Genomic DNA, 57,671 nt, shown 5'->3' with positions numbered 1-57,671 from the left:
TGGAATCTCAATTTCAGAAAGTAAAGCGTCGTTGTACATGAATGGAGAATTGGCTGGCGAATCTACCTTTACTGGGATGAATTGGGAAGGTGTAGGAAATTTGGCAATCATGTCAGGCGAACCTAACTTTAGCGGATGGAATCATAAAACGGAGAAAGGGCTAATGGATGAGTTGAGATTATTCAATGTCGCCTTAACAAAGCAGGACATAGTAAAACAGATAGCTTTAAGCAGTCAAAAATTTTACATGCCATTTGAAGGATCATTTACCGATAAAGTTTCAAAAGAGGATGCAACAGAAGTTGGATCACCAGGGTTTAGTACTAGTGCTAAAGTTGGAAATGGTGCCTATAAAGGTGCAGCGGACTCCTATTTAACCTTCCCTTCTACAGATTTGGCAAAAGGAAATGAATTTAGCACCACATTCTGGTTAAAAATCGATGGGTCGGATACTAGAGCTAGTATAATTAATATGGCCCCAGCGTTACCCGCAGGTCCTTCAGACAAGCCTAGTGGGTTTGGATTGATTCGTGAAGGGAGTGCCACTGCTCAGAAATTTATACTACTTGTGGGTAATGGAACCAACGCTACATGGGTTAACCCAGGTGCACCTGCCACAATTGATCCAACCTTAAATGAGTGGGTACATTTCGGAATCTCGATTTCAGAAAGTAAAGCTACTCTGTACATGAATGGTGCATTGGTTGGCGAATCTGTCTTTACAGGGTTGAATTGGACAGGTGTAGGAGATTTGGCAATTATGTCAGGCGACCCTAACTTTAACGGATGGAATCATAAAACAGAGAAAGGGCTCATGGATGAGCTAAGAATATTTAATAAGGCATTGTCTCTAGAAGAGGTGCAAGCTATTTATAATTAAGAAATAGTATTCTTAAATTATAAATTTCTAAACAAGCTTTTATTAAAATATTGAATTAATCTTTTCAATAACTCCAGCTGTATAAAACTACAGCTGGAGTTTATAAAATTTTTCTAATGGTATTTTCAACAAACAAAATATTTTGGGTTTTGTCAGCTATTGTTTTGCTCTTTTTGAATTGTAAAAAATTTGAGAAACAAACGAAAGTAAATATTGGATCAGTTTCTGTTATAGATATTAATAACAACTCGTTATTAGATACTGTTCAAAAACAAACCTTTAATTATTTTTGGGAAGGAGCCGAACCAAATTCAGGAATGGCGCGCGAAAGGATACATATGGACGATATTTATCCAACTTCGCCAAAAAACACAGTAACCATTGGAGGCAGCGGTTTTGGTGTTATGGCCATTTTGGTAGGCATCGAAAGAGGTTTTATAACTAGAGAACAGGCTGTTGAGCGTTATTATAAAATCGTTGATTTTCTTGAAACTTCTGATAAATATCATGGCGTTTGGCCACATTGGTTAAATGGTGAAACAGGAAAAGTAGTGCCTTTTAGCAAAAAAGATAATGGTGGCGATTTAGTTGAAACCGCATTTTTAGTTCAAGGTCTTTTAACAGTTTCAGAATATTATAAAAATGGTAATACCCAAGAAAAAGATCTTGTAGCTAAAATAGATAAATTATGGAAAGAAGTTGAGTGGGATTGGTACACTAAAAATGGTGAAGATGTGCTTTATTGGCATTGGTCTCCAGAATTTGGATGGGATATGAATTTTCCCGTAGGTGGTTATAACGAATGCTTAATTATGTATGTGCTTGCTGCTTCATCACCAACACATCCTATAAAACCATCAGTGTATCATAAAGGTTGGGCTAAGGATGGAAAAATAGTGTCTTCTAAAAAATTATATGATGAAGATTTAGTATTAAATTATTATGAACATGATGAATCGCCTATTGGCCCTCTATTCTGGGCACATTATTCTTATCTAGGTTTAAATCCTCACGGACTTTCAGATACTTATGCCGATTATTGGAAACTTGTTCAAAATCAAGCTAAAATCCATTATAAATATGCGGTTGATAATCCTAAAAATTATAAAGGTTATGGTGATAGTTTATGGGGCTTAACCTCAAGTTATTCTGTAAAAGGATACAAAGGGCACAGACCTGGTAATGATTTGGGCGTCATTGCACCTACAGCAGCTTTATCGTCTTTTCCTTATACGCCAAAAGAAAGTATGCAGATGCTTAAAAAAATGTATAAAGACCATGACTCTTTAATAGGAAAATATGGTCCTTATGATGCTTTTAGTTTGCAAGATAATTGGTTTTTACCAAGATATTTAGCTATAGATCAAGGTCCTATACCAGTTATGATAGAAAACTACAGAACCGGTTTGTTATGGAAATTATTTATGAATAACCAGGATGTGAAAATCGGGTTGGGCCGATTAGGTTTTAAGGTTAAAACTGATAATGAATGAAGAAACTCATGATTAAATTAATATACACCATTTTTACCATATTACTTATCTCGTCATGTGGGTCTGATGATGGACCAGGGTACCAAGAACCCTATGTTCCCACACCAACCGAACCAACAGTTGATCCTTTAACGGATGATGAAATGATGAATTTAACCCAAAAGGAAACCTTTAAATATTTTTGGGATTTTGCCAATACAAATTCGGGTGCAGCAAAGGAACGCTACCATCCAACAAATCCAACATTAAATCAAAATGTAGTCACTACAGGGGGTACTGGTTTTGGACTTATGGCTATTTTAGTTGGTATAGAAAGAGGTTATGTATCTAAAGATTTGGGTGTTGCAAGATTAAATAAAATTTTAACCTTTTTAGAAAATGCCAATCGCTTTCATGGGGCATGGCCACATTGGTTAGATGGTGGAACGGGTGATGTGTTGCCTTTTAGTACTAAAGATAATGGCGGTGACTTAGTGGAAACGGCTTTTTTGGTACAAGGGTTAATTTGTGTAAAAGAATATTTAAAAAACGGAACTGATACTGAAAAAGAAACAGCACAAAAAGCGGATGATTTATGGAAAGGTGTCGAGTGGAATTGGTATACTCAAAATCAAAACGCCTTATATTGGCATTGGAGTCCTAATTACGGTTTTGACATTAATTTAAAGCTTACGGGTTATAATGAAACTTTAATTACCTATGTTTTAGCGGCAGCATCTCCAAATTATACCATTTCAAAAGCAGTGTATGAAAATGGGTGGGCTTCTAATGGATCAATTGTGTCTTCAGCTTCTCAATATGGGTTTCCATTAGTGTTAAAACATGCTGGAGGTTCTAATTTTGGAGGCCCTTTGTTTTTCAGTCATTATTCCTTTTTAGGTTTAAATCCTAAAAATTTAACCGATCAATATGGTAATTATTGGAATTTAGTGGTAAATCACACGAAAATAAACCGTCAATATTGTATTTCAAATCCCAAAGGGTATACAGATTATGGTGCAAACTGTTGGGGATTAACAGCTAGTTATTCCAGAAATGCAGATGGCTCTATAGGTTACTCAGCGCATAGTCCTTCAAACGATTTGGGCGTTATTTCACCAACAGCAGCTATCAGTTCCATACCTTATACACCTTCAGAATCTTTAAGTGTGATGCATTTTCTTTATCAGAAAAAAGATAAATTATTAGGACCTGCTGGTTTTTATGATGCTTTCAGTCCTCAAAACAATTATTGGGTTGCCGATGCGTATTTGGCAATAGACCAAGGGCCACAAATTATTATGATTGAAAATCACCGAACAGGTTTGCTCTGGGACTTATTTATGCAAAATACCGATGTGAAAAACGGCTTAAATAAACTTGGGTTTAACTATTAAAAAATAGTGATATGAAGTATAAAATACAGATAAATTGTTGTTTAATTATTATTTTAATGTTGTTTTCTGAATTTACAAGTGCTCAACAAAATAATCTATATAAAGAAGCTTTTTTTATTAAAAATCAAGATACATTAAAGTATCGAATCATGTATCCTGATAATTTTTCAGAAACAAGACAATATCCTGTTGTATTGTTTCTTCATGGTGCTGGTGAAAGGGGCAATGATAATACGAAACAGTTAACACATGGTGGTAAATTATTTTCAGATGAAACAAATAGAGGTGCATTTCCTGCCATCGTTATTTTTCCCCAATGTCCTCAAAATGACTATTGGGCCAATGCAGATGTAGATAGAAGCACAAAACCTATCACATTAACATTTCCTTTAAATAATCCACCAACAAAGGCCTTAAATTTAACCATGCTTTTAATGGAAGATATGTTAAGCAAACCTTACGCCAATAAGCAAAAAGTATATATAGGCGGACTTTCCATGGGTGGTATGGGTACTTTTGAAATGCTTTACAGAAAACCAGATATGTTTGCGGCAGCCTTTGCTATTTGCGGTGGTGGTAATCCGGATGGTGCAAAAGCCTATGCCAAAAACACAGAACTTTGGGTGTTTCATGGAGCTAACGATGATGTGGTAGATCCGCAATTATCAATCAACATGGTTTCGGCTTATTTAAAGGCTGGAGGAAAACCTAATGTAACCATATACGCTAACGACAATCATAATAGTTGGGATTCTGCTTTTGCAGAACCAAAACTATTAACATGGCTATTTTCAAAATCAAAAAACGAATATAAATGAAGCATCTAAATTACATCAAATACGCTCTTTTAGGAGTTGCCACCATTTTTATTATGGCATGTAAATCGAACATTCCTATTAAAACGCTAAATCAAGGTCCTTTTGAAGCGAAAGTAGATTCTATTATAAGTTTAATGACTATTGAAGAAAAAATAGGACAATTAAATTTACCAACCTCGGGCGATATTACTACGGGGCAAGCACAAAGTTCTAACGTTGCCAAAAAAATTGAAGAAGGTAAAGTTGGCGGCTTGTTCAATGTGAAGTCTGTTGAAAAAATAAGAGAAATTCAAAAAATTGCTGTTGAAAAAAGCCGATTAAAAATCCCTTTACTTTTTGGGATGGATGTAATTCATGGTTACGAAACCACATTCCCAATTCCGTTAGGCTTATCCTGTTCTTGGGATATGGAAATGATTAAAAAAACGGCTCAAATGGCAGCAAAAGAAGCCACTGCCGATGGTATTAACTGGACATTTTCTCCTATGGTCGATATTTCCAGAGATCCACGATGGGGACGTGTTTCAGAAGGTTCTGGCGAAGATCCTTACTTAGGCAGCGAAATAGCGAAAGCCATGGTACACGGTTACCAAGGAGACGATTTAACCAATAATAACACCATGTTAGCTTGTGTTAAACATTTTGCGCTTTATGGTGCTCCAGAAGCAGGAAGAGATTACAATACGGTGGATATGAGTAAAATACGCATGTATAACGAATATTTACCGCCATATAAAGCAGCAATTGATGCTGGCGTGGGTTCGGTAATGGCGTCATTTAACGAAATTGATGGTGTTCCTGCGACAGGAAACAAGTGGTTGCTTACCGATTTATTGAGAACCAATTGGGGCTTTAATGGTTTTGTAGTAACCGATTATACAGGAATTTATGAAATGATAGAACATGGTGTTGGCGATAAATACGATGTAGCGGCATTGGCGTTAAACGCAGGAGTAGATATGGATATGGCTGGCGATTCGCCAACAATTCCAGCAGCTTTTGTTAAAACATTGAAACAATCTGTTGACAACGGAAAAGTGAAAATGGCAGATATTGATGCAGCCGTAAAACGTATTCTAACAGCAAAATATGAATTGGGTTTATTCGAAAATCCTTATAAATATTGCGATACTAGCAGACCAACAAAAGAAATTTTCACCAAAGAAAACAAGCTTTTTGCACGTAAAGTAGCATCAGAATCTATGGTGCTTTTAAAAAATGATAACCAATTACTGCCATTAAAAAAAACGGGAACTATTGCATTAATTGGCCCCTTGGCAAATACGGCTGTTAATATGGCAGGTACTTGGAGTGTGGCTACAAAACAGCATTTATCTAACCCGTTATTGGAGGGATTAAAAACGGTTGTGGGAGATAAAGCCAAAATTGAATACGCAAAAGGAAGTAATATAGATTACGATTTAGATTTAGAAAAGCGGGCTACCATGTTTGGTAAAGAGATTCCTCGAGATGGTAGAACCGATAAAGAATTAATGGATGAAGCCTTAGCCATAGCATCAAAATCAGATGTTATTATTGCTGCTTTAGGTGAATCGGCTGAATTTAGTGGTGAAAGTAGTAGCAGAACAAATTTACAAATTCCACAAGTTCAAAAAGATTTGTTGAACGCCTTATTAAAAACAGGAAAACCAGTGGTTTTGGTTTTGTTTACTGGTAGACCATTGGCGATTGTTGACGAAAATAAAAACGTTCCAGCCATTCTAAATGTATGGTTTCCGGGGAGTGAAGCTGGTTTAGCAATTTCAGATGTGTTGTTTGGTGATGTAAATCCGTCAGGAAAATTAACAGCAACTTTTCCTATGAATGTGGGGCAAGTGCCTCTTTTTTACAATCATAAAAATACAGGACGTCCATTAGGTAATAATGAAGGTAAGTTTGAAAAATTCAAAAGTAATTATTTAGATGTTCGTAACGAACCTCTATATCCTTTTGGCTATGGGTTAAGCTACACCACATTTAATTATGATAATTTACAATTGAATTCAACAAAAATGGATACTAGCGGCAGTGTAACTATTTCAGTCGATGTCACAAATTCAGGAAATTTTGATGGAAAGGAAGTGGTTCAATTATATGTGAGAGACGTTGTAGGTTCAGTTACAAGACCCGTAAAAGAACTTAAAGGTTTTCAAAAAATTGAACTTAAAAAAGGGGAAACTAAAACGGTAACTTTCAAATTGACTGTTGAAGATTTAAAATTCTATAATTCAAATTTAGATTTTATAGCAGAACCTGGCATGTTTCAAATATTTGTAGGAACCGATTCCAATGCTAGTTTATCATCCCAATTTGAATTAACTAAATAATCCTTGTCAATTGAAAAAAATAGTTGTCATATTAATTTTATGTTCATTTCAAATGGTTATTGCTCAGCAAAAAACCTATTGCAATCCCATTAATGTCGATTATGGATATACACCCTTTGAACGTTTTTCAACTCAAGGAAAGCATCGTGCTACGGCAGATCCTGTTATTGTAAATTTTAGAAATAAATACTTTCTTTTTTCAACAAACCAAGAAGGGTATTGGTGGAGTGATAATATGCTAAATTGGAATTTCGTTTACAGAAAATTTCTTCGTGATGATACTTATACGCACGATTTGAATGCTCCTGCTGCGTTTGTTATGAAAGATGCTCTATACGTATATGGTTCTACATGGAAATCAGATTTTCCTATTTACAAAAGCACAAATCCTACGGTTAATGATTGGGAAATAGCCGTAGATACACTTAAAGTTGGGGCTTGGGATCCTGCATTTCATTATGATGACGATAAAGACAAGCTATATCTCTATTGGGGATCCAGTAATGTGTGGCCGCTTTTAGGTACCGAAATTAATACCAAAACCATGCAGTCGGAAGGTTATACTGTGCCTATTGTTAGATTATTTCCCGAAGATCACGGGTGGGAGCGTTTTGGTGAATATAATGATAATGTATTTTTACAACCCTTTATAGAAGGCGCGTGGATGACCAAACACAACAATAAATATTACATGCAATACGGCGCGCCAGCAACAGAGTTTAGTGGTTATGCCGATGGTGTTTACGTAAGCAAAGACCCTTTACATGGGTTTGAATACCAACAGCATAATCCGTTTTCATATAAACCGGGTGGTTTTGCTCGCGGTGCTGGTCATGGGGCAACATTTCAAGATAATTTCGAAAACTACTGGCATGTATCAACGATTTTTATTTCTACAAAAAATAATTTTGAACGACGCTTAGGTATTTGGCCAGCAGGTTTTGATGCCGATGATGTTATGTATTGCAATACAGCCTATGGCGATTATCCAACGCTGCTACCAGAATTTGCAAAAGAAAAAGATTTTTCTAAAGGTTTGTTTACAGGTTGGATGCTTTTAAATTATCAAAAACCAGTTCAAGTTTCTTCAACCTTAGGCGGTTATCATCCTAATTTTGTGGTAGATGAAGATATAAAAACGTACTGGAGTGCAAAAACAGGGACTAAAGGGGAATGGTTTCAAACCGATTTAGGTCAAGTTTCTACTATTAACGCCATTCAAATTAATTATGCCGATCAAGATGTTGAGTTTTTAGGAAAAACGTTGGGCAAATTTCATCAGTACAAAATATATGGTTCCAATGATGGGAAGAAATGGCAAGTGGTTATTGATAAAAGCAAAAACCAAACCGATGTTCCTCACGATTATATAGAATTGGAAACACCTGTCGAATTCCGATTTTTAAAAATGGAAAATCTACACATGCCCACAGGTAAATTTGCATTAAGTGGTTTTCGCGTTTTTGGAAAAGGACACAGTGAGAAACCCGAAAAGGTCGAAAATTTTATTGTATTACGGTCCAGTCCAAAAAAATATGGTGAACGCAGAAGCATCTGGTTTAAATGGCAACAAAATCCCTTAGCAGATGGCTATGTAATTTACTGGGGAAAATCGCCTGATAAACTTTACGGAAGCATCATGGTTTATGGGAAAAATGAATACTTTTTTACTGGAGCAGATAGAGCTGATGCCTATTATTTTCAAATAGAAGCATTTAATGCTAATGGAATGAGTGAACGTTCTGAAATTAAAAAATCTGAATAAATCAAATTTGAAATAGTAATACATCAATTTCAAATTAAAAACTTTTTATTGAAGTGACTAATAGCGACTAACCTGCAAGGTTTATTCAAATCTTGTGGGTTTTTTAAGAAAATCTAGATGAGATGAAATATATTGTAGTAATTATTTTTTTAAGCTTTGCATCGCCATTCCTGGCTCAAACTAAAACAACTTATACCTATAACATAAAAGAAAAAGACACCTTAAAATTGGATGTGTATAGACCCGAAAACATTGAGGTTAATACTAAATTGCCAACATTGCTTTGGATGCATGGTGGTGGGTTTTCAATAGGTTCAAGAGATTATGTAGACGATGCACAACTTTGTGGAGCGGTTACAAAATTTGGTTATATAGGTATTTCTGTTTCTTATAGATTGTTGCGAACAGGTAGCGAGACCCAATTTAGTTGCTTATGTCCAAAAGTAGATAAAATTGAGACTTTCAAACAAGCCACTATCGATTATTTGGATGCCGCTGCTTTTGTTGTTGAAAATGCTGAAATGTTAAACGTTGATACTACAAAAATTATTGCTGGTGGCAGTAGTGCAGGTGCTGAAGGAATTTTAAATTCAGTTTATATGAAACCTTATTTTGTTGATAATCTTAATAAGTATGAAGACGTGAAATTTGCCGGCGTATTGTCATTTGCTGGGGCGGTGGTTAATGCCAGTTATATAACAAAAGCTAATGCTTTACCTAGTGTTCTGTTTCATGGCACTGCAGATCAATTGGTCCCTTTTGCTAGTGCGCCACATCATTTATGCGACCCTGAAAAACCTGGATATCTCATGCTGGATGGATCTAAAATTATAGCAGAAAAACTTGATGCATTTGAAACTTCATATTATTTCAAGATTGTAAAAGGAGGTATGCATGAGGTTGCAAAAATTCCAATGGATGAACTTGATGAAATTTTTGAATTCTTTGAGAAAACTGTTTTAAATAGCGAGGTTGTACAAACTAAAATTATAAAAACTAAAACATTATGAGGACATCAATTTATGTAGTTTGTATGGCGCTTATACTGCAATCTTGTGGACAAAAACCAGTACAAAAAGCTGAAATTCCACAGTTAAAACAACCCAATATCATATACATCATGGCAGATGATCATGCAACTCAAGCCATTAGTGCCTATGAACACCCAATTAGTAAATTAGCTCCAACCCCCAATATTGATAGAATAGCTAAAGAAGGTGCTTTGTTTAAAAATAATTTTTGCACCAATTCTATTTGCGGCCCTAGTAGAGCTGTGGTTTTAACGGGTAAGTTCAGCCATATTAACGGATTTAGAATGAATGGTGATACCTTTGATGGGAATCAACAAACATTTCCAAAATTACTCCAAAAAGCAGGTTATAACACAGGAATGATTGGTAAATGGCATTTGGACGGACTTCCGCAAGGGTTCAATTACTGGCATATTTTAACCGATCAAGGCAATTATTATAATCCAGATTTTATTGCCATAAATGAAAAAACCCAGAAAATTGATACCACAAGAATAGAAGGGTATGCCACCGATATTATTACAGATGATGCCATAAAATATCTAGACAACGTAAAAAACAGTAAGCAACCTTTTATGCTTATGCTACATCATAAAGCGCCGCACAGAAATTGGATGCCAGCATTGAGACATTTAAATAAGTATGATGCTGTTAAATTTCCGCTTCCTGATACTTATTTCACTTCTCATGAAGGTTCAACGGCCTCTAAAGAGCAACTACAAACAATTTATCAAGACATGTATGAAGGTCATGACCTTAAAATGACCAAGGAAAAAGGTAGTAATGAATTGGCGCACAACCCATGGACTACAGATTTTGACAGAATGACCGCAGAACAACGTGCCATTTGGGATAAAGCATATCAACCAAAAAATGATGCATTTCATGATGCAAATCTTTCAGGGAAAGCATTGGCAGAGTGGAAAGGGCAACGTTATCTGCAAGATTATTTGGCAACAATAGCTTCGGTTGATGAGGGTGTTGGCAAAATTCTTGATTATTTGGAAGCCAATGGTTTATCTGAAAATACCATTGTGATATATACCACCGATCAAGGTTTTTATTTAGGTGAGAAAGGTTGGTTTGATAAGCGCTTTATGTATGAAGAATCTTTAAGCATGCCTCTTGTAATGAAATATCCCAACGGCATAAAAAAAGGTACTGTTATTAATGCATTAACCCAAAATATCGATTTTGCCGAAACATTTTTAGATTACGCACATGTTCAAATCCCTGAAGATATGCAAGGTAAATCGTTAAGACCCTTACTGGAACAAAAACAAAATTCAGACGATTTTAGAGATGCTATTTATTATCATTATTATGATTATCCAGCATTTCATATGGTAAAAAAAATGTATGGCGTTAGAACAAAACGTTATAAACTCATTCATGTGTATGATGATATTGATGAATGGGAACTTTATGACTTAGAAAAAGATCCACAAGAGCTTAAAAATGTTATTGATAATTCAGAATATACCGAAGTTAAAACAATGCTTCACAAAAAATTACTGGCTTTACAAACCCAGTACCAAGTTACCAGCAAGGAATTTGAGGAAACACTATCAAAAAAAGTTGAAAACTCATATATACAATTTGAAAAATTACGTGGGCACACAGGTACTTCTTACAACCCTATAACAGATAAAGACACAAAATTATAATCATGGAGCGATTAATGAAAACGTTACATATTTCAAAAGTACATAGGTCGAATTCTATAAAATATTGCCAAATTATTAAAAATCAATGTGTTTTATGTCATTTATAAGAAATTGAGCAAAATATTGGTGGATTTGAGTAAGCGTTTTCAATGATTTTTTCGAAATTTTGTAGAAAATCATGAAAAATGAAATACGCCATTAAAATAATATGTGTAGTTTGCATTATACTAATAGTACTTTCCTGTAAGCAAAATTTATCGATAAAAGAATCCTCTTTTAGTAAATCGCTTGTAGCTGGTAAATACATTTTGCCTGCAGAAGATGGTTGGTGGAACTGGTGTATGGCACCCATGTATGATGAAAATGGAAAATTACACATATTTATGTCTACCATACCTAATAATGGTAGTTGGATAAAAAATAGCAAAATAGTGCATTTTACAGCCGATAAACCAGAAGGTCCCTATACTTTTGTAGATACTACGTTTGCTAGTAAAACCGCAACATACCATAACCCACAAATATCGAAGGTTAAAGATACTTATGTTCTTGTTTATTTGCTCAAGAATGCATCAACGCCAAGAGTCAATCAAGAAATAGGGATAGCTACTTCAAAATCACTATATGGTCCTTGGACGGAAAGCCCCTTTAATCCTATTCTTAAAGCTTCTGGAAAACAGTCCGATGGCTCCAATATTATCCACGCTTCCAATCCTACTTTTGTAGTAGATACTGATGGTAGGTTTAGAATCTATTATAAGTCAATTTCCGATAAATATGCGCCCAAACAATACAGAGAAATTTCTATGGCAACAAGTGATAAGCTAGAAGGTCCTTATGTAAATTATCCTAACAATCCCTTAATTAGTTATGCGAATGAAAAATTGGATATTGAAGACCCTTATGCGTTTTACTATAAAGGCATGTATTACATGATTGTTGAGGATCGTATGGATGTAAAAAGCGCTTTGGAAGGCAACCCAACACCTCAAGATAAAATAAAACCTGGTGGAAATCGTCCAGGATTAATCTATAAATCTAAAGATGGTATAGATTGGGGAAGACCAGAAATTGGGTATAATACAAATACTCATTATTTTAATAAGGAGTTGGCAAGAACTGAAAGACCCAATATTTTATGGAAAAACGGAGAACCGGAATGTCTTTTTTTGGCATGTCATGATGATGATCCAACTGCTGGTTTTTTCTTAAAAATTGAAGGCTGGAAATAATATAGAATATAAATAATTAGGCTGATTCAGTCAAACATAAAAAATGAAAAAATATATCATGAAATTTAACAATAAAATAAGCCTAAGACTCCTTGTGCTTTTGGTAATGGTACAGGTGAGTTTTGCCCAATCGAAAGGAAAAACTTTAGAAAATAGTCGCCCTAATATCATTTTCGTTATGACGGACGACCAAGGTATGGGTGATTTGTCCTGTATGGGGAACCAAGTTGTAAAAACACCAAATATTGATGAGTTCTACAAGAAATCTACACGTTTTACCGAATATCATGTAAGCCCTACATGCGCCCCAACACGTGCCGCTTTAATGAGTGGACGCCACGAATTTAGGACGGGTGTTACCCATACCATTTTAGAAAGAGAACGAATGGCATTGGATATTTATACCTTGCCACAAGCTTTGCAAGCGGGAGGATACGAAACTGGTATTTTTGGAAAATGGCATTTAGGTGATGCCGATGCGTATCTACCTCAAAACCGAGGATTTGATGAAGTACTAATACATGGCGCTGGTGGCATTGGTCAAGTGAATTTTGGAGATTTTCCTCCCAATAGTGAAAATTTATATTTTGATAATGTGTTATTGCACAACGAAACGATTGTAAAAACAAAAGGTTTTTGTACCGATGTGTTTTTCGATGCGGCATTGGCGTGGACTAAAAAGAAAATAGATTCCAAACAACCGTATTTTACATATATTTCATTAAATGCACCACATGCGCCACTTATAGCTCCTGAAAAATATAAAAAACGATTTTTAGATTTAGGTTATGATGAAGGAACAGCTGGACGGTACGGTATGATTGAAAATATAGATGATAATTTTGGCCGACTAATGAAAAAATTAGAGGAGTGGAAAGCACTTGAAAACACATTGGTAATTTTCACCACCGATAATGGGGCGACACATTTGTCTGGAACCTTGAATGGAGAAAAAATAAAACACTTCAATGCCAATTTAAAAGGTGGGAAAAATTCACCTTATGAAGGCGGAAACCATGTGCCTTTCTTTTGGTATTGGAAAGGTGTACTTTCCGAAGGGAAAGATATCGATCAACTGGCTGCGCACATTGATATTTATCAAACTTTTGTTGAATTAGCTGGGGTAAAACTACCAGAAAAGATGCAACCATTGGAAGGACGATCTTTAGTTCCTTTATTGGAAAATTCGAATATTAAATGGGAAGACCGTTTGATGTTTACTCATTGCGGACGTTGGGCTACAGGTGAAATCGATGAAGCTCAATATAAATCATTTGCAGTAAGAAATCAAAAATGGCGTTTTGTTAACAACAATCAATTGTATGATATAGCTTCAGACCCAGGGGAAACAACAAACGTTTTTGATGCGCATCCAGAGGTTATTTCTACTTTCAAAATTCCTTATGATAATTGGTGGAATGAATCCATTCCTTTAATGGTAAATGAAAACCGTCCGAAAGTGGATGAGCAACCTTTGCATGTTCGATATAGTAAACAATTAAAAGAAAAAGGTATTCCAGATTGGAGTCCTGAATTTAATTAATTTAGAAGGGTCTGTGGGAATTATTCCGTTAAGGTTAGTTGCCATTTACCAATAAACAACGTGAGTTTATATAATGAAAACACTAAAATATATAACAGTTTTAATCTTCATTTTCGCTATTTTTTCTTGTAAAAATACTCCAAAGAATGAAGCAGTAAATGAAAAACCGTTTGATCAAACCACCAATTGGATAGTTTTAGAAAAATCAAACACAACTCAAGAAGCCGATAAATTCACTTGGAAATTTGATGTAAAACATCCTGCCGATTATGTTGTTCAAATGGTGTTCGATAAGTTGCCAACCGATACCGTTTCTGTTGAAGTTGCAGGACAAAAGTTTAAAGAAGTATTACATGCCGATTATAAAATCAATTCCAATAAAATAGTTTCAGAGTTTCAAAAAACAGTTAAATTCTCTAATACAGGAAATCAGATTATTTCAATAGAGACAAAATCAGATTTTAATAAAATAAGAATCATTCCCCATTATAAAAACCCCATGGGCTCCGGAAAGTATGATGAAGAATGGTTGGCAATGCATCAATCACCCGAAAAAAAAGCGGCTTTAAATTGGTTCAAAGAAGCCAAGTTTGGGATGTTCATCCATTGGGGACTGTATTCCCAAGCGGGTGGAATTTGGAATGGTGTGAAAATTAATGATGTGTCTCAGCCAGGGCCAAAAGTAGCTGAATGGTTAATGCACGCATTTCAAATTTCTCGTAACGAGTATAAAGAATTGGCAAAAACCTTTAATCCTGATAAATCTTTCGCGCAAAACATTGCAAAACTAGCTAAAGATGCCGGTATGAAATATGTAGTTATTACCTCAAAACACCACGACGGTTTTGCCTTATTCGATTCAAAATATTCTGAATACGACATGGCAGATGCTACTCCATATAAAGGAGATTTAGTTAAAGAACTGTACGACGCTTGTTTAGCGGAAGAATTGGATTTTGGGGTATATTATTCGCATGGAAACGATTGGATGGATGGTACAGACGGAAACTACGCAAACATTAAAAAAGTAAACGATTCTTTGGGCATTTACACACATCCGTCGGGTAAAAATTTATGGGATCCTAGTCCGAATACACATGCTGAATATTTAGAAAGTAAAGCCTATCCTCAAATAAAGGAATTGATTAGTATGTTACCAGAACTGAAGCTGATTTGGTTTGATGGTGAAGGGTTTATAACCGAAGATCAATCTTTTAAATTCTATAAAATGGTGTATGATTTGAACCCGCATATTTTAGTAAACCGAAGAATAGGTTGGGGGTTTGGTGATTATGAAGATGCGGGCGACAATAAAATTCCATCAGCCAATGAAGTTGTAAACAAATATTGGGAAACCTGTGGTACTACCAATAATTCATGGGGATTCAAATCTTACGACCACGATTGGAAAAGCACCAAGGAAACCCTGTATTATATTGTTGATATTGCTTCAAAAGGTGGGAATTATTTGTTGAATATTGGACCAGACGGAAAGGGTGATGTACCTGTAGAAAGTAAAAATATCTTAAGGGAAGTTGGAACGTGGATGCACACCAATGGCGAAGCTATTTATGGAACAAAAAGATGGAGCATAAGTAGTAGCGAAGGGCAAGAAGAAACTTTGTTGGACGGAACAACCCATAGGGAAGGAAAAGGATTTAAAAAAACATTTACTTCCAATGATTTTTGGTTCACAACTAAAGAAAATAACGTGTATGCTATTTCACTTGTTAAACCTTTGGGGGAAATTACAATTAAGTCTTTCAAAAAAGATATTGGTAAAATTACAGGTGTTAAAATTCTTGGAAATGATAATGAAGTGGAATGGAATCAAAACGAAACCGGACTTAAAGTTAACCTAAAAGGAATAGAAAGTAACGAAAATGGATTTGTTGTTAAAATTGTAATGGCATTGAAGTAATTAATGTGTAAGTTTGAGTTCAAATTAAATTATTTAAAAAGGTTCTTTAACTTTTAAAAAAGTTATTAAAGTAACGCAATAGTGGTAGAATTTTTTGTCTTTTAATTGAATAAAATATTAGTTTTTAATGCAGTATAAAACATGAAAGTAAGGATAATTTATCTGTTAACATTTTTGTACATAAGCTTTAATTATGCGCAAACAAAAAATGTTAGGCTAAGTAATCAACGAATAGAGTCCTTTAAGAGTGAACAAGGGTTTTATCAAAATACCATACATGCAATTACTTCAGATTCAAAAGGTTATTTGTGGATTGGCACCCCAAATGGTTTGGTTAGGTATGATGGATATTCATTTGATTATTATTACCAAAATTATGATGAACCGGAATCTTTAATTAATAACTATGTGTCAAATCTTTTTACCGATTCTAAAGGTCGGTTATGGATTGGAACAAGAGAAGGCTTATGTTTGTATTTAACAGATAAAGAGCAGTTTATACCTATAAAAAAATCTACTAAAAAAGGCCTTTTTATAATAGAAGATTCTAAAAACCGGGTTTGGGTAGCTGGAGATAGTAAAATAGAGGTATATGACTCAGGTAATAATGACTTAGAAAAAGTAGATAAAATTGCTGAAATCAATTTAGAAAAAGAATTGGGAAGAAATGCTATTACAGATTTAGTATTTCACTCAAATAAAGGATTGTTGGTTGCCACCAATAGTAAAGTTTATAAATTAGATTTTAATGAAAACGAAAATTATACTTTCGGAATTTTAGAGCTTCAATTAGACTCGAATATTGTTAACATAAAAAAAATACTTGAGGTTGATAACACATTATGGATTGGAACAAATTCAGGGCTTTATCAAACGTTTCAAGAAAACAGTCGTTTAATTACCATAGGGTCGTATTTTACTTCGGATCAAGAGGATTTTGAGACTTCATATAATATTTTATCATTATATCTGGATAAGGAGAAAAAATTATGGATTGGAACCAGAAAAAATGGTACTTTATATTATGATGTCAGCAAATCGGAATTCATAGCCTTTAAGTTCGATTCCAAATATAACAATGGATTAACGAGTAACCGAGTAAATTGTTTTTTTGAAGATGCTTTTGGTGTTTTATGGATTGGAACAGCCCAAGGAGGGTTGAATAAATTTGATAAAAACCAAAAACCTTTTCAAAATTATTATCATAATCCTTATGATGACGAATCGCTCTCTAGTAATTTAATTACAGATATAACAGAAGCTTCCGACGGGAAAATTTGGATTTCCTTTTTCGAGAGTACCATTTGCAGAACTGAGGAAAAACTAAATATCCAAACAGGAAATCAGATTCATTTTGAGCGGTTCAAAAATCAGTTGAGTAAGTTAAAGAACCAATGGGTCTTACGTATTTATCAAGACCATAAAGGATATTGGTGGATTAGCACCAACGAAGGACTATATGTGTATGATGAAAAAAATGATAACCTAAAAAGTCTACAAATTAAGGTTGAAGGAAAGCTAGTAAATCCCATTTTTTACCGGTTAATTGATCAAATCCAATCCAATCAAATTATAATAGGAGGCTCTCAAGTATTTATATTAAATAATCCTTGGGAAAATATTTTAAGAAACACACCTTTAGAAGCCGAAAAACCATTGTTTGCCATAGGCAACGATAACCAAATTAATGATTATTTAAAAGACGATTTTGGAAATTATTGGTTTATAACCGTTAATGGTGTTTTCAGGGTCGTAAATAAAAACGGTTCTTGGTTAGTAAAAAACCACATAACGTCAACATCATCTAAATTAAAAATTGGCAACAACCGTATTATGTCTATACACAAAAGTGCAAATAAAGATATATGGCTGGGAACATTTGGAGGAGGTTTAACAAGAATTCAATTAAATTTTTCGGGAGAACCTAAAAAAATTAAGAATTACCATAGAAAAGAAGGTCTTCGTGATGAAGCTATATACGGTATATTAGAAGATGATAAAGGGCATCTATGGTTAAGCACCGATATGGGAATTGGCTACTTTGATCCTTTAAAAGAAACATTCGATTTTTATGATGTAAACAACGGTATTTTAAGTAATAATTTTAGGCAATCGGCTTATTTAAAAACAAAAAAAGGGACGATGTTAATGGGAGGTGTTGGCGGTTTAACTATTTTCAACCCAAATCAAATCCATAAAAACGAGATCACCCCAAAAATATTAATCTCTCGATTAAAAATAAACAACCAACCCATTGTAGTTGGAAAAAAAGTTAATAATAAAGTGGTACTAGAACGCTCAATTTCAGATACTAAAACATTAGTTCTTGGGCATAATAGTAGAAATATATCATTGGATATTATTGTACAGCACAGTGCAACTCCAAACAAAAATAAATTAGCTTATAAGTTAGAAGGTGTCAATAAAGATTGGATTGAAGTTGATGCAGGAAAAACAACTGCAACTTACACCAATTTAAGCCCAGGTACCTACAATTTTATATATAAAGGCGCTAACGGCGATGGGGTTTGGACCACAAACATAGAAAATTTCACTATAAAAGTTTTAGCACCATGGTATTTAAGATGGTGGAGTATATCCCTATGGGTGTTTTTGGTAATACTTATTACATATGGGGTTTTTGAGTATTTAGTTAAATTAGAGAAGTTAAACCAAAAACTTAAATTCGAACAATTGGATAAAGAACGGGTTCAGGACATGAATCAAGCCAAATTAAGATTTTTTACCAACATATCCCACGATTTTAAAACACCACTTTCTTTAATTATTGGTCCTCTAGAAAAAATAGCAGAACAAAATATAGATTTAGGAAATCAAAAATACTTTTCTATAATCAAAAATAATATTTCAAGGCTTCAACGTCTTATCGATCAACTTATTTCATATAGAAAAGCCGAAACTGGTCATCTTGAATTAAATTATTCAAAAATTACTTTAGGAAATTTTATTTATCCCTTAATAGAGGCTTTCGAAGAATATTCCGAAAAAACACTCCTAAATTTTTATTATAAAGTTGATGAACCAAACAAGCTTATTTCTTTAGATATTGATAAAACAGAGCGTATAATTTTAAATTTATTTTCTAACGCAGTTAAATATTCCGATTTAAATAGAGAAGTAAGTATTGAAGCAGGCTTTGTATCTGAAAATGACGCCGAATCTCTTTTTATTCAAGTAACAAACACGAGCGAGGGTATTCCTTCAGATAAAATTGATAGAATATTCGATCGTTTTTATAGAGGCGTAGATGATAAAAATGACTGGAGTGGGACAGGCATTGGTTTAGCACTTTGTAAATCGTTGATAGAATTAATGGAAGGCACCATTAAAGTTACAAGTGAAACTAATGAGAAAACAGTTTTTAAAATCACGTTGCCCATTGTAGATAAAGGAGTTTATCTTGAAGATGGGGAGTTGGGTACATATCAAAAATTAGTAACAGATTGGTTGCCTATTGAATTGGAAAGTGTTCAAGTTCAAGCCGTAGACGCATTGCGCCCAACCATATTGGTAATTGATGATGAAAAGGATGTACGCTCTTTTCTGTACGAATCTTTTAAAAATAATTACAATGTTTTGCTTGCTGCAGATGGTGAAGAAGGATTGAGAATATTAAATGAAACCCCGTTACAATTAGTAATTAGTGATGTTATGATGCCAAAATTGAACGGCTATCAGGTTTGTGAAAGAATTAAATCTAGTGCCGAATTTTGTCACATCCCTGTCATACTATTAACGGCTATTGGTGATAATATTAAGGAAATTCAGGGCTTAGAGCTAGGTGCCGATGATTATATCGTGAAGCCGTTTTCAATAAAGTATTTAGAAGTTAGGGTAAAAACACTTATTGAAAACAAACAGCGCATCTTTGAGTATTTCTCCAGAAACAGCTTCTTGCCTAAAGATTCTTTAATAGCATCTGATAAGGACAAGGAATTTTTAGAAAAAATTAATACTTCTATAGATAAAAACATGGCGAATTCTGCTTTTGGTGTTGAAGAGTTGGCTACCGATATTGGTATGAGTACCTCCAACTTTTTCAGGAAACTTAAAGAACTAACCGGTCAAGCCCCTAGCGTTTACCTTAGAAACTTTCGCTTGCAAAAAGCAGCTGAATTATTAAATGCCAATAAAAATTTATCTGCCGCCGATGTTATGTTCGAAATTGGCATAGAGTCAAAGTCCTATTATTCTTCATCATTTAAAAAAATTCACGGATTATCTCCTTCAGAGTTTGTGAAAAAGCATGATTAATTTGAGTTTTATTTTTTATTAAATGGTTTAAATACAGGTGTTTGTTTAGTTTTTTTAGGCTTACTCAAATCATGCAAGCAAAAAGCATGATTTGAGTAAGCCTTTTTTCAAATGTTTGTGCAAATTTGTAGAAACCAAACTAAACTGAAGTCATTAAATTAAGCTTCATCAGTCTAATTTTATTAAATATTATAAGGTTCTTTTTCAATTTTCAAGTTTTTACAATAATTAAAAGTGAATTGTAATGATCTTAAATTGTTTTTTGAATTTAAATGTGCTGCATACCAATTTCAGTACTCAAAAGAATACCTATTTTAATAGTGGGCTTGACTTGAAAATTTTAATACTTCTTCACTAAGGGTGGTTTTAGGTCATCAGTTATTTTAAATAATTTTTCGTTAAGCTTTTTATATGCATAAAAAAGAAAATTTAATATTAGGGATGCTAATAGCAATGCTCTTTTCTTTCCAGCTTTTTTCACAAGAAAAAAAGGAAAAAAGTGAAAGTCAAGGTATGGATGAGATGTGGGGAGAAGCTTCTGTTTCTGATGCCAAAATTAGAGAAGGTAGAGGAAGATTTTTTGATGAGAGCAATTTTGGGATGTTCATCCATTGGGGCCTGTATTCTGAATTGGCTGGAAAATGGGAAGGCAAAACCTATTATGGTATTGGTGAATGGCTCATGAACCCACGAGTAGCCAACATCCCCCCTAAAGAATATATGGAAGTTGCTAAAGACTTCAATCCAACAAAATTTGATGCCAAAGCCATTGCGAAATTAGCAAAAGATGCTGGTATGAAATACATTATCATTACGAGTAAGCATCATGAGGGTTTTGCTATGTTTGATTCTAAAGTTAGCGAATTTGATATTGTTGATGCCTCTCCTTTTGGGCGCGATCCTATGAAAGAATTATCAGCTGCCTGCCACGAGTTAGGATTGGGTTTTGGATTTTATTATTCACATTATCAAGATTGGACGACGCCAGGTGGTGCTGGTGGCCCAGAAAAAAACGCTAATGGTAACGAAGCAGCATTTAAAGATTATTTCTATAACAAATGTAAACCACAGGTAAAGGAAATTTGTTCCAATTATGGCGACATCGATTTTGTATGGTTTGATACGCCGGGAGGTATGCCAAAGGAATATGTAGTTGAATTGGCAGATATGGTTAGAGAATTACAACCTAATACCATGCTTTGTAGTCGAGTTGGTTACGGTTTGGGCGATTACGTAAGCCATGGCGATATGGAGGTGCCACCTGTTAATTTAGACATTTTATGGGAAAGTTGCGATACCAATAACGATTCATGGTCTTATGCTTGGTACGATAACAATTTTAAAAGTCCCAAAGAAATTTTACACAGATTGATTTCTACGGTAGGTAGAGGCGGTACTTATTTATTTAATATTGGACCTAAAGGTGATGGCAGTGTGCCAGAAATAGGCGTGCAGTTTTTAGAAAAAGCAGGTCAATGGATTCAAAAATATCCACAGGTTGTTTATGGAGCGGGAAGTTCTCCTTGGGGGCATGCGTTGCCATGGGGAGATGTTACTACCCAAGGCAATTCTTTATTCCTTTCTGTGTTCGATTGGCCACAAGACGGTAAATTGTATCTACCAGGATTAGAAACTGATATTCTTTCAGCAAATATTGTAGGTGACTCAAATAATTTAAAATTCACAAAGAAAAACAATTGGACCATTTTTGAAGTCCCTTATAAAAAGCCAGATTCGCCTGTTTCTGTCATAGAAGTTAAACTGAAAAATAAAGCTCAGGTTCAACAATCCCATGGGGTTTATCCAAATATTTCAACGTCAATATTAACAGATTTTGCGAAGGTTTCCAATGCCAATAAAGAATCGATAAGATGGATGGAGAAGTTTGGTGAATGGAAAAGAACGATGCAAATAGATAAATGGGAAGAAAACGGAAAAGCTGAATGGGAAGTAAATGTGTTGGAACCAGGTTACTACTATTTAGAATTAAACTATAAAGGTGAAGACCGTTTGGTTTGGAAAACAACAACAGATGAAGGTATAATGGTTCAAAACCAACAAGCAGCTACCGAAAAATACCAGCCCTATCCTATGGGAATTATTGAATTTAAAACCGCAGGAAAACATACAGTAACGGTTTCTTTAGTAGAAGGAAATCCTGAAACGTCTAGTTTAAAAGCAATTATAATGAAACCTATAAATTAAATATAAAATGATAAAAATTTTAGTGAATAATAATATGAATTTTTTAAAAGAAATGAGTAACCTACTCAAGTAAGCTCTCAGAAAAAAACATGATTCTAAAACCACGAAATAGAAATTGCAACAACTAAACCTAATACTAACATTTAAACTAAATTAATTATGAAACAAATTTTAACTGCTTTTATTTTTATGATATCAGTAGCCGTCTTTTCTCAAAACAAGACAATTACAGGTAAAATAACAGATGGCACCGGCCAACCACTCGCTGGTGCAAACATAATTGAAAAGGGGACCTCTAATGGAGCACTGTCTGATTTTGATGGTAATTTTTCCATTAAGGTTGCTGGTCAAAATTCTATTTTAGTAGTTTCTTATATTGGTTTTGTGAACCAACAAATACCTGTTCAAGGTAAAAACACGATAAATATTATTTTGAAAGAAGACCTTGCAGCATTAGACGAGGTCGTAGTAATTGGTTATGGAACCGTGAAGAAAAAAGATTTAGTAGGTTCTGTTTCTGTCGTAGATACTAAAGAAGCTTTTTTGACACCAGTATCTAACCCACAGAATGCGCTTCAAGGTAGAGCATCGGGCGTTCAAGTAACCTCATCTAATGGGTCACCAGGCAGTGCTCCGGAAATTATAATACGTGGTGGTAATTCTATAACAGGGGGAAATGACCCTTTGTATGTAATCGATGGGTTTGTAGGAGCTGATAATATCGCTTCATTAAACCCTAATGATATTGAGTCTATGCAAGTATTAAAAGATGCATCTTCAACAGCCATATATGGTGCTAGGGGAACAAATGGTGTCATCATTATTACAACAAAAAAAGGTAAAATAGGTAAGCCAGTTGTAAACTTTAGAGCCTCTTCTGGTATTCAAACGTTGCCAAAGGAAATTGATGTGCAATCCACTCGTGAACTGGCTACATGGTTTAATAACATTGCTCCAGACCAAACTAATTTACCATTTGATCTAAATGATCTTCCAGCAACTGACACCAATTGGCAAAAGGAGTTGATAAGGGAAGCTGTTTTATCTGATTATCAATTGTCTGTTAGCGGGGGTACTGAAGCAGTAAAATATTATGTATCTGGAGGTGTTCTCACACAAGATGGTATTGTAAAAGGCTCTGGTTTTGATAGGTATAGCTTGCGTTCCAATATTGATTTTAAGTTGTCAAAGACTTTTAAAGCAGGATTAAATTTATCCCTTTCAAGAACGGATAAAGATAATAATGTGGTAAGTTTCACACAGTTGTTAAGAGAAGATCCATCAAAACCTGTTTATGATGATGAGGGAAATTATTGGATTGGTACGAATCCTATTTTAGGAAGCAAAACGGGTCACTTGTTAGCTGATGCTTTATTAGACGATGATACGACTACTTTGGATAAGATTTTTATAAACACTTATATTCAGGGAGATTTCTTTGATAATAAATTAACATGGAAATCTACTTTTGGAGGAGACTTTGTGTATAACAAACGTCACCGCTTTACGCCTTCAACCAATCCTAGTTATATAATGGATGGTAATAAATTGGCTAGAGCAATAATTAATAGATCCAACAATCAAGAATTTTTGAATGAAAACACCCTTAACTATACGGAAACTTTTGGCGACCATTCATTAAATATTTTAGCTGGTGCTTCGTTCCAGACTCAGAATAGCGAAAGTGTTCAGATAACAGCGGCCGATATACCAAGTGATGGTGTAAATGTATATGCCGTTCAATTGGCACCTGCAGAAAGCGTGGGAATAACTTCTGATTATAGTGAAATTCATCAACTTGGTGTTTTTGGTAGAGTTAATTACATATATAAAGATAGATATATTTTCAATGCATCGCTGAGAAGAGATGGTAAGTCAAGCCTAGGAATCAATGAAAAGTACGCAAACTTCCCATCAGCATCAATTGGATGGAAAGTAAAAGAAGAGTCTTTTCTTAAAGATGTAGATGCTATTAATGACCTTAAATTGAGAGTTAATTATGGTAGAACTGGAAATTCAGGTGTGGCTGCATTTAACACAATTGCTAACTATAATATCGATAACAATACAATTATTGTAAATGGAGTCGTGGTTCCAGGCGTAACCCAAGGTGAGATTGCAAAGCCAAATCTTGGATGGGAAATTACCGATCAATATGATGCTGGTCTTGAATTTTCTCTATTTAATAGAAGACTTTCTGCCGAGGTTGATGTTTACTATAAAGAAACGACAGATTTATTGTTAGCTGAAAATACAGTTGATTTTACAGGTGTTACAACGCTATTAACAAATATTGGAGCGGTTAAGAACAGAGGTGTTGATGTAACCTTAAATGGAAAAATAGTTAAAACAGATAATTTTAAATGGGATGTTTCCTTGAGCGTCTCTACTTTTAAAAATGAAGTTTTAGATTTAGGACAGAGTACATTTCTTTCAACTAATAATCTAGGTGCTCCTGCTACGGATGAAGCTAGTAGATTAATGGTAGGCCAGCCTGTTGGTATATTCTGGGGTGCTAAATATTTAGGATTTGACCCTACTACTGGCGATGCCATTTTTGAAGACATAAGTGGTCCTGATGGCGTGCCAGATGGCATATATAGCGAAGAATACGATGATCAAATTATTGGAAATGCCAACCCCGACTTCTTCGGAGGACTACAAACCAATTTTACGTATAAAAATTTCGATTTATCGGCATTCTTTGCATTTAGTGTAGGTAACGAAAACTACAGTGAGGAATTTTTTCGTGTAAATGAAATTAGTGCAAATAGTTTTGCTTCAATCCGTAATAATATGTGGTCTGTAAATAATACCGAAAATGCAAAATACCCTGCTTTTAATAGTGATAATTATGATCTTTCTAGTAGTTTATATGTGCAAGATGCCAGTTATTTACGATTAAGCACCTTACAATTAGGGTATAATTTACCAAAGGATTTAATTAGTGGATTTGATAAACTTAGAGTTTATTTTACGGGTACAAACCTTTTCTTAGTTAAATCTAAAGATTATGTAGGTTTTGATCCAGATGTAAGCACAGGTGTGGCTAACAAACTTCAACGAGGTTTTGATGGTATAGCTTATCCACAAAACAGATCGCTTCTTATTGGAATTGATGTTAGTTTCTAATTTAAATATTAACTATTAAAACTTTAAAAAATGAAAAATAAATATATAACCAAAGTTTTGATGATTGCCATAATTGGTTTAACCATCAGTTGTAATAATTTTTTAGATGAAGATGCAAAAGGTTTATTAACCCCTGAAACATTCTTCAAAAATGAAGCTGAGGCCACTTTAGCCTTAAACAAGTTAAATGAGGAAGTAGGAAATGCAAATTTTCTTTTTTTCTTAGGAACCGATGTGGGTGTTTCAGGTAGAGTAAGCTTAGCTGCTGCACATAAGTTTGGTGCTTACGATTTTGATGTGAGTGATAATCGACTTAAATGGGATACTCAATATAGCACTATTAAAGATGCTAATTTAGTCTTGGCAAGTATAGAGAAATCCTCTTTATCAGATGAGGTAAAAGGAATGGTAACTGCGCAGGCACTTTTCTTTAGAGCATTTCAATATATAAACCTTGCAACTACTTATGGTGATGTACCTTATGTTGTAGATGAGTTGACTAACATTGAAGAAGTTTCCTTAATAGGGCAAACAGAGGATACGGTAATTATTTCAGATATGATTGAGGATTTGAATCAAGCTATCACATCTGGATATTTATCTACAGAAACTTGGGGAGATAATGATGGAAGACCTACAGTTTGGGCTGCACGTATGTTAAAAGCGCATGCTCATATTTGGTTGAAACAATGGGATGAAGCTCGTACAGAACTTATTGAAGTAACTACCAAATCTCCGCATCAATTACATGCTGATTATGCAGATAAGTACAGAGAAGGACATGAAATTCATTCAGAGATTATTTTTGGAAAACAATACCTGCAGGATATATCAGGTAATATAAATACAGTAGCACGCCCTAATCTTGCTGGTGATGCAAAAGCAAAGCCTTCCTTTGCAGAAGTAGGTATCACCAATGGGTCTGCACCTTTTACCTTAAGAAAGAGTTTTGCTAATACTTATGACGATAATGATAAAAGAAAAATTTATAATGTATGGGATCATTATACATTAAATGGTACTACTAAAGTCGTTGAATTCGCATGGACATATATGCCAAAACTTATGAGTGGGCCTGTACCTATTAGTGATCCTTTATTTGCAGAAGAAGACCCTACAAATAATTCAAGTCAACCAAACCGTATATTTTTATTAGCAGATGCCTATTTATTACTTGCTGAAGCAGAGTTTATGATAGATGGAAGTTCTCAAGCAGCACTGGATGCCATTAACGCAATAAGAAAAAGAACAGGTTTACTAGACTACAGCTCTATAACAATTCAAGACATTCGTAATGAACGAGCATGGGAGTTGTGTGGAGAAGGCTATTGGGGCAGAAAAAGAGATCTTATACGATGGGGAATACTAGATTCTACAGTAATTGGCTTGCCAGCTGCTGAATTAGCTGCAGGAGCAACAACAGAAGCTATAAAACGTGCACAAGCTGAGGCAGATATTATTGCTAATGCTCCAGCAGGCAGGTATACACAATATCCAGTACCACTTGATGATCTTATTCAAAGTCAAACTATTGGTGGCGCTTTAAAGCAAAATCCTTTATGGGTGGATTAATTGAAATAGATTCTTAAAATAATCAATAACTCTATAATTATGAATAAATGCGTTGCACATTAAAGGGTACAACGCATTTATTTTATTAGTTGTCCCCATTTTTAAAGTTTTTATTAGTGTTGGCAAACTATTTTAAGTGAGAAATTATTGAATAAAATCAATTGTTTTGTTCAGAAATTAATATTGATTTTTTAAGTATGAACTAATATTTTTTAAATAATGAAAAAACTGCATTTAGTTACAATAATTATATTCATATACCATTCTGTAATTTTTAGTCAAACTAAGAACAATATTGAACCCAATTGGGAATCTATGGTAGCAAACTATCACGTTCCAGAATGGTTAGTCGATGGTAAATTAGGCGTGTGGTTTCATTGGGGTATTCCTTCAGCTGTTGATGAAGATCGCCCACTTGATGGGTCTTGGTATGGTAGGAATATGTATGGAGGTGGAAAAAAAATGGCGCAAGTATTATCAGAGTGGCATATTAAACGCTACGGACCATTGAAGGAGTTTGGATACGAAAAACTGATTCCTTTGTTTAAAGGGGAGAATTGGGATCCAGATGCCTTGGTTGCCTTTGTTAAGGATAATGGAGCCCGTTTTATTATGCCTGTAGCAACACATCATGATAATTTTGACATGTATGATTCTTCACATCCATGGAATTCTGTGGATATGGGACCGCATCGAGATGTTCTAGGGGAATGGAAAAAAGCCGCTTCGAAGCATGGAATTAAATTTGGAATTTCAACACATCTTTATTGGTCTCCAGGTTGGTGGGTTACTGCTCGAAAATATCAAAAAGAAGGCACTTTAGAATGGAAGCTTTTTAACATGGATTACGACCCAAAAGAGTTTGCATCACAAGACAGTTGGAACGAACACTGGTATGCACGTTGCTGGGAGATTATTGAAAAATACGATCCAGATATGTTCAACAACGATGCTCCTTTTCCTAAAATAGGACCGGGCAAAGGACTTGGTGTAAAACTTTTTTCTGATTACTTAAATCGAGATTTAAAAGAAAATAATGGCAAGCAAACAGTCGTGCTTTCGTTAAAAGATCCCACAGTAGATAGATCTGCTTTTACCTATAATTTAGAAAGAGGCGGCGCAGGAGAAATTAAGCCAGAACCTTGGTTATGGGCAACAGATCTTTCAGGAGATTGGTTTTATAATAAAAATTCCATTAATAAGATGAGTGTTCCAGTGATGGTTAGCAATGCTGTGGATGCCATAAGTAAAAACGGTGTTGTGATGCTGAATATCGGACTTCGTGGTGATGGAACTATACCAGAAAAACAAATTGGCTACCTGACTGCTTTTGGCGATTTTCTTAAAATTAATGGAGAGGGTATTTATGGCTCACGTCCTTGGAAAATTTTTGGTGAAGGACCTTTAGAGGTTAAGGACGGACGTCAAGGTGAAAATCATAACGATTATACTCAAGAAGATATTCGTTTTACAACGAAGGATGGTTTTCTTTATGCATTTGTACTGGCTTCACCTCAAAAAGATATTGTCATAAAAACACTCAACGATGGCGGAATTCTTGATGGTAAGATTGAACAAATTGAATTAATGGGAAGTAAAGAAAAACTTAATTGGAAACGCACTAATGAATCGTTAACTATTACGTTACCAAAAACATTGCCAGGTAAAATTGTCAACGGATTTAAAATAACTACTAAATAGTCAAAAAGTAGTCTTAGGTTTCAAAATTTAATGGCCAATAATAGTTCCGAACCAATTAGGATTGCGTGAGTGTTCTGGTGTTTTAATGTAGCATGTACTCAGGTAATTCAAGTATATCGTTAATCCCAAAATTCAATCAATTAGAAGAAGTATTTTCTTTTTGTTTGACTGAATTCAGCAGGTTTTTAATTTATTAAGAACGCTACAATTAGATTTTATAATAACTATAAAGAATTTATTAAAATGAAGATTTCACGTAATACATTCAAATTACTCACCTTTCTTTTATTAGTAATACCAACAGCTATATCGGCTCAAAATAAACCCAATGTAATCATTGTAATGACTGATGATCAGGGTATGGGGGATCTCGCATGCATGGGTAATCCATATATCAAAACACCTGCTATTGATAAATTTTATTCTGATGCGGTTCGTTTTACCAATTATCATGTATCTACCACTTGTGCGCCTACCCGAGGTGCTTTAATGACTGGTAGACATACCAACCGCGTTAACGTGTTCCATACCATAACGGGGCGATCCTTACTTTTTGAAGATGAGGTACTTCTTCCACAAATATTTGCTCAAAACGGCTACACAAATGGCATGTTTGGAAAATGGCATTTAGGCGATAATTACCCGTATCGTCCCGAAGACAGAGGATTTCATGAAGTAGTTCGTCATGGCGGAGGGGGAATCACCCAAGGTCCCGATTATTGGGGGAACGATTATTTCGATGATACCTATTGGCACAACGGGCAGCCCCAAAAATACAATGGATACTGTACGGATGTATTCTTTTCAGAAGCATTAAATTTTATAGAGACTAACAAAGACAAACCTTTTTTCTGTTACATCGCTACCAATGCACCACATGGACCACTGAATCTTCCGGAAAAATATCTTAATATTTATAAAGACAATGATAAAATTGAAGAGCGGTTTCAACGGTTTTATGGGATGATTACCAACATTGATGATAATTTCAAATTATTGGAAAAGAAATTAAACGACTTAAAATTAACCGACAATACCATTCTAATTTTTACAACAGATAACGGTACCGCAGGAGGAAATAGAATATTTGATGCAGGATTGAAAGGCGGTAAAGGAAGTGTTTATGAAGGCGGACACCGGGTTCCCTTATTTATTCGCTGGCCTAACGGAAAACTCACTGGTGGCAAAAATATAGATGAATTAGTAGCACATTACGATTTGCTACCCACTTTTGTCGATTTATTTGGTTTCGATTTTAACCCTGTAAAACCACTCGATGGAAAGAGTTTGAAACCTTTGTTGTATGATACGAATCCTAATTGGGAAAACAGGATTTTGTACATGGACACCCAACGAATGCAAAACCTGATAAAATATAGAACCTACACGGTTATGGATGCTAACTGGCGTTTGATAAATGGAAACGAATTGTACAATATGAATACGGATCGCAGCCAAACAAAAAACATCATAGAACAAAACCCAGAAGTAGCAGCGCGTTTAAAAGTAGGTTATGAAAATTGGTGGCAATCCATCATGTCCGAAGGACCCAACGAAAGATATGGATACATAAAAGTAGGGTCGCCCAAAGAAAATCCAAGTCGAATTTCTGCCCACGATATGTTCACAGGTAGGCACAACGGTTCATGGCACCAAGATGGAGCTGCCAAAGGCGTTCCAGCCAGTGGCAGATGGAAAATTGAATTTGTTGAAGATGGTAAATATGCTATTTCACTCCGTAGGTTTCCTAGAGAAAGCGGATTGGCTATTAATGAAACATTTCCGGAACAGAAAAAAAGAGTAGAACTTGAGAAAGTTATGGCTGCCAGTGTGAAAGATGATTTTGTTGAAGCTTATTTGTACGTAGCCAATTTGGAAAAATCAATAAGGATAGAGCCTGGGCAAGCTGAGGTAACCTTCACAGGGAATATCCCAGCAGGAAAATACGATATGGAAGCACAACTGACGGATAAAGACGGCAGAGTACATCCTGCTTATTATGTTTATATAGAAAAATTATAATTTTTGGAGCCATGATAAATTTAAATAAAGACAAAATGTTTCATAAAATCTTTACCCTTATAACTGTTTTAAGTTTGCTTCAACTTGGTTGCCAAAATAAAAAAAATGCAGAGGAAACGATTGATTATGTTACCGAAACAGTAGGAGACGTTGACTTTGGGAAAACACAAATGTCTGCATATACGCCCGAAATCAGGGAAAACATGAAGCAATTGTATGAAGATAAATTTGGTTTGTTTGTCCACTTCGGACCCTATGCACAACTCGCAGGGGAATGGAAAGGCGAAAAAGGAGCTGCAGAATGGATCATGAGGCGAAGTTTTATACCCGTAGCCGATTATGAAAAAGAAGCAGCCGGAAAATTTAAGCCTGAAAAATTCAATGCTAAAGAATGGGTAGATATTGCCGAAAATGCGGGCATGAAATTTATTGTGCTTACCGCAAAGCATCACGATGGGTTTGCCATGTACAAATCCAAGCACCCCTATAACTTGTTTGATTTTGCAGGTTTTAACCGTGATATTTTGAAAGAGTTAGCCGAAGAATGTAAAGAACGAGATATGAAGTTGGGCTTTTATTATTCACAGGATCAAGACTGGCATGAAAAAGGGGGCGCTGGTAATGATTGGGATTTTGGTAGTGTCATAAAACCAGCCGATGAATTTGATGCCTATTTCAAAGAAAAAGCGGTGATGCAAATAAAGGAATTGACCAGTAATTATGGCGATATTTTTATGGTTTGGTTCGATACGCCTTTTCAAATTACTGATGAACAAAGCCAATTGATGATGGATGCCGTAAAAGAAAATCAACCAGGAGCTTTGGTGAATGCCCGACTAGGAAATGGCTACGGTCATTTTGATGTATCGATTGATAATGGTACAACCCCAAGTGTGAGCAAATCAACTTGGTTGCCCGATTTAAAAGTACCATGGCAAACACATGAATCGGTTACAAAAGATGGATGGGGCTATACATCACGCGGCGCAGAACTTGACCGATCCAAAGATTATTCAGATTTTATTTATAGTTTATGCAGAATCGTTGGGAATGGTGGGGTTTACTTATTAAACGTAGCACCGCGTCCAGATGGCACCATTCCAGAATCACAGGTAAACAGTATTAATGCTATTGGAGAATGGCTGAAAGTAAATGGTGAAGCCATCTACGGAGCCGACCCAAGTCCATTAAAGTTTCCACCATATGCCATCACCAGCAAACCCGGTAAAATTTATCTTCACATTAAAGATTGGGAAGATAATCAAGCGAAGCTAAACGGAATTTTATCAAAAGTGAACAACGCTTATGTTTTGGCAGATGCTTCCAAACAAGCATTAACCTTCAAACAAGAAAACGAAAAATTGAGTGTTACGGTTTCGGATGCGTTAAAACAGTCAAGAGTAACTGTGATTGTTCTGGAAATTGCAGATGAAAAGGCCAAAGTTATTGATGAAACCCTTCAGCAAGAAAAGGACGGAAGCATCAAATTACCAGTTTCAAAATGTGAATTTGCAATAAGACGCATCAGTTATGATTATGATGAACAAGTTACACACCGTTGGGGTGAGAATACCAAACAAGGTTTAATTTGGACTGTGAACGTAAAGAAACCCGGAACTTTCAAAGTAATAAGTGAAGATACTGGCAATGATGTTTTTGTTTATACTTTAAAGGCAGCTAATGATTCGATCGTTCTAAATGCGAAAGGTGTAATGGGAAAATTGACTAAAAAGCAACAGGAAGGCAGTATAAAAATAGAGGAGGCTGGAGTTCATAAATTAACAGTTTATCCCAAAATACCTGCTTCAAAAGCATCTAAAGGAAGCTATAAATTTAAAGGTTTAGAGCTTGTTCCTACACAACAATAAAATAAATATTTATAAAAAATGAATCAATTAAAAAGAATTCTCAGCTGTGCCATACTAACGTTTGGGGGTTTTGTTGGAATGGCACAATCAAAATCCATTGATAATAGTCATCCAAATATTATCTACATATTAGCTGATGATTTAGGTATTGGTGATTTAAGTGTTTATAACGAAAATAGTAAAATTTACACGCCCCATCTAGATAAATTGGCTGCGGAAGGGATGAGGTTCACAGATGCACATACTTCCTCGTCAGTTTGCACACCAACCAGATATGGTATTTTAACGGGCAGATATAACTGGAGAACTCCGCTAAAGCAATTTGTAACCTGGGGTACTTCACCTATGCTTATAAAAGATGACCGCTTTACCGTAGCAGATTTGTTACAGCAAAATGGTTATAAAACTGCAAACATCGGCAAATGGCATTTGGGGTTAAATTGGACACTGAAAGATAGTAGTCAGGAATTAGAATTTTACTCAGGCATTAAGGATGAGTACCCATTCGAACAAATAGATTATTCAAAACCCTTAAAAAAGGGAGCCTTAGATTTAGGTTTCGATTACTCTTACCTATTGCCTGCATCCTTAAATATGCCTCCCTTTGTGTATGTGGAGAATGATAAAGTGGTGATGGAGCCGACAAGTATTTCTGAAAGAACTAGAGCCGAAAACCCTTATGCTTATTGGATAAAAGGGGATGTTTCAGATGATTTCAAACACGAAGAAGTGTTGCCGGTATTTGTCGAAAAGTCGGTTTCCTTTATAAAAGAAAATGCCCAAGGAGATAAACCGTTCTTCATCTATCTTCCTTTGCCTGCACCGCATAATCCCATTCTACCTATTGAACCTTGGAAAGGAAAAAGCAACATAAATCCGTATGCCGATTTTGTATTAATGATAGATGATTTAATGGGAAATATCTTTAAAGCACTAGAGGAATCAGGCATTGAAGAAAATACGCTAGTAATTTTTACTAGTGATAATGGTTGTGCTGCCAACGCAAATTTTAAGGTGTTAAAAGCCAAAGGTCACAACCCGAGTTATATTTACAATGGTTATAAGGGGAGTTGTTTAGAAGGTGGCCATCGGGTACCGTTTATTGTAAAGTGGCCTAAAAAAATCAAAGCTAATACGGTTTCTGATGCCACCATTTGTACCACAGACTTTATAGCAACCTGTGCCGATTTAGTTGATTACAAGTTAAAAGATACCGAAGCAGAAGATAGTTACAGCATGATGCCACTTTTTAATCAGAAAGAGGGATACCAACGAGAAGAAACCATCCACCATAGTAAAGAAGGAATTTTTGCTATTCGTAAAGGGGATTGGAAACTGATCGTCTCTCCAAATTCAGGGATTACCGCTGCTGGCAAACCTGAGAAATTAAAAGAGAAGCTTCCCGAACATATCCTATTCAATCTAAAAACAGATATTGGAGAAAAAGAAAATGTGGCAAAACAATATCCAGATAAAGTTAAGGAACTAAAACTATTACTTATTAAGCAAATTAAGGAAGGAAGAAGTACGCCAGGAAAGGCTCAAGAAAACGATTCCATTTCATTTCCGTGGGTTCAGGCTGCTTTTGTTACGGAAGATTTTTAAAAGTGACATAAACTAACGGTTTATTATGAAGAATTTGATTGCCATAAAAATATTCGGAATGTTTGCGGTTGTTATGCTTTGTGTAAAATCGAACGTATTTGCACAGAATCAAACCAATTCCAAACAAAGCGTTATCCATCCCTATTGGGCGCCAAAAACTTGGGAACTCAGGCCGGATGATATTACCACAATCATGGGGTTTAGGGCACAACTTACAGGGAATTTGAATCACCTCGATAGACCAACGCCAACTGTTGTTAATAATGCATTTATCCGTGGTTTTTATACGGAAAATGATGTATTGACCTGGGAAGTGGAAGCACCATACGAAGCAAAATATAGCGTCGCCTTATTATATACTGGCAGCAACGATATTCTGTCGCAATCTACCTTTGAAGTGTCCTCAGGAGCAACCACAATAGTCGAAAAAGCCAATATCAAAAATTGGGAAACCAGACCCATTGTACAAAGGCATTATTTGAAGAAAGATTTAATCCTTAAAAAAGGTATAAATAAAATCAGTTTTCGACTTATAACTTTTGCCGATGCTAAACAAGTAGATGAAAATACCGAAATCAATGCCAATGCAAACATAAAACCCAATCCTTTTGCTTTTTGGTCAATAGAATTGGTACTTCCAGAAGCTTTAGTAGCAATAAAAGAACGTGCAAAATCGATGAAAGCCGATGTGCAATGGATGGTCGATGGTAAGTATGGGTTGTTTGTACATTTTTCATCCCTTTCATCTCCTTTTTATGGTGGACCGAAGTTAGGAGATCAATATCAAAAATTAGTGGATGCATTCGATGTGGATGCCTTTGTTGAAAAAGTAGTAGAAACAGGAGCTTCATGGGTAACCTTTACCTGTGCGCATGGTACACAACATTGGCCAGGACCTAGCAACACGATTGACAATATCAAACCCGGTTATACCTGCCAACGTGATTTAATCAGGGAGCTGATTGATGCCTTAGGAAAACACAACATCCGTTTAATGCTTTACTACAATCCCAACAGCGGTATGGAGGATTTGTATGGCAACACTTATGGGAATGGCAATACTCCGAATCCGTCAGGTTATTTTGATTTTTTAGAATCCCATTTTCGAGAAGTGAGCCTTCGATATGGAAAAGATTTAGCAACAACAGCTGGTTATATTGATGACTGCGGATGGAAAGTTTATCAGTTAGATCCACCATGGGAAAAATTGGCAAATGCCATTAAAGCAGGTAACCCAAATGCTCCGGTAGGTTTTAGTCAAAATTTATTTCCAAACTTAACGCCTTTTAGTGATTTGGTGGTTTCCGATGGATCGGGGAGAGTGCCCGAAATCCAACCTGCATTTTTATTTGAAGAAGGCGGTCAATTAGAAGGGCAATATCCAGCAAGTTGGTTTTACATGGATGGATGGTCTAGCAGGACAGAGAATGGAACCTTTACCCAAAAACCTAAATTTTCTGCTGAAGAATATATAGAAATATTTAAAACAGCCGATGAAGCTAATATGCCCATAACAATTAATCTGGCTATGACACCTGATGTTACAACCCATCACCCTTTTTTTAATCCGGAATGCATAGAGATTATGAAACAGGTGCGTAAAGCGGTAAAAGGGTATTAATATGAAGAACCTAAAACTATTATAATAAAAAAAACTAAAATGAAGAATCAAAATAAAATATTCTCACTGTACGTGCTGATTTTGCTTTTTACATCTGGATTATACCTTAATGCCCAGAACAGACGCTCCAACCCCATTGTAAGCCACATGTTTACTGCCGATCCTTCAGCACATGTGTGGGAAGATGGTCGGTTGTACGTTTATCCATCTACGGATAATGCACCAGCCAGAGGCTATAAAACCATGGATGGTTACCACGTGTTTTCAACAGATGATATGATTACTTGGAAAGACCATGGCGAAATTCTCCATTCGAGTCAAGTAGAATGGGGCCGTGAGGAAGGTGGTTTTATGTGGGCCCCAGATTGCGCCTATAAAGATGGGGTATATTATTACTATTTTCCGCATCCAACTGGTACCGATTTTAAAGCTTCATGGAAGTTTGGCGTTGCTACAAGCACAAAACCAGCTTCCGATTTTAAAGTACAGGGTTATATAAAGGATTTACCTAGCCTTATCGACCCCTGTGTTTTTATTGACGACGACAACCAGGCGTATTTATATATAGCAGGGAATGATGAGTGTTTTGGGGTCAAGCTCAAAGAAAATATGATGGAAATTGATGGCGAACTAATCAAACAAACTGGTCTTGATGGTCTCCGTGAAGGGCCTTTTGTATTCAAACGCAACGACATTTATTATTTGATTTACCCAGACGATTTTCCGAAATTTAACAAAATGCGTTATGCTATGAGTAAAAATCCGTTAGGACCTTGGGAACATAATGAAGTCTTTCTGAATAGTACCGATGTGATTACTACCCATGGGTCAGCAGTGGAATACAAAGGTCAGTGGTACTTATTTTACCATAACGGAAATTTATCTGGTGGGATAGGGCCTAATCGTTCTATTTGTTTTGATCCGATTTATTTTAATGAAGATGGAACCATTCAAATGGTAAAGCAAACTTTGGGAGTTCAACTACCAACCTTTCATAAAGATATTAATTTTAATGGGATGATGGGAACTTTGTCAGTTGGTAACTATAATCAAGCAGCTATGAATAAACTTGGCATTCTTCAAAATGAAATATCCTCAGTTCAAATTCCAAAAGGATTCATCGTTGAATGTTTTGAAAAAGATAATTTCAAAGGAAAATCTTGGAGTTTTGAAGAAGATAGAATTGATTTGAATAACATAGGTTGTAATGATGTGATTTCTTCCATAAAAATATCAAAATCGAAAGTAGAAAACCTTGTAAAAAACCCTTCATTCGAACTTTCTACACATGATCAACTGAAATACTGGGTAACGCGCTCACCTAATTTTTATCATCAATATTTGGATGATTCAGGTACGGGATACTATGCCTTACAATTTAAAGGAAATGAAAATGCTAAGGAAATAAGTCAAAACGTGGAATTGACTCCAAATACAACATATGAACTAAGTGTTAAAATGAAGATAGAAGCGGGTACAAAGGGTCGGGCAGTATTCGATACCAATGGAAACTTCGATGATACTTGTAAGTTTGAACTTGATTCTACTACAAAAAATGGTGCGTGGGTTGAATTTAAAGGCGTTTTTAACAGCGGGGAGGTATCAAAATTACAATTGCGTTGTTTGCCATCTGATGATTTCAAAGGAGTTGCTTATTGGGATAACGTCGTATTAAAAGTGAAATGATGAAAACTATACAAATGAAAAAAAACTTTTCAAATAAACATGAAACTTATGAAAATTAAACTGTTAATAATTACCATTCTTGTTTCTCTAATAAGTATTTCAAACGTTATTTCTCAAACATTTAATAAGAATACCGACTTGTTATTGGCGAATTTCGACCTTAAACCCGATGAAGATGATGTGATGGCGGCAGCAGGTTTGGCGTGTATGCTAAAACATCCCGACCTTGAAGGGATAAATTACTATGCGGTAGCAGGTGCTTACGGAAAACAAGATAAATTCGAATACATCACTATTGCGGTACCTGATTTTTATAATGTCCTATTTGGTGCTGAGAATGAAAAATGGACAGATGCCCATACCAATTGGGATGCTTCAGTAAAAAGAACCAATACCAAGGTTATAGCGGTTTTAAATGCTGGTGGAAAAGTTTTTGTACAAGAAGCAGGACAGTCTGATTTTACCCATGACGTTCTAAAAGCAGCCATTGCAGACGGCATAACATTATCAACAATAAACCAGAATGTTATTGTGGTACAACACAGTAAGTGGAATGAAAACCAAACAAGAACGCCCAAATTAGATTGGGTAAAAAATAATACTGTTTACCAAAAAATTGCGGATGGCAACACCTGTTGTAATGGTACACCTGAATACAAAACTTCCGAAACCAAATGGTTAAATATGGCGAAGTCTTCGGAAAATAAAAATGCTGAAGCCAGAAAATTCTGGGCCATGGCTGACGAAATTTGTAAAAAATGGGAATCGTCTTGGACGAATAAAACTATTGCGGCTGGAGGACTTGATTTTTCAGATACTGTTGAAATCTGGCAAATATTTAATATTGGAGACAAAGCAAATGATATCGCTTCCTTTTGGAACAGGTATGTGATTGATGGAAAAACATCGAATGAGGAAAAGTCACCCATATATGAAAACAGTGATGGAAGCAGTTTTGTTCCAAAAGATTTCTACCCCAAATTCAGTTGGGAAACCACGCCACTATATTTTATGTTTGGAGATAAAGAGCGCGTATTGCATCCCGAAGAAGTTAAATTTATTGCAGAGCGAACCGATTTCGTGTGTATTGAAAAGTCGCATGGTTATGATGAGCTAGGAGCTGCCGAATTAGGAGCTAAGCATGATGCCACAGCTTTTAAAAGCATCAAACCAGATATGAAAGTACTGTTTTACTTCAATGCAGCCTTGGCGTGGCCATTCACATCTTACAGTAAGGATTTTACAAATGAAAATATAGATTCGGCTCCCAAGCTTAAGGAGTTTTTAATAAAAAATCCAAATACGGGAGCATTGGCACAAAAGCACACCGCTTTTCTTTTTAATATTTTGAATCCTGATTTCAGAGCGTGGTGGGTTGAAACCGTTGCAAAAGGTGTTAGGGAATCAGGTTGTGATGGTGTATTTATTGACCAAATGCACGGAAATGCCAATTTAATGGAAGACAAAAAAGTTGAAATTGAATTAGCTATGGGAGAGATGATGACAAACCTTAAAAAGCAGTTGGGAGACGATACAATACTATTGGCAAATAATGCTAACGACAATAATGCGAAATATGTATATCCCGTAAGCGACGCCTTAATGTTTGAAAATTATAGTGCTGTACATTATAACAAAGAAAACCTGCTTTCAGATTGGAATAATATGCTTAGAAATGCCAAAGCAGGTAAAATTTCTGTGTTTCGTCTTGGGGTTGAAGGGCACGACCGTGGTTTTTTGCGGAATATATCCAACGAAGAAAAGCATCAGGTGATGCCAAAAATTTCACAAGAAAAATTAGAGTACGCTTTGGCTTGTTACCTAATTGGCGCACAGCCATACTCCTATTTTATGTACAGTTGGGGATGGGCTTTGGCAGACGGAGCCTTAGTAGATTACCCCGAGTTACAAAAACCACTAGGAGCTCCAAAAGGATCTTACAAAAGAACAACACCAAATGGCTGGGAGTTTACCCGCGAATTTGAGCATGCCAGTGTATGGATAAATACTGAAAGTAGGGAAGCTAAGATTAAATGGCGATAAAATTTCATTTAGCATACCACTTATTGATTTTAAATAAGCAGAAATCAAAAAGGGCTTCTTTTTACGGTTTCAATATAATCTGTTAAATATGTCGTTCAGAATTAATAAAAATGTTTTTTTTGAAGATGAAAAACCCTGTAAACACTATAATTTTGAATGTTTTTACTGGTTTACTCAAATCATGCAAGTAAATAGCATGATATGAGTAAATGTTTTTTCTATAGTTTATCCAAATTTGTAAGAACTAAACTAAATTGAAGTCATTAAATTACGTTAAATCAGTCTAATTTTTATTAAAAGCTTTTAAATTCATCTCAATTTTAAGAATTTATGCCAGTGAGATACAGGATAATGCTCTTGAATGTTTTTGGTTTACAGCTCTTTTTTAAGGTATATTCTACATGAGAATATATAATTTAATATTAGACTCGATATACAAGTTTTATACCTCTTCATTTAGATTGGTTTGGATAATTATTTATTTGTTAAATCAAAGATTATGAAATAATCGTAATTTAGATTATCAAACTCATTAATATCAATAAAATTATACAGCTAATATATTATGAAAAGAATTAACAAATGTTTAGGCTTAATAGCCGTGTTTACAGTAATGATTTCGTGTAAATCTAAAAAAGAAGAAATCGTAGCTATAAACACAAAACCTAACGTTATTATTGTAATTACCGATGATCAGGGTTATGGCGATTTAGGTCATAACGGAAATACCATTATTAAAACCCCAACAATCGATGCGTTTGCAGCACAGTCTGTAAGTTTAACTAATTATCATGTCGGCACTACTTGTGCACCCACAAGAGCTGGATTGTTAACAGGTAGAAATTGTAATAGAAACGGCGTTTGGCATACCATTATGGGCGCTTCTTTGTTGAATAGGGAAGAAGTTACTATTGCCGATGTCTTTAAAGACAATGGTTACAAAACAGCCATGTTCGGTAAATGGCATTTGGGGGATAATCATCCTTTCACGCCCAATGAACGTGGTTTTGAAGAAGCCTTTTACCATGGCGGTGGCGGTGTTGGGCAAACCCCAGATTATTGGAATAATGATTACTTTGATGATATGTATCATAGAAATGGAACACCAGAAAAAGTAAAAGGCTATTGTACGGATGTTTGGTTTAATGAAGCCATCAAGTTTATTGAGAATAAAAAAGACAATCCATTTTTGTGCTATTTAAGTTTAAATGCACCGCATTCTCCTTTCAATGTGCCTCAAGAGTATTATGATTTATATAAAAACGAAGAAAGTTTATTGGAAACGCAAAAGCGTTTTTATGGCATGATTACCAATGTAGATGATAACTTCTCTAGACTGCTTAAAAAACTAGATGAGTTAAAAATCGCAGATAATACCATTGTTATTTTTACTACCGATAATGGAACATCAAATGGATACCATGTTGATGAGAAAACGGGAGTGGTTAATGGCTACAATGCAGGAATGCGCGGTACAAAAGCTAGTGAATATGAAGGCGGCCATAGAGTGCCTTTCATTATTAGATGGCCAAATGGAAAATTAGAAGGAGGAAAATCACTTTCAGATCTTACGGCGCATGTTGATATGCTGCCAACATTAACTTCATTGGCGGGAATTGACTATACTTCTGAAAAAATAATGGATGGAACAGATATTAGTCCATATTTATTGGGTACATCCAAAATTCAGGATCGTTATTTAGTAACAGATACACAAAGGATTTCATGGCCAGTAAAAGGAAAACAAAGTTGTGTTATGAATGGAGATTGGCGATTGGTTAATGGAAATGAACTGTATAACACAGCTACCGACCCAGGACAAAAAATAAACCTAGCTGATAAACATCCTGATAAAGTGGCCAATATGAATGATTTTTATAACACATGGTGGGATAGTGTTATAAAAGAAACTAAATACTCTACCATCGATTTAGGAGTTGGTGAAGAAGATGTTATTACCTGTCATGATGCGAGAACAATTGATTATTTCCCGCCATGGAATCAAGAAATGATAAGAAAAGGAGAGCCTATGAAACCAGCACCATTCTTCGTGAATTTCGTAAAACCGGGTAACTATACATTTAAGTTAAGACGTTGGCCTGCTGAAAGTGGCATGTCGTTAGGAGCTGAAATTTTAGATGAAATACCGGCAACTCCCACAACCGATGGTAGAAGTATTGGAAAAGCCATGAAGTTTAAAAAAGCATTTTTAAAAATAGGAGACCAAGAAGTTTCTGTTGAGGCCAATAATGCGAGTCAATCTGCAGATATAGATTTCGTCGTTGAGCAAGGAAAAACCGAGTTATTGGCTTGGTTTGAGATGGAAAACGGCACATTAACAAATGCTTTTTATGTGAATGTTGAAAAAAGCAAAGAATAGCATAGAGTTAAAGTAAATGGTAACATTAAAATTATGAAAAGGTTTTTAATATATGTTTTATCCATTGGTTTTGCAATAGGGCTCAAAGCACAGAGTTCTAGCCAAAAAGTGGTATCTAAAAATGAATTTTCAAAACTGGATAGCAATAAAAACGGCACGCTTGAAAGAGATGAATTATCACGGATTTGGACTCAAATAAAACAGCATGATACCGATAATAATGGAAAGATTACATTAGAAGAATTTTCAAAATTTGAAATTCCACATTTAGAAACTAAAGGCGATATAATTTTAAATATTAAATACAAAACAACAAAAGAAGAAGATTTGTATTTAGATGTTTATTACCCCACAATAAAACCAGAAACTAAAAAATACCCTATCATGTTATATACACATGGTGGGGGCTGGTTTAACGGGAGTAAGGAAAACATCATGAAATCTCCAGTTAAAGAACCTTTTTTAGAACTCGTAGAACAAGGTTTTGCAGTAGTATCAATCAATTACCGCCTCACTAGGCAGAAGTCTGTTTTAATGCGGGATTGTGTTATTGATGCCATGGATGCTTTAAGATATATTTCAAAAAATAGCGATGCTTTGAAATTGGACGCAAATCAGGTATATGTTTTAGGAGATTCGGCAGGTGGGCACATAGCGCAAATGATTACGTTGGCAAACCCTAACGATTTTAAAGGAGATGAAAACCTTTACGGAAATCCATACAAAGTAATTGCTGGCGTTTCATGGTACGGACCATCTGATTTCACCATAAAAAAATTATTTGAAACCGATGATCCCACAAAAGAAGCAGATAGATTCAGTTCTAGAATAACAAAAGAAGAATCAGATCCCGAAAAAATACAGGTTATGTATAGAGAGATGAGCCCCATATTTTATTTAACCAAAAAAAGTCCGCCATTATTTATGATGGCAGCAGATAATGATACTACAATACCAGTAGGGCATGCTTACCATATGAAAGAGAAGGCAGATAGTATAGGTGCCAATGTTGACTTGTTCATTGTAAAAAATGCTGGACATAATTGGCGAAAAGCTGGAGGAAACATCAACCCAACTCTTGAAGAAATCACAAAAAAAACAGTAGATTTTTTCTTGAGGTACAAATAACTATTTTTTATTAAAAGGTAAAATGAGAGGATATGATTTGCTAGTGAAAATATTTCAAGGAACATATTATTTATTAGAAAAATCAAAGTGCTTAAAACATTGTTCTTAAATATGAATTGAATATCAAACTAAACTATATACTAACTAAATAAATCTTTTTTATTATGAAAAAAACACTACCAACTAAAAAGTCTAATTTATGGTTCCTTATGGCTTGTTTAATAATAACCTTCCATAAGGTAGAGGCACAAGTACCAGATCCAAACCAAGGATTACGTGCCGAATGGATGCGAGGCGCATTGGGCATGCTTTGGTTGCCCGAGCGTACTTTCAACGGTAACATTGAAGGCATAAGAATTGATGACTTTTTAACCCAAATTAAAGATATTAGAACGGTTGATTATGTTCAACTTCCATTAACAAGCCCAAATATTTTTTCTCCAACTCATGTAGCTCCACATCCTATCATTGAAAGTCTATGGCAAGGTGATACAGATGCTAATGGAGATCCAATTAATTTGGTGGCTCCACGGGAATCAGTTGATGATCCACTTTTAAGTTGGCTCAAGGCCCTTAGGGCTGCGGGTTTAAGAACAGAGATTTATGTGAATTCCTATAATTTATTAGCAAGGATTCCCGAAGATACGCAAGCAGATTACCCAGACGTTTCAGCACGCTGGATGGAGTGGTGTGATACTAACACTGAGGCTCAAGCTTTTATTAATAGCCAAACTTATCATGAAGGTAATGGCAGACGTAAATACATGTTCTGTTATGCAGAATTTATCCTTAAAGAATATGCCCAGCGTTATGGAGATTTAATTGATGCGTGGTGTTTTGATTCGGCAGATAATGTTATGGAAGATGAGTGTGGAGACGATCCTGCTTCCGAAGATGTAAACGATCAACGAATTTATCAGGCCTTTGCAGATGCATGTCATGCAGGGAATCCGAACGCGGCCATTGCATTTAATAACAGCGTTGGTGATAGAGAGGGAAACCCATTCACATCAGCAACTCTTTTTGATGATTATACGTTTGGCCATCCTTTTGGCGGCGCAGGTAACATGGTGGTTCCAGAAGCTTTATACACTTACAATCATGATTTAGTTGTGTTCATGCAAACCAACAATGGTTATGCTTTTAGAGATGATACAAGAACTTGGAACGACAATGTAGTTGCGCATTTCTTTCCTAAACAGAGTACCACATCGTGGAATGCAGGAAATACACCTTGTCTTACAGATGAGCAATTCGTAGAATGGACTAGTACAGGCATTGTAAATGGAGGTGGCATCACTTGGGGAACACCGCTTGTTAGAACAAATTTGGAAAATGCTCCAGTGCTTACTTTACAACCTTATGCGCTTAATCAGTTCGAACTAACAGATACTTATTTGAAAGAATTTCAATCACCAGGAAAGCCTAATTGGTCAAGACAATATACAATCTTGCCAGCCATTTACCCAGGTCAGCCTTATTCTCATAATTTGGTTGAAGGCGTAGATTTTTGGGATCCAGAAGGAGTCGGTATAACCGGGCTTACAGCGTCTGGAACTTTACCAGCATGGTTAACAATTAGTCAAACAGCTACAGGAACTTGGACGTTAAGTGGAACTCCGCCTGTATCTGAGGCTTCTAATTATACCTTTGAACTTATGGCTCAGGATAGTGATGGAGTAACAAACAGAGAAGTGAAGTTAGAGGTGATTTCACATCCTGCAGGTTTTACAAATCCTGGAGATGGTACTCCAGTATGGTTTTCGAATCCCATGGTACTTGCGAAAGCAACAGCATTAAAGGATTATGGAAGCCTTTTGAAACTTGGTGTTGATTTTTATGATTTTGAAGGAGATGTTCTTACTATAACTAAAACATCAGGACCTGATTGGCTTGTTTTAACTCAGAATTCAGATGATACTTGGCGTTTAAGTGGGATGCCAACAGCTGCTGATGCAGGTGAAAATTCTTTTACATTTAATGTTAGCGATGGTATTCTTTCATCAGATACAGAGATTAAAATTACAGTTGATCATGTTGCAGGTTTTACTAATTTGGGTAATGGAGCACCTGTTTGGTCTTCACCTATACTTAATCTTACCGATGGAAAAGGATCATTCGCCTATAATTATACTTTGCAATTAGGAACCGATTATTATGATTTTGAAGGTGATGCACTTACTATTACTAAAACATCAGGACCTGATTGGCTTACTATTCAACAAACCGATGCAAATAGTTGGAAATTAAGTGGAACTCCAATAAATTCAGATGCGGGTGAAAATTCTTTTACGTTCAATCTCAGCGATGATACCAATTCAACAACTGCTGAAATTCTGATCAACGTAATTGCAACTATTATTAGTGATGGAAATGTTGAAATTAAAGCAACTGCCAATACAACTTATGGTATTAATACTGTTGCTAGTATGTATTCCGCAGTACAAACGGCTCCAGATGGACTAGCGACTTATAGAATTTCTATCGACGTTACACCTCCAACTGATAAAGGTATTTATTCTGGTTCTTCAGGAGGTATAACGACTACGACGTCATGGGGAATCGGTGATGGTACAGACGCTATTCAAAATACTATATTCCGAGGGAGTGATAATGAATGGACAGAAAGTATTAACAATATTAAAATGGTTGATTTTAATGCAAATGGAGGATCTCTTACGACGGATAATGTTACCATGTTTTTTAAATCTATTTCTATAGGGAATTCACAATCTGTAAATGATTTTGTATCGCTCAAAGTTGGAGGAGTAATATCAAATCCAGGGAGATCAGCAAACCAATACGAAACCATCGATTTAACCTTAGCTACATCAGTGAGTAATATTGCAAATTTTGCTATTGGAACAGGTAATGATTCCGATACTAATAAATGGTCTGTTGAAGGTATAACAGTATTCGTAGACTTTGCAGGCACGCTTTCCGTTACTAATCCAATACAGGATGATGTTGACTCTTTCAAGCTATATCCTAACCCAGCAAAAGATAGAATTTTCATAAACAAACAACCTGTTACTGTTCAGATTTTTGATGTAACTGGTAAGCTTGTAAAAGTTGATTTTAAAGGAAAAAATGAACTTGATATTTCAACTTTAAAGCAAGGATTATATATTTTGAAAATACAAACCGCTGAAGGGAATATGTTGTTCGAAAAATTCATTAAGAAATAAATTATCTAATAAATAGATAATAACTGTATTTATAAATTAAAATGATGATTGATAAAAAAATAATTCTAGTTGTATGTTGCCTCATGGCATCCATAGGTATTTATGCGCAAACACAATCAAAAAGTCAAAAACCCAATATCATTTTCATTTTTGCTGACGATTGGGGTTATGGCGATTTAAGTGCTCATGGTAGTACTTGGGTAAAAACACCTAACATTGATAAAATGATTGGCGATGGCATGGATTTTTCCAATTTCACTGTAAACAGCCCAGTGTGTTCACCTAGTAGAGTTGCTGTTATGACAGGGCAATTTCCTGCTAGACAATCTATTCATCAACATTTTCAAGGATGGAAAGCGCATGAAAACAGAGGCATGCCAGATTGGATGGATCCAGAAGGTATGTCGTTTCCAAGAGAATTTCAAAAAGCAGGTTATGTGACTGCGCATTTTGGAAAATGGCACTTAGGGGCGGCTCCAGATGTGCCTAAAGAAAGCGCTTACGGTTACGATGAGTATGCAACGTTTAATGGTTCTAAAAACATTGATATTCCTAAGGCAGGTTCTATAGGTGTCGATTATGCCGAAGATTTCATCAAAAGAAATAAAGACAAACCGTTCTTCATCAATTTATGGTTACATGAGGCGCATACGGCACATTATCCTTTAGAAAAGTTTATGGATAAGTTTGGTAATTTGGATGAACAAAAACAAGTATATGCTTCTATAATAGCTGAAGGTGATGAAGCTGTTGGAAGAATTGTAAATTTATTAGAAGAATTAGGTCTTGATGAAAATACTTTAGTGGTGTTCTCGACAGATAATGGTCCAGAATGGGAAGGTACAGAGAAAGATAAACTTCATAAACCAGAGAAGGGTGATGACGATGATAATGGACCAGTAGGTCTTGGAAAATATTATTCGGTAGGTGAAACAGGAGGTTTAAAAGGTCAAAAACGCTCTTTGTTTGCTGGCGGAATTCGTGTGCCTTTTGTTGCTAAATGGCCTAAAGTTATTCCTGAAGGCGTTAAAAACAATAGTGCTGTAATAACCGCAGTAGATTTATTACCTACTTTTTTAGAAGCTGCAAATATTCCAATGCCAAAAGGGTATCAACCAGACGGTGAAAGTATGATGTCTGCTTTTAAAGGCAACATATTTGAAAGAAGTAAACCCATTTTTTGGGAATGGAAAGGTGGAGACAATTTTGTTTATACGTGGCCAACTTTAGGAGTTAGAGATGGAGATTATAAATTGGTGGTAGATGTTACGGGAGAAAAATATGAATTGTTTGATATCAAAAACGATTGGAAAGAAGAACACAATCTTGCCGATACCAATCCTAAAAAGGCACAAGAATTGTTAGACTTAGTGTATGAATGGAAAAAAACACTTCCAGAAAAACCTAGGGAAAGTTGTTTGTCTTCAGCAAGAAACAAGGTAAAGCCTGTAGATAAAGTAAAGAAGGAAAAAAGTAAAGAAAATAAAAATGAAGACGATTAAAAGATTATAGGCATAAAATGAAATTTCCATAACAAAATTTCAATATCCAAGATAATCACTATGTGGAAGTTACATGTAACCAATAAAAAAAATAAATAGTATATATAGACAGATGAAAAAACTATTTCAACTAGTATTCATAGCAACAGTTTTTCTAAGTTGTAAAACAACTAAGACGCTCACTTATGAACAAATGAATGTTTCAAAAGAACAGCCTAAAGAAGCGTTCAATGATGCTAAATATGGTATGTTTATCCATTGGGGTTTGTATGCCATTCCAGGAGGTATTTGGAAAGGGAAAAAGATGGAGGAATTAAAAGGCCCTAAAGTAGCAGAGTGGATTCAATTTGGTGCCGAAATACCAAGGGACGAATATGCACAATTAGCAACGCAATTTAACCCAACTCAATTTGATGCCGATGCCATTGCAAAATTAGCAAAAGATGCCGGGATGAAATATCTAGTAATCACATCTAAGCATCATGATGGCTTTGCTATGTACGATTCTAAAGTAAGCGACTACGATATTGTAGATGCAACACCCTATAAAAAAGATGTGGTGAAACAACTGTATGATGCCTGTAAAAAACAAGGTATCGATTTTGGTTTATATTACTCACACAATATTGATTGGATGGATGGGAATGATTGCGGTCTTTCGGAATATTTAGCCTCAGGAGGTGAAGAACACGATAGGGTAAAGCGTAAAGCAGGTGTTAACACTTGGGATCCAAGCCCAAATACCTTTTCAGAATACTTGGAAAATAAAGCGTATCCACAGGTAAAGGAAATATTAACAAAGTTTCCTGATTTGAAAACGTTGTGGTACGATTACCCGCATTATGTAACGCCAGAACAAAGTTTAAAGTTTTATAAAATAGCTTACGATTTACAACCAAACATGTTAGTGAATTCTAGAGTTGGAAATGAATTAGGAGATTTCGATATTCCAGGAGACAACAAAATCCCTCAAGATCATTTAGCGATTACTAAACCTTGGCAAACCGTAGGTACCACAAACAATTCTTGGGGATACAATTCTTATGATAACGATTGGAAATCTGTAAAAGAACTATTGTTCTGGTTAACCGAAATTGTAAGTAAAGGGGGGAATTATATGTTGAATATAGGGCCAGATGCCACAGGTCATGTGCCTTCTGAATCGGTAAATAATCTATTAGAAGTTGGAAAGTGGTTGGAAGTTAATGGTGAAGCCATATACAATACCAGAAAATGGAAAGTTACCCATGAAGGACCTACTAAAATTGAAATGAATGGTACTCATGATAGAGCCAATAACAACAATTTAAAATTCCAATTTACACCACAAGATTTTTGGTTTACCCAAAAAGACAATAATTTGTATGCCATTGCTTTAGAATATGCTAAGGAACCTGTCATCATTAAAAGTTTAACCCAAGAAAATGCGGGAAAAATAAAAAATGTGAGCCTATTAAGTAGTGAATCTGAAGTAAAATGGAAACAAACCGATAATGGATTGGAAGTAACTTTAAACCAAGATAATTACAATTCAAATGGTTATGCACTTAAAATTGAATTTTCAGAAAACATAAAATAGTTTTTAACCATGAAAAATCCAAACAGAAGAGAATTCATTAAAACCATAAGTGCATTTGGTCTAGCTACTTTCATACCTGTAAACCTATTTGCAGAAGCGTTCCATCAAGAATGTGACGTTTGTAAAGCTGCCTGGAACAATCTGAGTAAATTAAATGAAACCCGATATCAATTTAGATATATAGAACCTAATCCTGGTTTACCTAAAGTATTCATTTATGGAGATTCCATTTCTATCGGATATACGGAATATGTAAGAGCGTCTTTAAAAGGAAAGGCAGATGTTATAAGGTTGCATGTAAATGGAGGCTCAAGTCACGACCTCATTTCAAAGATGGAAACCTTCAGAAAATCATTGTTTCAACCCGATTTAAAAGGTGGCTGGGACTTTAGCTGGGATGTTATCCATTTTAATGTCGGGTTACACGATTTGAAATATGTTTTAAAAGGACAACTTGATAAAGTAAATGGAAAATTGGTGTCTTCTCTTGAAGTTTACGAAAAAAATCTGCGAGATAATATCAAATATCTAAAAACCACCTATCCAAAAGCTAAACTAATATTTGCAACAACAACAGTGGTTCCTGATGGAGAAGCTGGTAGATTTAAAGATGATGAATTGAAATATAACAAAGTGGCTCTTAAAGTTTTGAAAGAATATCCAGAGATTACGGTTAATAATTTGCACGATTTTTCAATTCCAATAATAAAAAAATATCAAGATAAGCCAGGAAGCGTACACTATCTAGCAGAAGGCTATAGGTTAATTGGAATTGAAGTAGCAAAACAAATAGCCAGTGTGTTAAATGTTCAACCAGTTGATTGTCCATCTGCTACAGAAATTAAAGGTAAATTTAAAGAATACGAGAAATAAATTATTTAAAATAAAAAATCATGAATAAATATAAAAAGCTTATTTGTTTAATAGTAAGCATGGCTTCATTAACGTTTCACTCGTGTGGAGCACAATCAAAAACAGAAAAAAAACCGAATATCATTTTCTTTTTTACGGATGATCAGTCTTATGACACCATGAAACACTTTGGAAATCCAGATGTAAAAACACCTAATTTAGATAAATTAGCAGATAACGGCGTGTCTTTTTTTAGACATTATAATACTACGGCTATTTGTATGGCAAGTCGAGCCAATGTAATGACGGGTCAGTTTGAATACAAAACGGGTTGTAATTTTGATCATGGTGATTTAGGAACAAAACAATGGTCAACTTCGTATCCTTTATTGTTGAAAAAAGCAGGTTACCGAGTTGGTTTCGCAGGTAAGTTTGGTTTTTCAGTTTCCGATTCAAATGATGGATTTGGAAAAGAGGGAGAAACGGTAAAACAAGATTTCGATTTTTGGGGAGGTAGCCCAGGGCAAACTTCATACAAAACCAAAGAAAATGAATCGATGGCTAAATATGCTAAGGAATATCCTCATAGTACGCGCTCTTATGGTGCCGCTAGTATCGATTTTATAAATGAATCTGTAAAAAAAGGAGAACCTTTTTGTATGAGCGTTTTCTTTAAGGCGCCTCATAAGCCATCGCAACCGGATCCGGTTTTCGATTCTGTTTATGAAAACACGGTGTTTAGAAAATTGCCTAATTACGGTCGCGAAGCTGGAAAACATCTTGCAGAACAATCTAGAATGGGAAGACAGTACCCAAGATTTGTGGAATGGGGTTATGATAAAGATGAGACCTATCAAAAAGAATTACACAAATACAATCAACTTATTTACGGCGTCGATTATTCTATTGGTATGGTGTTGGAAGAACTTAAAAAATTAAAAATAGATGATAATACCATCATTATTTTTTCTTCAGATAATGGATACTTTAATGGCTCACATGGTTTAGGTTCTAAAGTGCTTCCTTATGAAGAAGGTGCTCGAGTTCCGCTTATTATTGTAGACCCACGTTTGGGAAAAAAATCAAGAAACATAAAATCCAGTTCGTTGTCTGGTAATGTTGATATTACTGCCACCATACTTGATTTTGCAGGGGTTGAAATCCCCAACGTTTACGATGGCAAAAGTTTAAAACCGGTATTAAGTAATAACAATTTTCAAGCAAGAAAATCACTCCCTATCATTCAAGTATGGGGCCCAAAAGCGACCCATTGCTTTACGATAATGGATGATAGGTATAAATATATTTACTGGTATTTTAAAGATGAAGAAAAAGGAATTCACCCTACCGAAGAATTATTTGACATTGCTAATGATCCTTATGAAATGGTAAATATTGCAAATCAACCTGAGCTTAAACCGCAATTAAATAAAATGAGAAAGCTATATGATGAGCAATTAAACCATTGGAGAAATGAAGGGGTAAAATATAATGATTATGAAAAATACGGCTCATTATTTGAAAGAAAAATAAATTAAAAGTATCTCTTTTTATTGATTCACTGTAACTGTTGAAAATATTATTTGGTTCAAATCTTTCGTGCCAAGGGTAATTAATAATCCTATTTTAATAAATAGAAAAAATGAAACAACTGTTGATTGCAATTTTTGTGCTAATTATTGGGTGTAAAAGTAGTACAACTCAAACTGCTTCCAACATAGAGGCAGATTTTTATGTATCTACAAAAGGATCCGATACTTGGTCTGGCACGTTGGAAAGTCCCAATGCACAAGGCACAGATGGGCCTTTCGCTACCTTGGAACGTGCAAAGGATGCGGTACGTATTTTGAAAAAAAAGAAATCAAAAAATATAGTGGTGCTCATTCGTGAGGGCGTTTATAAACTTAATGAAACCGTAGTTTTCGGTTTAGAAGATTCTGGTGATGATAAATCAACTATCACCTATGCTGCTTATCCAAATGAAATAGCTGTATTCAGTTCAGGACAAGAAATCAAAGGTTGGAAAAAAGTGACTACTGATCTTCCCGGATTAGCAGAAGAAGCCAAAGGAAAGTTGTTGGTTGCAGAAGTTTCGAATAAATTTTTAACGCTTTATGATGAAGAAGGTATGTTGCCACGAGCCCAATCAGAGCCATACAAATCTTTAAAGAAAAGTACAGAAAATGATCTTTATTTTTCGAAAGGCGAGCTAAAAAACTGGCCAAATGTTGAAGATGTAGAAATTTTAGTGCGCCCTACCAGAGAATGGATTGTAAACATGTTGCCATTGGCATCGGTTGATGAAGAAAAAGGAGTAGTTCGTGTGGGAGTTGAGGCCACCTATGCGATGCAAAGTAAAGGATATTGGGTAGAGAATGTTTTGGAAGTACTAGATAAACCAGGGGAATGGGTGTTGAATACCAAGGAAGGAAAAGTGTACCTGTGGCCACGGAACGATTCACCTATATGGGCACCAAAGCTTTTAGAACTCATTCGTGTAGAAGGTAAAATTGATTTCGATGGCTCAAAGGATATTCCCGTTCGAAATCTTCATTTTAAAGGACTCACTTTTAAACATGCCGAACGCTATACTTTAACCAAGGATGATGCGGGCCTCCAACACGATTGGGACATGCTCGACAAGAATAATGCGATGGTACGCTTTAGAGGTACCGAAAATTGCGGGATTGAAGATTGTCATTTTTTACATGGTGGAAGTGGAGCCATCCGTGTAGATTTACATGGAATCAATAATAAAATATCCAATAACCATATCGAATATATGGGCGGAGGCGGCATACTACTTTGCGGTTATGGCCCTGGAACAAAAGACGTAAATAAGCATAATACAGTGTATAATAATAATATACATCATGTTGGGGAAATCTATTGGCAATCCCCGGGCATTTTCCTTTGGAATAGTGGTGAAAACCGAGTAGCCAACAACCTGATACATGATACTAATTATTGTGGACTCATTGTTTCTGGCTGTGTGATTCGTTTTTTTGAGCATGCTGATAAACGTGAACAATATAGAGCCATCAGGTGGCATGAAATTGGTGAATTGCCCGAAGAATTGACCGCCGATGTGGTGCGACCTTATTGGCACAGTAGAAATAATATTATTGAATACAACGAAATTCATAACGTGATGAAAAAGTTGGGTGATGGTAACGGCATTTACATTCGTGCCGCTGGCGCTGGTAACATCATCCGTCGTAATTATGTGCATCATCTCGTTGCCGAAACAGGAAAACAAAGTGGTATTAGGACCGATGGTGGACAAATGGATGCACTCATTTCAGAAAACATTATCTACAAATGTACCTCACAAGGAATGACCTTAAAATTGAACAACCGTTTTGAAAATAATATTATAGCAGATGTTATTGCACCACCCCGAGGTGTCTATTTAAAAATTGTTGAAGGTCCGATGAACGGTGCCAGCAATAAAAAAAATATTTTTTATTCAACTACAGATGAATGCACGTTTATTTCTGAACCATCCCCCGGATCCGGATTGGTAGATGAAGATAGCAGAGGCAGAGAACCTGCACAAATGAAGGATATTGCATCAGACTATAATATCTATTACTGTAAAGCAGATAATCGTATTGCTGAAAAAACCTTGAAGGAATTGCAAAACAAAGGTGTAGATGCAAATAGTCAAATTCTCGACCCCATGTTTGTAGATCCAGAAAATGGCGATTTTAGTTTTAAACCAGATTCTCCAGCGCTTAAAATGGGCATCGTTCCTATTGATGTGTCGAAGATTGGTTTACGTAGGTCTAAGTAAAGGCAGAGTGATTGCCGAACCATTAAAATAATTAAACAAAAAGTAAATAATGAAACAACGATTGATTATAGTTTTAACCCTAATATTTGGATGTCTAATCAGTACAGCCCAAACAACAGCGGTTTCAAACGCTGATTTTTATGTGTCTAACAAAGGGTCCGATAATTGGTCAGGAACATTGGCGAATCCAAATCCCCAAGGTACCGACGGCCCTTTTGCCACTTTGGAAAAAGCAAAAAATGCAGTACGTATCTTGAAAAAAAGCAAATCTGAAGATATTGTGGTTTTGATTCGCGATGGCGTTTACAAACTGAACAAGACCGTTGTATTCGGTTTAGAGGATTCTGGTGAAGGTAAATCTACTATTACATACGCTGCTTATCCAAATGAACAACCCGTGTTTAGTTCAGGGAAAGAAATTAAAGGTTGGCAAAAAGTGACGACAGATATTCCGGGATTACCAAATGCTGCTAAAGGTCATATTATGGTAGCCCATGTTTCAGATAAGTTTTTAACCCTTTATGATGACGAAGGTATGTTACCACGAGCACAATCAAAAGGCATCATCACAGGAGATGGTGGTAATAGTAAAAATAAACTTCAATTTCCTGATGGGTTTTTGAAAAATTGGTCCAATGTCACCGATGTTGAAATAAAAGTAAGACCACATCATGCTTGGATTTCAAATATACTGCCATTAACATCGGTTGATGAAAAAACAAGCACTGCAACCACTTCTATTGACGCTACCTATGCCATGAACAGACTCCATTTTTTACCAGAAACAGAGAATGCTTGGGTTGAAAATGTGTTGGAAGTATTGGATGAAAAGGGCGAATGGGTGTTAAATACAAAAGAAGGCAAAGTGTACCTTTGGCCACGAAACGATTCTCAAGTTGTAGCTCCACAGTTGTTTGAGTTAATCCGTGTAGAAGGTAAGATTGATAAAGAAGGTCCAACAGATGTTCCGGTTCGTAACCTTCATTTTAAAGGGCTTACTTTTAAACATGGCGAACGTTATACAATAAAACCAAATGATGCTGGTTTGCAGCACGATTGGGATATGCACGATAAAGATAATGCTTTAGTGCGTCTCCGTGGAACAGAAAATTGCGTGATTGAGCAGTGCCATTTTCTTGATAGCGGCAGTGGTGCTATTCGTGTGGATCTATATGGGATGAATAATACTATTTCAAATAACCATATAGAACATCTTGGAGGCGGTGGTATTTTGCTTTGCGGTTATGGACCAGGCACAAAAGATGTGAACAAAAAGAATACCATTTACAACAATAATATCCATCATGTAGGGCAAATTTATTGGCATTCACCGGGAATCTTTGTTTGGCAAAGTGGTGAAAATCAAATCTCAAATAATTTGATTCATCATACCGATTATACGGCCATTATTCTATCGGGTTGTATGACTGATTTCTTTGCAAAAAGTCCTAACGGTCGAGAATTAACACGTACAATACGTCGTAATGAAGTACCTAAATTCTCGAAAGATGTAAGTCTTGCGGACGTTTTACCTTATTTGCATACCCATCATAACGTTGTTGAAAACAATGAAATCCATCACGCCATGGAAAGGTTGGGAGATGGGAATGCGATTTATATTCGTGGAGCAGGTAGAGATAATATCATTCGTCGTAATTATATCCATCACATGGTAGCAGATATGATTATGCAAGCAGCCATTCGTACAGATGGTGGACAAACGGGTACTTTAATTACAGAAAATTTAATTTACAAATGTACCTCGCAAGGCATTCTTACCAAGCTAGATAACAAAGTGGAAAATAACATTGTTGCGGACATCATTGCACCACCCCGAGGCTATTATTTATCATTACGAGAAGGTCCTTTAACTGGCGGAACCATTAAACGGAATATTTTATATAGTGTCACAGAAATGGGCAGTTTTATAGATGAATTGCCTCCTGGGAAAGAGGGGGCTTCTGAAGACCGAAGAGGACGCGTAATAGCAAGCGCCAAGGATGCTGATACCGATTATAATATTTATTTTAATAAAGCAGACTTGAGCAAAGGAAAGGAACTTATAGAAAAGAATCAAAATGATGGTGTGGATAAGCATAGTAGAGCAGTGGATCCTCTATTTGTTGATCCGGAAAATGGTGATTTTACATTTAAACCAGGTTCTCCTGCTCTAGAAATGGGCATTGTTCCTATTGATTTTTCCATGATAGGATTACGTACAAAATAAAGAAAATTGTATTTCATAAAAAGTGAGCCAATAAATACACCTTAAAGACTCTCTTTTTAAGGAAAAATTCCCAAAAATTTTAGTAAAAAAAGGAAAGTCAAGAAAAAAATTCTTGACTTTCCTTTTTTACATGATAGCAAGAGGAGACAGTTTGCTCTTGTAAACAGAATGATGTTTTCAATTGAAGAGAATTTAATAGCACTCATGGTATACGCTCCAGATGATGAAGTATATCATAAATAGTTAAAAGACGAGATTTCAAATTTTTTATAGGGTGTTTTTTTTATAAAAGAGTTACTTTAGTTTTAAGTATAGCAAATAGATTAAAAACATACACTTTTTACACAAAATAGCTTTGTATAATATGATTTTAGTTTTTAGGAAATAGTATTATTAGTAAGCAATTTTTATTTCTAAATTTAGTAGGAAGAAAGATGTAAAGTATACTAAAACAAATTAATTAGATGGTCGAAGAAAAGAATTTAGAAAACAAAATGATGTTTCAATCATCTCTTGAAGCTTATTTTGCACCTTTCAGACAAAATATAATCGGAATTGATGCAGAATTTGATTCGCCCTATGGAAAGCAAAAAATCATATATGCCGATTGGACAGCGAGTGGACGATTATACAGACCTATTGAGGTTAAACTAAGCAACAATATTGGACCTTTTGTAGCTAATACACATACAGAAACATCTATAACAGGAAGCGTCATGACGCATGCGTATCATGATGCTAGAAATATTATTAAAAAGCATGTAAATGCATCAAAAGATGATGTTTTAATTACCGTAGGTACGGGCATGACGGGTGCTATTAATAAATTTCAACGCATTCTAGGAATCAAATTAAATGAAAACTTAAAAGATCACACCAAAGTTCCTAATGAAAAAAGACCCATTATTTTTGTATCGCATATGGAACATCACTCTAACCAAACCTCCTGGTTAGAAACTATTGCTAAAGTAGAGGTGATTCCTTCAAATAAAGCAGGTTTGCCATGTCTTATAAACTTGGAAAAATTATTGATAAAATATGCAAATGTGCCAATAAAGATTGCGGCTATTACGGGCTGTTCGAATGTTACGGGAATAAGAACCAATTACCACGATATTGCAAAAGTAATGCATCAAAATAACGGTCTGTGTTTTGTTGATTTTGCATGTTCTGCACCTTATGTTCAAATAAACATGCATCCAGAAGATGAAGAGCAATATTTAGATGCCATTACGT

32 protein-coding genes (2 of these 32 only partly in view) are annotated in these 57,671 nt (G+C 35.4%); all 32 read left to right on the top strand.

Annotated features, from left to right (window positions below; all coding sequences use genetic code 11):
* Positions 1–880 carry the 3' portion of a LamG domain-containing protein gene (locus EV196_RS05910; protein ID WP_132216063.1) on the top strand. The gene continues 848 nt to the left of window position 1, outside the view, so the window shows 880 of its 1,728 coding nt (coding positions 849–1,728); its start codon lies off the left edge, out of view; it ends in the stop codon at positions 878–880.
* Between the two features lie 116 nt (positions 881–996).
* Positions 997–2,373: a glucoamylase family protein gene (locus tag EV196_RS05905; protein WP_132216060.1), complete on the top strand. Its 1,377-nt coding sequence runs from the start codon at positions 997–999 to the stop codon at positions 2,371–2,373.
* Entirely contained in the window at positions 2,370–3,749 is a 1,380-nt protein-coding gene (locus EV196_RS05900) for a glucoamylase family protein (RefSeq protein ID WP_243652184.1), read from the top strand. The genes EV196_RS05905 and EV196_RS05900 overlap by 4 nt, the downstream gene beginning before the upstream one ends.
* An 11-nt stretch (positions 3,750–3,760) precedes the next feature.
* Positions 3,761–4,567 (top strand): carboxylesterase family protein, encoded by an 807-nt coding sequence (locus EV196_RS05895; RefSeq protein WP_132216057.1) that lies wholly within the window; start codon positions 3,761–3,763, stop codon positions 4,565–4,567.
* 53 nt (positions 4,568–4,620) lie between these two features.
* Positions 4,621–6,894, top strand: a complete 2,274-nt coding sequence (gene bglX, locus EV196_RS05890) for a beta-glucosidase BglX (RefSeq protein ID WP_394343241.1) — start codon at positions 4,621–4,623, stop codon at positions 6,892–6,894.
* Positions 6,895–6,946: 52 nt separating this feature from the next.
* Positions 6,947–8,659: a discoidin domain-containing protein gene (locus tag EV196_RS05885; RefSeq protein ID WP_132216553.1), complete on the top strand. Its 1,713-nt coding sequence runs from the start codon at positions 6,947–6,949 to the stop codon at positions 8,657–8,659.
* Between the two features lie 122 nt (positions 8,660–8,781).
* On the top strand, positions 8,782–9,669 hold the full coding sequence (locus EV196_RS05880; RefSeq protein ID WP_132216051.1) for an alpha/beta hydrolase: 888 nt from the start codon (positions 8,782–8,784) through the stop codon (positions 9,667–9,669).
* Positions 9,666–11,357 (top strand): sulfatase family protein, encoded by a 1,692-nt coding sequence (locus EV196_RS05875; RefSeq protein ID WP_132216048.1) that lies wholly within the window; start codon positions 9,666–9,668, stop codon positions 11,355–11,357. Before EV196_RS05880 ends, EV196_RS05875 begins: the two co-directional genes overlap by 4 nt.
* Positions 11,358–11,542: 185 nt before the next feature.
* Positions 11,543–12,589, top strand: coding sequence for a glycoside hydrolase family protein (locus EV196_RS05870; RefSeq protein WP_132216045.1), 1,047 nt, complete (start codon positions 11,543–11,545; stop codon positions 12,587–12,589).
* A 43-nt stretch (positions 12,590–12,632) separates the two neighbouring features.
* Complete coding sequence (locus EV196_RS05865) at positions 12,633–14,132, top strand: arylsulfatase (RefSeq protein ID WP_207902820.1); 1,500 nt, start codon at positions 12,633–12,635, stop codon at positions 14,130–14,132.
* 73 nt (positions 14,133–14,205) lie between these two features.
* Positions 14,206–16,053, top strand: a complete 1,848-nt coding sequence (locus EV196_RS05860) for an alpha-L-fucosidase (RefSeq protein WP_132216042.1) — start codon at positions 14,206–14,208, stop codon at positions 16,051–16,053.
* A gap of 141 nt (positions 16,054–16,194) precedes the next feature.
* Positions 16,195–20,328: a hybrid sensor histidine kinase/response regulator transcription factor gene (locus EV196_RS05855; protein WP_132216039.1), complete on the top strand. Its 4,134-nt coding sequence runs from the start codon at positions 16,195–16,197 to the stop codon at positions 20,326–20,328.
* A gap of 411 nt (positions 20,329–20,739) precedes the next feature.
* The gene (locus EV196_RS05850; RefSeq protein ID WP_207902819.1) at positions 20,740–22,533 is read left to right on the top strand and encodes an alpha-L-fucosidase; all 1,794 of its coding nucleotides are present in this window, start codon (positions 20,740–20,742) and stop codon (positions 22,531–22,533) included.
* A 159-nt stretch (positions 22,534–22,692) separates the two neighbouring features.
* Positions 22,693–25,665: a SusC/RagA family TonB-linked outer membrane protein gene (locus EV196_RS05845; protein ID WP_132216036.1), complete on the top strand. Its 2,973-nt coding sequence runs from the start codon at positions 22,693–22,695 to the stop codon at positions 25,663–25,665.
* A gap of 30 nt (positions 25,666–25,695) precedes the next feature.
* Positions 25,696–27,237, top strand: coding sequence for a RagB/SusD family nutrient uptake outer membrane protein (locus EV196_RS05840; RefSeq protein ID WP_132216033.1), 1,542 nt, complete (start codon positions 25,696–25,698; stop codon positions 27,235–27,237).
* 219 nt (positions 27,238–27,456) lie between these two features.
* Positions 27,457–28,938, top strand: a complete 1,482-nt coding sequence (locus EV196_RS05835; RefSeq protein ID WP_132216030.1) for an alpha-L-fucosidase — start codon at positions 27,457–27,459, stop codon at positions 28,936–28,938.
* Between the two features lie 243 nt (positions 28,939–29,181).
* Positions 29,182–30,960, top strand: a complete 1,779-nt coding sequence (locus EV196_RS05830) for an arylsulfatase (RefSeq protein WP_132216027.1) — start codon at positions 29,182–29,184, stop codon at positions 30,958–30,960.
* 35 nt (positions 30,961–30,995) lie between these two features.
* Positions 30,996–32,828: an alpha-L-fucosidase gene (locus EV196_RS05825; RefSeq protein WP_165876110.1), complete on the top strand. Its 1,833-nt coding sequence runs from the start codon at positions 30,996–30,998 to the stop codon at positions 32,826–32,828.
* A gap of 18 nt (positions 32,829–32,846) precedes the next feature.
* The gene (locus EV196_RS05820; protein WP_207902818.1) at positions 32,847–34,433 is read left to right on the top strand and encodes a sulfatase family protein; all 1,587 of its coding nucleotides are present in this window, start codon (positions 32,847–32,849) and stop codon (positions 34,431–34,433) included.
* A 25-nt stretch (positions 34,434–34,458) separates the two neighbouring features.
* Positions 34,459–36,054, top strand: coding sequence for an alpha-L-fucosidase (locus EV196_RS05815; RefSeq protein WP_132216021.1), 1,596 nt, complete (start codon positions 34,459–34,461; stop codon positions 36,052–36,054).
* A 39-nt stretch (positions 36,055–36,093) separates the two neighbouring features.
* Positions 36,094–37,740, top strand: coding sequence for a family 43 glycosylhydrolase (locus EV196_RS05810; RefSeq protein ID WP_132216019.1), 1,647 nt, complete (start codon positions 36,094–36,096; stop codon positions 37,738–37,740).
* A gap of 48 nt (positions 37,741–37,788) precedes the next feature.
* Positions 37,789–39,783 (top strand): putative glycoside hydrolase, encoded by a 1,995-nt coding sequence (locus tag EV196_RS05805; protein ID WP_207902817.1) that lies wholly within the window; start codon positions 37,789–37,791, stop codon positions 39,781–39,783.
* Between the two features lie 565 nt (positions 39,784–40,348).
* Positions 40,349–42,163, top strand: coding sequence for an arylsulfatase (locus tag EV196_RS05800; RefSeq protein WP_132216016.1), 1,815 nt, complete (start codon positions 40,349–40,351; stop codon positions 42,161–42,163).
* Between the two features lie 33 nt (positions 42,164–42,196).
* Entirely contained in the window at positions 42,197–43,291 is a 1,095-nt protein-coding gene (locus EV196_RS05795; protein WP_207902816.1) for an alpha/beta hydrolase fold domain-containing protein, read from the top strand.
* A gap of 164 nt (positions 43,292–43,455) precedes the next feature.
* Positions 43,456–46,479 carry a T9SS type A sorting domain-containing protein gene (locus EV196_RS05790; RefSeq protein ID WP_132216013.1) on the top strand — a complete coding sequence of 1,008 codons (3,024 nt, stop codon included), beginning with the start codon at positions 43,456–43,458 and terminating at the stop codon, positions 46,477–46,479.
* Positions 46,480–46,520: 41 nt separating this feature from the next.
* Complete coding sequence (locus tag EV196_RS05785; RefSeq protein ID WP_132216007.1) at positions 46,521–47,981, top strand: sulfatase family protein; 1,461 nt, start codon at positions 46,521–46,523, stop codon at positions 47,979–47,981.
* A 112-nt stretch (positions 47,982–48,093) separates the two neighbouring features.
* Entirely contained in the window at positions 48,094–49,560 is a 1,467-nt protein-coding gene (locus EV196_RS05780; RefSeq protein WP_132216004.1) for an alpha-L-fucosidase, read from the top strand.
* A gap of 9 nt (positions 49,561–49,569) precedes the next feature.
* Positions 49,570–50,433 carry an SGNH/GDSL hydrolase family protein gene (locus EV196_RS05775; RefSeq protein WP_132216001.1) on the top strand — a complete coding sequence of 288 codons (864 nt, stop codon included), beginning with the start codon at positions 49,570–49,572 and terminating at the stop codon, positions 50,431–50,433.
* Between the two features lie 20 nt (positions 50,434–50,453).
* On the top strand, positions 50,454–51,950 hold the full coding sequence (locus tag EV196_RS05770; protein WP_132215998.1) for a sulfatase family protein: 1,497 nt from the start codon (positions 50,454–50,456) through the stop codon (positions 51,948–51,950).
* Between the two features lie 104 nt (positions 51,951–52,054).
* Positions 52,055–54,208, top strand: coding sequence for a right-handed parallel beta-helix repeat-containing protein (locus tag EV196_RS05765; protein WP_132215995.1), 2,154 nt, complete (start codon positions 52,055–52,057; stop codon positions 54,206–54,208).
* A 49-nt stretch (positions 54,209–54,257) separates the two neighbouring features.
* The gene (locus EV196_RS05760; protein ID WP_132215992.1) at positions 54,258–56,435 is read left to right on the top strand and encodes a right-handed parallel beta-helix repeat-containing protein; all 2,178 of its coding nucleotides are present in this window, start codon (positions 54,258–54,260) and stop codon (positions 56,433–56,435) included.
* A gap of 464 nt (positions 56,436–56,899) precedes the next feature.
* Positions 56,900–57,671, top strand: the 5' portion of a protein-coding gene (locus EV196_RS05755) for an aminotransferase class V-fold PLP-dependent enzyme (RefSeq protein ID WP_243652183.1). 737 nt of this gene lie beyond the right edge of the window; the window shows 772 of its 1,509 coding nt (coding positions 1–772); the start codon lies at positions 56,900–56,902; the stop codon falls past the right edge of the window.

The organism is Mariniflexile fucanivorans, assembly GCF_004341235.1.
In the GTDB taxonomy this organism is placed as follows: Bacteria; Bacteroidota; Bacteroidia; order Flavobacteriales; family Flavobacteriaceae; genus Mariniflexile; species Mariniflexile fucanivorans.
This window is presented reverse-complemented; position numbering and strand designations above follow the sequence as displayed.

What these genes read in the sequence shown, in the direction of transcription:
- EV196_RS05760 (WP_132215992.1), top strand. Translation starts at nt 54,258, where the DNA reads ATGAAACAACGATTGATTATAGTTTTAACCCTAATATTTGGATGTCTA.
- EV196_RS05875 (WP_132216048.1), top strand. Translation starts at nt 9,666, where the DNA reads ATGAGGACATCAATTTATGTAGTTTGTATGGCGCTTATACTGCAATCT.
- EV196_RS05825 (WP_165876110.1), top strand. Translation starts at nt 30,996, where the DNA reads ATGTTTCATAAAATCTTTACCCTTATAACTGTTTTAAGTTTGCTTCAA.
- EV196_RS05865 (WP_207902820.1), top strand. Translation starts at nt 12,633, where the DNA reads ATGAAAAAATATATCATGAAATTTAACAATAAAATAAGCCTAAGACTC.
- EV196_RS05815 (WP_132216021.1), top strand. Translation starts at nt 34,459, where the DNA reads ATGAAGAATTTGATTGCCATAAAAATATTCGGAATGTTTGCGGTTGTT.
- EV196_RS05835 (WP_132216030.1), top strand. Translation starts at nt 27,457, where the DNA reads ATGAAAAAACTGCATTTAGTTACAATAATTATATTCATATACCATTCT.
- EV196_RS05845 (WP_132216036.1), top strand. Translation starts at nt 22,693, where the DNA reads ATGAAACAAATTTTAACTGCTTTTATTTTTATGATATCAGTAGCCGTC.
- EV196_RS05880 (WP_132216051.1), top strand. Translation starts at nt 8,782, where the DNA reads ATGAAATATATTGTAGTAATTATTTTTTTAAGCTTTGCATCGCCATTC.
- EV196_RS05905 (WP_132216060.1), top strand. Translation starts at nt 997, where the DNA reads ATGGTATTTTCAACAAACAAAATATTTTGGGTTTTGTCAGCTATTGTT.
- EV196_RS05810 (WP_132216019.1), top strand. Translation starts at nt 36,094, where the DNA reads ATGAAGAATCAAAATAAAATATTCTCACTGTACGTGCTGATTTTGCTT.
- EV196_RS05855 (WP_132216039.1), top strand. Translation starts at nt 16,195, where the DNA reads ATGAAAGTAAGGATAATTTATCTGTTAACATTTTTGTACATAAGCTTT.
- EV196_RS05870 (WP_132216045.1), top strand. Translation starts at nt 11,543, where the DNA reads ATGAAATACGCCATTAAAATAATATGTGTAGTTTGCATTATACTAATA.
- EV196_RS05820 (WP_207902818.1), top strand. Translation starts at nt 32,847, where the DNA reads ATGAATCAATTAAAAAGAATTCTCAGCTGTGCCATACTAACGTTTGGG.
- EV196_RS05885 (WP_132216553.1), top strand. Translation starts at nt 6,947, where the DNA reads ATGGTTATTGCTCAGCAAAAAACCTATTGCAATCCCATTAATGTCGAT.
- EV196_RS05795 (WP_207902816.1), top strand. Translation starts at nt 42,197, where the DNA reads ATGAAAAGGTTTTTAATATATGTTTTATCCATTGGTTTTGCAATAGGG.
- EV196_RS05775 (WP_132216001.1), top strand. Translation starts at nt 49,570, where the DNA reads ATGAAAAATCCAAACAGAAGAGAATTCATTAAAACCATAAGTGCATTT.
- EV196_RS05800 (WP_132216016.1), top strand. Translation starts at nt 40,349, where the DNA reads ATGAAAAGAATTAACAAATGTTTAGGCTTAATAGCCGTGTTTACAGTA.
- EV196_RS05830 (WP_132216027.1), top strand. Translation starts at nt 29,182, where the DNA reads ATGAAGATTTCACGTAATACATTCAAATTACTCACCTTTCTTTTATTA.
- EV196_RS05770 (WP_132215998.1), top strand. Translation starts at nt 50,454, where the DNA reads ATGAATAAATATAAAAAGCTTATTTGTTTAATAGTAAGCATGGCTTCA.
- bglX (WP_394343241.1), top strand. Translation starts at nt 4,621, where the DNA reads ATGGCATGTAAATCGAACATTCCTATTAAAACGCTAAATCAAGGTCCT.
- EV196_RS05860 (WP_132216042.1), top strand. Translation starts at nt 14,206, where the DNA reads ATGAAAACACTAAAATATATAACAGTTTTAATCTTCATTTTCGCTATT.
- EV196_RS05805 (WP_207902817.1), top strand. Translation starts at nt 37,789, where the DNA reads ATGAAAATTAAACTGTTAATAATTACCATTCTTGTTTCTCTAATAAGT.
- EV196_RS05900 (WP_243652184.1), top strand. Translation starts at nt 2,370, where the DNA reads ATGAAGAAACTCATGATTAAATTAATATACACCATTTTTACCATATTA.
- EV196_RS05850 (WP_207902819.1), top strand. Translation starts at nt 20,740, where the DNA reads ATGCATAAAAAAGAAAATTTAATATTAGGGATGCTAATAGCAATGCTC.
- EV196_RS05895 (WP_132216057.1), top strand. Translation starts at nt 3,761, where the DNA reads ATGAAGTATAAAATACAGATAAATTGTTGTTTAATTATTATTTTAATG.
- EV196_RS05765 (WP_132215995.1), top strand. Translation starts at nt 52,055, where the DNA reads ATGAAACAACTGTTGATTGCAATTTTTGTGCTAATTATTGGGTGTAAA.
- EV196_RS05780 (WP_132216004.1), top strand. Translation starts at nt 48,094, where the DNA reads ATGAAAAAACTATTTCAACTAGTATTCATAGCAACAGTTTTTCTAAGT.
- EV196_RS05840 (WP_132216033.1), top strand. Translation starts at nt 25,696, where the DNA reads ATGAAAAATAAATATATAACCAAAGTTTTGATGATTGCCATAATTGGT.
- EV196_RS05790 (WP_132216013.1), top strand. Translation starts at nt 43,456, where the DNA reads ATGAAAAAAACACTACCAACTAAAAAGTCTAATTTATGGTTCCTTATG.
- EV196_RS05785 (WP_132216007.1), top strand. Translation starts at nt 46,521, where the DNA reads ATGATGATTGATAAAAAAATAATTCTAGTTGTATGTTGCCTCATGGCA.